Raw genomic sequence first — 56462 nt, 5'->3', positions numbered from 1 at the left:
ATGATCCCGCCAGCGGTCTTGGATTCGGATTCGACCCGGCGAACGACCACGCGGTCATGAAGCGGGCGGAACTTCGATTTTGCCATTTTTTCTTCCTCGATGAGAACGGTGAGAACACCATCCGGCGGCGCCGGACACGTACAAAGCCCGGCTGTCCGGACCTGCAGTTAGCACTCAGCAAAGGCGAGTGCTAACGTGGCGGTGAGATAAACCGTGGCGTGGCGCTAGTCAAGACGACAGGGTGGGCGATCGCGACATTAAGGGCGATGCAACCCTGAAGAGTCCAGCGAATCGATGATGTTCGGAGCTCGACCCACAGGATGAATCCACCCTGCGGATGGTTAACTTTTGTGCCATCGCGACCGCAAGCGCGGTTCGTCGCGCCCTAGAGAGCAAAGCGGGCGCTGCGCATCTAGTCGCCCCGAGACGTGCCGAGCTTTTGCGTTGGAGGGCCATGCGGGATTTATGACGAGGGCTTGCCCGTTCATCGGAATCTATTTCTATCCAAAGGATGGATGCGTCTTATCGAAACAAACGATTTTATCAATCTTTCGGAATCTCGCATTGAGAGCACCTCACACGCGCCGATCGCCCGAACCCTTGTCGTGTGACGTCGCGACGTGACGGCAAAGGCCTGGCGCCGCGCCCACGTCAAAAGGCATTATTATGGAAAAAAAACAGAATGGCTGATCAACTCGCAACGGAAATCATTGCCACGATCAAGAACCGCCTCGAATCGGAAAGCGGCGAGAGCGTGTCCATTATCGGCGAAATAACGACTGCCACGGAACTGACCTCGCTCGGAGTCGATTCACTGGGTTTGGCGGATCTCCTCTGGGATGTGGAGCAGGCCTACGACATCAAGATCGACATGAACTCGGCCGACGCCTGGTCGAATCTCAACAATGTCGGCGACATGGTGGAAGCCGTTCGCGGTTTGCTCGCGAAGGAGGTCTGATTGGATAGGCGAGTCGTCATTACTGGGATGGGCGGGCTTTGCGGCCTGGGCAACAACGCCGCCTCTATCTGGAAAGAGATGCGTGAAGGCCGCTCCGCCATCCGCCCGATGGTAACTTCCGAGCTTCAGGAGATGAAGGGTACTGTCGGTACCGAGATAAAGGAGCTGCCGGAGCACGACATCGGCCGCAACCAGCTCGTCTCCATGGATCGCCTCAGCTTGCTCGCTGTGCTTGCAGCGCGCGAAGCGATGCAACACGCCGGACTTTCCTGCGAGGAGGGAAATCCGCATCGCTTCGGCGCGACAGTAGGCGTCTGCGGTTGGGGCTGGGGAACGGTCGAAGAAACCTACCGCGCCCTCTATTTGGACGGCGCGAAGCGTACTGGCCTCTACGCTGCACCAAAGGGATTGCCGAGCGCCGCTGCCAGTCAGGTCAGCATGAGCCTCGGCCTGCGCGGCCCGGTCTTTGCCATCGCGTCTGCATGCGCATCAGCCAACCATGCGATCGCTTCGGCGGCGGATCAGATCAGGCTCGGTCGAGCCGACGTGATGCTTGCTGGGGGCGCCGAAGCGCCACTCGTATGCGTTCAGCTGAAGGCATGGGAGGCAATGCGCGCCCTCGCTCCGGACACTTGCCGGCCCTTCTCCGCCGACAGAAAGGGAGTGGTGATAGGTGAGGGTGCGGGCATGGCCGTGCTGGAAAGCTATGAGCATGCCGCGGCGCGCGGTGCCACAATGCTTGCCGAGATTGCAGGCATCGGCCTTTCCGGCGATGCCTTTCACATCGTCGCGCCGTCCATCGAGGGGCCGGAGGCCGCGATGCGCGCTTGCCTTGCCGACGCCGGGCTGAATGCCGAGGACGTCGATTACCTCAACGCCCACGGCACCGGCACCAAGGCCAACGACCGAACCGAGACGGCGGCCATCAAGCGCGTCTTTGGAGACTATGCCTATTCGATGTCTGTCTCGTCCACCAAGTCCATGCACGCGCATTGCCTCGGCGCGGCGAGCGCACTTGAAATGATCGCCTGCGTGATGGCGATCCAGGAGGGCATCGTGCCGCCGACCGCCAATTATCGCGAGCCAGACCCCGATTGCGATCTCGACGTCACGCCCAATATGGCGCGCGAACGCAAGGTGCGCGTGGCACTGAGCAACGCCTTCGCCATGGGCGGCATGAACGCAGTTCTGGCGTTCAAGCAGGTGTAAAAGCCATGAGAGATGCAAATAACTCTCTCTCATATCCAATCCTTGCCGGATCACGGTTGTGAAGGACGTCCCTTGGACCGCCCAGCGCAAAGTGGCGGGGGAAGCTCGACGAACCGGACCTCGTTATTGCAAAATTCTCAACTGTTGAAGCGGCGGACCTACCGCTACCCGGAAGGTCAAGCGAGGTCCTTCGGTTCGGCTCGGGTCTGTCCCAAGCTTTACCCTAATGTCAGGCACGCAGTGCCGCCAGTGGCCGCTTCCATGCGAAGCCGGTCCTTAGAAAGGGAAATCGATAAATGTTCGATCTGACCGGCCGCAAGGCGCTCGTCACCGGAGCAAGCGGTGGAATAGGCGAGGCCGTAGCGCGGGCGCTGCACTCGCAGGGCGCAACCGTCGGCCTGCACGGCACGCGTGTCGAAAAGCTCGAGGCGTTGGCTGCCGAACTTGGCGGGCGCACAAAACTGTTTCCGGCGAACCTCTCGAACCGCGACGAGGTCAAGGCGTTGGGTGCAAAGGCGGAAGCCGATCTCGAAGGCGTCGACATACTGGTCAACAATGCCGGCGTCACCAAGGACGGGCTTTTTATCCGCATGTCGGACGACGACTGGGACTCGGTCCTCGAGATCAACCTGACCGCCATGTTCCGGCTCACACGCGAACTGACCCATTCGATGATGCGCCGCCGCAACGGCCGCATCATCAACATCACCTCCGTGTCCGGCGTAACCGGCAATCCCGGCCAGGCGAACTATTGCGCCTCAAAGGCTGGCATGATCGGCGTGTCGAAATCTCTGGCGCAGGAGATCGCAACACGCGGCGTGACGGTGAACTGCGTGGCGCCGGGCTTTATCGAATCGGCCATGACCGACAAGCTGAATGACAAGCAGAAAGAGGGGATCATGGCCGCCATTCCGGCCAGGCGCATGGGCACCGGCATGGAAGTCGCTTCGGCCGTGGTCTACCTGGCCTCGAACGAGGCCGCCTACATCACCGGCCAGACCCTTCATGTGAACGGCGGTATGGCAATGATTTAGCGTGAAGTTCAGTGCGCCCCGATCACGTATCAACAGTGGAGGACGGTTCCCACCCGGATAGCAGTCGGGTGGTCTGGCCGAGCGGTCGGACAACTGGCCGGGTCGGCGGAGATTTAGGACAAGCTCTTTGAAACGCATGTCCTTCCTTGCGCTGGACTGCATTCATCGAACAGACGACTTTGCCATTGCCCACAGAACGTCGCATAGCAAAGATGTCCAAGATATAATCCAAAGGTAATTATCGATGTTTCTAGCGGTTCCGACCAGTATTCTTCCAGTGTACGCCTTCCGGTGTAATCGGAACGCAGCGGAGACGCATGTTCGTTGTGGCTAGTTCGTCGGTGACCTGCGCAAGCTACATCGAGCCCGCTCGATGCGACAAGCGTCCCTCGGCTAGGCACTTCACAACAAAACACCAACAAAGATGAGGTCTTTCCATGTGCTCTGACGTGCGGTGGAGGTTGTGCTGGGAAAGTGACTTGCAACAGGCCGACCATGTCGAACTCTCCGAGTTTTTCCGAACGACCTACGGACCGACTGGGGCCTTCAACTCAGAGCCATTCGAAGGCGGCCGTAGCTGGGCCGGCGCGAGGCCGGAACTCCGTGCAATCAGCTACGACGCGCACGGCGTAGCGGCTCATATCGGCATACTACGCCGCTTCATCAAGGTTGACGAGGTCGAGCTCCTGGTGGCTGACCTGGGGTTGTACGGGGTACGCGCGGACCTTGAGGGACAAGGGATCGGTCATTCAATGCGCGTTTTATATCCAATATTGAGGCAGCTTGGAGTTCCATTCGCTTTCGGTACCGTTCGGCACGCGATGCGGAACCATATGGAGAGGTTCTGCAGAGACGGCCTGGCGGCGCTTCTGTCGGGCGTTCGCGTGAGGTCCACTCTCGCAGATGTGTATCTCGACCTGCCGCCCACGCGAGTGGAGGACGTGCTCGTCGTGGTTGTGCCGATTGGACGCTCGATCAGCGAGTGGCCATCCGGCACCATGATCGTTCGGAACGGTCCGGAGCTATGAACATCTTGAAGTGACGCGTGATGGCGCTGGGGCATCTAGGCAACGGGCCTTTGTAGAGCTGCTCGGACTGAATATGCTTTCCGCGTTCGCGTTGCTATGGATAATTAAGGCCGACGCACATCCAAAAACCTGCGCGTCTAAATCGATCCGAGCGCGAGGTTCCGCGCAGGGACGATCCGGCACTTCCAGTCTGGCCTTGAGGCGACGAAATGAGGGGCAGCGATGGTGGTGGCGAACCTAATGACGTGCGCGTCAAGCTTGCGGTGAGGGAGGATCTCTCATATCATCAAGGACGTCATGACAGCTCTTCCGTTCAAGACACAGTCTCCCGCCGAGAGTTTCGCCGATGGCCAACGAGCTAGGCTCGGCCTTGCTGCCAAGCCACCGATCGACGAACGCTGATATATGACCGATCGAGCGTTCGAGCGCTGGTGAGCGCTTGGCGCGGGCAGGAAACACTTGCCGAAGGCCAATTCAATGCGCCGAGCGGGGCTAGCTTGGAGGCGTCCATATGGTAGGCGGCAAGGTCGTCGGCGTCGTTGCTGTCTCGCAACCGCATATCCGTTTTGCGTGTTTAACCCATGTCTCAGGTTACTGCTGCTACTTGCGCAGTTCGGCTGCCAAATTTTGCAAGGTTGGTTGGCACCGCTGCCTATACGAAGTCGGTGGCCTGCTTGTTCGACACGGCCGCAAAGATCATGGCAAGCCAGATCGTCAAACCCAGCAGGGCCGATGGAGAACAGCTGAGGGAAGTGTTTCCGGCTCACGAACTCACAGATTGGGAGTTAGGCGATCTCATCGCTCGAAGCGCGATCGACGCCGGATCTGCTGTCGACGGCGCCACGACACGTTAAGAGTCTTTTTGCGGCACACTGTGGTGCCAGGCAATTTGCGTTTCGCCCTGGCCAATGTCGTTGCGCTCCTGTTTGCAACAGTCCTTTCAAAGAAATTCATGGAACCTTCGCGACCGCAAATCGCTGTCAATGGTACGCTCACCACGATTTTCAGGTTCAGTGGCGGCAGGCATCTTGTGAGTGAAGCAGGACCGCCTGTGTGAGGGCCGCTGGAAAGCCATGCGGGAACGCTGACCGCGCCCTCCGGCGCGCGCTCCGACATCATGCTGACGGCCGTGTAATCGACACGGGCGGTTACCGGAAAGGCGACAAAAAATGCATGACGACATCGTTATCGTTGGAGGAGCCATCGTCGGCTCTGCGATCGCCTATTACCTGCGTGAGGAAGGGTTTTCCGGCTCAATCGCGCTGATCGAGCGCGATCCGCAATTCGCGCATGCGGCGACGACACTGTCCCTGGCCTCGATCCGCCAGCAATTCTCGATCCCGGAAAACATCCGTCTGTCGCAGTTCACGTTGAAACTGTTCCGGCGGTTGAAGGAAGAGTTCGGGGATGACGCCGATATCGGCTTTCGCGAGGGCGGCTACCTCATCCTTGCCGGCGAGGACGGCTTGCCGATCCTAAAGAGCAATCACCAGGCGCAGATCGCGGAGGGCGCCGACATTGTGCTGGAGGATGCCGACCAGCTTTCGCGCCGGTTCCCGTGGCTGTCGGCCGAGGGCATTTCAGCCGGCGCCTATGGCCGCACCGGCGAAGGCTGGTTCGACGCGCATGCGATGCTGATGCTGTTCCGCAAGGCGTTGCGGGCGAAGAAAATCGATTTCATCACCGCCGATGTCACGGGTATCGAGCGGCAGGGCGACCGTGTCAGCGGCGTCGGCCTCGACAATGGCGAGGTGCTGGAGGCTGGCATCGTCGTCAATGCCGCCGGCCCGAATGCCGGCAAGGTTGCGGCTCTTGCAGGGCTGGCGCTGCCGGTAGAGCCGCGCAAGCGCAACGTCTTCGTCTTCGAGGCGCGCGAGAAATATACCGACATGCCTCTGCTGGTCGATCCCTCCGGCATCTATGTGCGCCCGGAAGGTTCGGTCTACCTCGCCGGTGGCGCCGAGCCGGAAGAGCGCGACGGCCCGGCCGCCCCGGGGGATTTCGAGGTCGACTGGCCGCTGTTCGAAGAGGTGATCTGGCCGGTGCTGGCGACCCGCATTCCCGCCTTCGAGGCAATCAAGCCGACCCGCGCCTGGGCCGGCCACTACGACTACAACACGCTCGACCAGAACGCGGTGATTGGTCCGCATCCCGAAGTCGGCAATTTCATCTTAGCCAACGGATTCTCCGGCCACGGCCTGCAACAGGCGCCGGGGGTGGGCAAGGCACTGGCGGAACTCATCGTCCATGGCGGCTATCGCACGGTGGACTGTTCGGCGTTTGGGTATGAGAGGGTGGCGGAGGGGCGGGCGTTTCGGGAATTGAATGTGATCTAACAACAACGGCGGCGCGACTGTCTCCTTTGGTGTCGGCGAGACAGCGCCACGAAGGATAGCGACAGGCGGTGCCGCGGTACAACGGCCTTCATGTTTAGCTTGCCCTGGTCCTACGGACCTTCGCTATATCAATGGGGAAGAGGGCGATCGGAACGGCCTTGAACCTCTTCTTCGCTGGCCTGTCGACGTCGGCGTCTGGCAATTGCCCGATGCTTGCGCTGGAGACATCGGCGCAGTGAAGAGCGCGTCAGATGAGGTATCGTCGGCTGCAAGCGTGTTGCGGCGGACGGCCACAAGAACGGTTCTCTTCCTCGGCAGACAAGACCGTCGATCTCGGCTCCCTGGGGCTGGTGGGCAGATCGGCTGTCGAACCCCGCCTCTCCACTTCTCGGCCCATCGGCGCATCCTTTTAGTCGGACGACAATGATGAGCCATCAAACCTCGGATCAAACACCAGACAAGCCGATTATGCTGCGGCCAGCCACTTGGCAATGCTCGCCGCCGGCCTGCCGCCGGGCGCCAGGCCAACTGGTGAACGGTCCGGCGAGATCTCTTCGCGACAACCCCCGTCCATAACCGCTCGGCAAATATCCGCTTTCAGCAGAGCCGTGCAGTACAGACGAAGTGTCTTGCGACAGTCGAAACTCAATCCACTTGCCCGCACACGAAGGAGATCATCGGGATCGTCGTTGTTAGCAGTCCGCCGAGCACAACGAGAGGGTTCAGGTCAACGCCCGTGGAGCTCATGTCACGCCCCATCCATGGCGTGGATGCCTTTCATCGAAACAGACGATTTTACCGATGTTACGGCACGTTGCATAGAATGAATTCAAGGATGTAACCCTTAGGGAAAGTGGTTGATGTTTGCGTTGGCTCCGAAGAGCATTTTCTGGTCTGCGCCGAAGACCAGTCCCGGCGCGCGTCCATCGCGGCCACGCACTTCCGCGATGGACGCAAGCTACATCGCATTGGCGCAGCACGACAAGCTTCCCTCAATTGCGCAGGCGCTTGCCTCAAAGGGAGCAGCAACGCTGAGGTTTGTGGTGTGTTGGAAAGAGGCAATTTAGATGCTTGTGGATGGCTCGAGGATGGATCGGTTCGTTGTTTCTCGACGGCGCGAGGGTCTCGGTGATTGCCTGTGGTCTCTGGCGTCGGCTTGGGACTACGCGCGTCGGACGGGACGAGCTTTAGCAATAGATTGGCGCGGCTCTTGTTACCTTGACAACCCGTCTGTGAATGCCTTTCCGGCTTTCTTCAAGCCAATTGAGGAGATCGGTGGTGTACGGGTCATCTGCGATGACCAGATCAACCACGTCTCATTCCCCGGTCCCTTCTTCCCGTCGTGGTGGAACAAGCCATCCATAGACTGCGTGTACCGTCCGGATGAACAGATTTTTCAAGAACGTGATGAGCTTAACGATCTTTTCCAGGCCCAAGATGATTGTGAAGCCAACACGGTGGTGTGTGATGCTTGCTTGATGTGGCGTTGCGATGAGCAAGCCGAGCGAACGATATTTCGGAGCATTAGACCAAGGGCCGAGATTGAGGATCGGATTGAAGCGCTCTACCAGGAACATTTTGACGGGCACAGCATAATTGGAGTCCATGTCCGCCATGGCAACGGCGAAGATATTATGGATCACGCACCCTACTGGGCTGATCCAAAGGTTGCCTTAGAGCAGGTGTGCACTGCCATTCGTATGGCCAAAGCGCAACCGCATCCAAGGCCTGTAAAAGTGTTCTTGTGTACAGACAGCGCGCAGGTTGTTGATCGCTTGTCGGGCATGTTTCCCGAACTCTTCACCGTCCCAAAACACTTCCAAGCGGATCAGGCCGGCCCCTTACATAGTGCGGCACTGGGCGGTTCCGACGGGGGCTTTTCCGCTCTCGTTGAGATGTATCTCCTCGGTAGATGCGACACTGTAATTCGATTTCCTCCGACCAGCGCCTTCTCCCGCTATGCCCGCCTCTTTGTGCCGCGAATCATCGAATTCGATTTGAATGACCCGCCTCGTTTGATCTTGATTGATAATTCTTTCGAACGTTCCCCAGCTCCATGAAAGGGTTGGCCGCCCGCTAGAACTCTCCCCAGCGCAGAGCCCCCGTTCGCCTGCCCAATGCGCCCCTTTTCGTCACGCAATGCCGCCGCAGGCGAGCATTTTTTTGGGCGCGTCAAAATCAAAGGATAACAAGCTTGTCAAAGAGAAAAGTCGCTTTAATCACCGGGGTCACGGGGCAAGACGGTTCCTACCTCGCGGAATTCCTATTAGAAAAAGGCTATTCTGTGCATGGGATAAAGAGACGATCGTCTCTTTTTAATACAGGCCGTATCGACCATCTCTATCATGATCCTCATGAAAGTGACGTTGGTCTTACACTTCACCACGGGGACTTGACAGATTCGTCCAGCCTTACGCGCGTCATCCAACTGGTTCAACCGGATGAAATTTACAATTTGGCAGCTCAGAGCCACGTTGCAGTCTCCTTTGAAGAACCAGAATACACCGCGAACTCCGATGCCATGGGTGCGCTGCGTATCCTCGAGGCAATTCGGATCCTGGGGCTCGTCGAGCATACGCGATACTACCAAGCCTCGACGTCTGAGCTCTACGGGCTGGTGCGGGAAACACCACAGACCGAGACGACACCGTTTCATCCCCGTTCACCCTATGCTGTTGCCAAATTGTATGCTCACTGGATTACCATAAATTATCGAGAAGCTTACAATTTGTATGCATGCAACGGCATTCTATTCAATCATGAATCACCCGCGCGTGGAGAAACGTTCGTAACGCGGAAAATAACGCGCGCCATGGCTCGAATTAAGCTTGGATTGCAGCGGACTTTAGTATTGGGAAACCTTAATGCGCGTCGCGATTGGGGGCACGCCCGAGACTATGTTCAGATGCAGTGGCTGATGCTGCAGCAGGAGCAAGCTGAAGATTTTGTGATCGCTAGCGGTGAGCAACATTCGGTGCGCGAGTTTGTCACCGTCGCGGCCGCTGAACTCGGCATTGATGTTCGTTGGGTTGGAGAAGGGGTCGACGAAGAGGGGTACGATGCAAAGACGGGAGCTTTGATTGTAAAAGTAGATAGCCGTTATTTTCGTCCTGCAGAAGTCGAGACGCTCCTCGGCGATGCCCGCAAGGCCAAAGAAAAACTTGGGTGGGAGCCCAAGATCTCCTTCATTGAATTGGTTAGGGAGATGGTTCGGGAAGATCTGCGCATGGCAGAGCGTGACGCAGTGATGATGAAGCAAAGTCATTACTCTCACAGTCCGCGAGAGTTATGCTGACCACGGCGGCGCCATGCTGGCTTGTTGCCAAGTACTATGGTGGCCTTCTTAAGGAGCGCTCAGAGCGCTATCAATGGAAAAACAAAAGATGAAGAAAGTCTACGTGGCAGGTCATCGCGGCCTTGTTGGATCCGCCACCATGAGAGCCCTCGAGGCGCTAGGATCCTATGAGATAATAACACGTACTCGCGAAGAAGTAGATCTATTTGACCGTAGCGAGACACGAAAGTTCTTCATGTCGCGGCGGCCTGATTACGTGGTAATGTGCGCGGCAACGGTGGGTGGTATACTCGCGAACGATCGCTCCCCTGTCGATTTTCTTCATGACAATCTCGCGATCCAGGTCAGTGTTTTTGATGCCGCTTACGCCTCCGGCGTCGATCGGATGATTTTTCTTGGCTCCTCCTGTATTTACCCACGCGACTGTCCGCAGCCGATACGGGAGGAATACCTTCTCACCGGTCCGCTTGAAGCGACGAATCGTCCCTTCGCTTTGGCAAAAATCGCAGGAGTCGAATCATGTTGGTCTTTCAACCGGCAATACAAGGCGCGCTATCTCGCCTTGATGCCGACCAGCTTATATGGTCCCGGCGATAACTATCACCCGGAAAAATGCCACGTTCTGCCTGCTCTGATACGCCGTTTTCATCACGCTAAAATAAACGGCGAGTCCTCGGTGGGGGTCTGGGGTTCCGGAAACCCTCGGCGAGAGTTTATGTATTCGTCGGATATGGGCGATGCCATTGCGTTCCTGCTTGGCCTGCCAGATTCGGAATTTGACGCCTTGACAGCCCCCGATACTGCGCCCCTGATTAATGTTGGCGTTGGCGAGGATGTCACAATTCGCGAGGTGGCGGAACTCGTCAAGGCGGCGGTCTGCTGGGAAGGAAATCTGGTATTCGATACGACGAAGCCAGACGGTACTCCGCGCAAGTTACTGGACGTAACGCGCTTGCATAAGCTTGGCTGGAAAGCCAAAACCTCTCTTGGTACCGGGTTGCAAGCGACATATCAGGATTTTCTTCGCCTTCATGGGACTTGAGGTGGATGCGCAAGCTTGCTCAGGTTGGCCAAACAGAAGGGAGGGACGCATACATGCCCAGGCGGCCGCACTATTGGCTCGTGCTAACGTTGCAGGCCGGACCTCTCCGCAGCCGGTGATGCAGGGGATCACCCAAGAAGGTTGGTCAAGCCAACTGGAAGGGCCGTATACGGGCCGCACCTGGAACCGCTGTGCGTGAGCGCGGTTAACTCAAGCCGCTAATTAGAACGGCTCAACCTCACGGGAGCCGCTGCCTAGAATTTGGCCTCGCCAAGGACGCCAACTAGACCTCATCATGCCTGGGGCAGGCAAGGCGGTGCAAACGGAAATGGCGGACGTCGATGGCCAACTCGCGCATCCGCAGGCGGTCGCGTCGCCATCGCGCCTTTTCGCGGTCTGGCAACCTTCCTAGCGGATTCAATCGGCGTGTTTATGCCGACTCACTCGCCTCCAACGTATAGCGACGCCCCATGCTGCAGCGGGACTCGTTGATGGCGAAGCGGGTTACCCTAAACCAGTCGCTCGTCTGCAGTGCGCCAAGCTGTCTCGGAGCGCGATCGTCCTGAAGCACTCAGACGGCAGTGACAGGTTACCGCGTCCATCAATGAAGGGTGCCTGCTGGCCCACTTCCGATAGCCGATTTCCGCTTCCTGCTGGACGAATTGACGAGGATGACTCTGGAGACACTGCGCCTAAGTGTCAAGCTGACGCAAAATAGGTGGACATATAGGAGCGCCGGTTGCAAAATACCTGGATCCGGTTGATGGTAACAAGTGCTTAGAATGTCCGGCTTCTTCATGCGGCTCGATCTTCAGCGCCGCGAGCCGCAACGGTTTCCGTCCGCTTCCCCTTCAACGGCCCCAGACGTCGGCCGAAGCCTTTCCCGTCCACACATCAGGTTCGGAAGCGACGGGTGACCGTTTCCCACCTCTTCCATTTGTGCCGAAAGCCGAGGTGCGCCCTCCTTTCGCTCTCCAGTTCCGTCAGGCCGCTTTCACCCCCGTACGGGTTGCCAAGTGGACCTCGAGAGCATCGGCCAGACGATCAGTGTTGGCGAGCGCGACCGCCCGCAACTCGTCGAGCCAGAGGCTTCGCGGACCTTTTTCAGCGCTGTCCAAAGCTGCGCGATCGCCATGGATCATCAGCGTGCATTAACGGTCGCTGCGTTTGCTGACGCCTACAGACGGGTCCGTCCTCTACTTGATCGCTGTTCGGCACGAGGCGCACGCTGGCGGCCGCTCTTGAACCAGGTTGTGTCACCGACAGTTGCCTCGGTGCGTCGCCTGTATCGAGCAAATCGAGCACGACCAGAAGCTTCAGATCAGGGCCTTTAAAACGCCTGGTTTAAACATCCATGGCGTGGATGCTCGCGATCTAAACAATCAATTTTACCAATCTGGGGGGGTGGTCCATAGAGCCCGACATGACAGGCATCCCCATTGCTCTACCGCGTGGGGTGCACAAAGGAACCCAAAAAAAGGAAGTCTTCGCATGCGCTCTGACGTGCAGTGGAGGTTGTGCTGGGAAAATGAGTTGCGGGTGTCCGATCACCTCGAACTCTCTGAGTTCTTCAGGAATACCTATGAGCCTACCGGAGCCTTCAATGGGAAGCAATTCGCAGGCGGTCGCAGCTGGGCCGGTGCAAGGCCGGAGGTCCGCGCAATCGGCACTGATGTGCACGGGATAGCGGCTCACTTGGGCCTGTTGCGCCGATACATCAAAGTTGACGAGGCTGATCTGCTTGTCGCTGAACTCGGTCTATACGGTGTGCGTCGGGATCTTGAGGGGCTGGGAATCGCCCATTCGATCAGCGCGATGTATCCGGTGCTGCAGCAGCTTGGCGTTCCATTCGCTTTCGGCACGGTTCGGCAGGCGCTCCGGAACCATGTTGGGAGGTTCTGCCGCAAAGGCTTGGGGAACATTTTGTCGGGCGTTCGCGTGCGTTCAACCCTCCCGGACGTGTACCCCGATCTGCCTCCCACCCGCGTAGACGACGACATACTCGTTATGGTGCTCCCAATTGGACGCCCAATGAGCGAGTGGCCGGTCGGCACTTTGATCGATCGGAACGGTCCTGAGCTATGAACAACACCCGCAATTGTTCAGTCAGCGCGACCCGGCCCCTTTGGCATTGATCGATCTGAATTCAGCACTGGTCGCGGATTTATTGGCCGCTCGCTTCCTTAAATTCATCGAAAAATCTGAGATATCATGAACCTCTTTGCCCCAACCAGTATTGTTGCAGTCTGCTCTTATGCGCTGCTGTCGACTGTTTATAAGACCGCGCAGGTTTTTTATACCCTGCCCGCAAACGTACCGCCGACTTCGGGCGAACCGACCGGCTGTGAGCCTTGGCCGAGCGTCGATGTCATTATCCCATGCTACAACGAGGCACCTCGCACCCTCTCGGACTGCCTGGCTTCCATTGCAGGTCAGGACTACGCCGGACAACTGCAGGTCTATGTTGTTGATGACGGTTCCGGAAACCGCGATGCGCTCGCAGGTGTACACGAGGAATACGCTCGCGATCCGAGGTTCAACTTCATTGCACTCCCAACGAATGTCGGAAAGCGCAAGGCACAGATCGCGGCGGTTCGCCGCTCGTGCGGAGATTTGGTGCTCAATGTCGATTCGGACACGATACTCGCGCCGGACGTCGTCACAAGGCTTGCGCTGAAGATGCAAGATCAAGCGATCGGCGCCGCAATGGGCCAATTGGCGGCTAGCAATCGCGATGAAACTTGGCTGACGCGGTTGATTGACATGGAATACTGGCTCGCCTGCAACGAAGAGCGGGCAGCGCAGGCTCGGTTCGGTGCCGTCATGTGTTGCTGCGGTCCGTGTGCCATGTATCGGCGAACCGCTCTTGTTTCGCTGCTGGATCAATATGAGACGCAGCGCTTTCGAGGGAAGCCGAGCGACTTCGGTGAGGACCGCCACCTTACGATCCTGATGTTGAAAGCGGGCTTTCGAACAGAGTATGTGCCGGAGGCCGTCGCGGCAACAGTCGTTCCCAACAGCATGGGTCCCTATCTGCGCCAACAGCTTCGCTGGGCCCGGAGCACATTCCGTGACACGTTGCTGGCGCTCCAACTGCTGCGCGGTCTTAATATTTATCTCACATTGGACGTGATTGGGCAGAACCTTGGCCCACTATTGCTCTCTTTGTCGCTCCTGGCGGGGATCGCGCAATTCATGACCACAGGTACTGTGCCATGGACGGCCTGCCTGACGATTGCGGTCATGACTATAGTTCGCTGCAGCGTGGCAGCGTTTCGTTCGCGCCAACTTCGATTTCTCGGTTTCTCGCTTCACACACTCATCAACATCTTTCTCTTGCTGCCATTGAAAGCATACGCGCTGTGTACATTGAGCAATAGCGATTGGTTGTCGCGAAGCTCTGCGGTCACTGTGCCAGACACCGGCGGCGCCATTCCAAAGCCCAACTTGGTGAGATCTGACGCAGCTTACAGCGAACAGCAATAGTTACGTGACCGCAGGTGGAAGAGTTTTGAGCCAGGACCAGAAACAGCCAGTGTTGAACCTGAAGTTGGACCCAGAGAATCTTCGGCGGATCGAGATGTCCGCGATCGAAGGGGAATCTCAAGGGCAAACAAGCGCGAAGAGCTCCGTGCCTGCCTCTCTGTCGACCGCTGCAGTCGATTTCAATGGCGTAACCAAGTCGTATGGGAGCAAGGTCGTTGTCGACGACTTGTCGTTCACCGTTGCGTCGGGAGAGTGTTTCGGCCTCCTGGGACCAAACGGGGCGGGCAAGAGCACGATTGCGCGTATGCTTCTCGGCATGACATGCCCTGACGCGGGCACGATCACGGTTCTCGGCGTCCCGGTGCCGGCGCGCGCTCGGCTGGCACGTAGGGGCATCGGCGTGGTCCCGCAATTCGACAATCTTGACCAGGAATTCACCGTACGCGAGAACCTGCTGGTGTTCGGCCGCTACTTCGGCATGAGCACCCGCCAGAGCGAAGCGGTCATCCCGTCGCTTCTCGAGTTTGCTCGCCTCGAGCGCAAGGCGGATGCGCGCGTCTCGGAATTGTCCGGCGGCATGAAGCGATGCCTGACGATGGCGCGGGCGTTGATCAACGACCCCCAGCTCATCGTGATGGACGAGCCGACCACCGGCCTCGACCCGCATGCGCGCCACCTGATCTGGGAGCGGCTGCGCGCCCTGTTGGCGCGCGGAAAGACGATTATCCTGACGACGCATTTCATGGAAGAGGCTGAGCGATTATGCGATCGGCTGTGCGTGCTCGAAAGGGGTCGCTACATCGCCGAAGGCCGCCCGCAGGCGCTGATCGACGAGCATATCGGATGCCAGGTCATGGAGATTTACGGCGGCGACCCGCACGAGTTGCATTCGCTGGTCAAGCCATATTCTCAGCGCATCGAGGTGAGCGGCGAAACGCTCTACTGCTATGCGCCAGACCCTGATCAGGTGCGCACACAACTCCAGGGGCGGCCAAGTCTGCGCCTTCTTCTTCGTCCAGCCAATCTCGAGGATGTTTTCTTGCGGCTGACCGGTCGTGAGATGGAGGAGTAAACGATGATTGAAGGTCTTGCGGCGGTGCTACCCGCCAATGCGTGGAACTGGCTTGCGGTGTGGCGCCGCAACTATCTGGCATGGAAGAAAGTCGCGTTCGTGGCGATTCTCGGTAACCTCGCCGATCCAATGATATACCTTTTCGGCCTCGGTACCGGCCTCGGCATAATGGTCGGCCGCGTCGACGGTGCGCCGTACATCGCCTTTTTGGCGGCCGGCATGGTCGGGGTCGGTGCGATGACCGCCTCTACCCTCGAAACACTGTACGCGGCTTTCGCTCGCATGCATTCTCAACGCACATGGGAAGCCATGCTGTATACGCACGTTACCCTCGGCGACATCGTTCTGGGTGAACTGGCGTGGGCAGCCACCAAGGCCTTCCTGGCCGGTATGGCAATTACCATTGTCACCTCAGCGTTGGGCTATACAGCCTGGCCGTCCGTCCTCTATGCACTGCCATTCATTGCTCTGACAGGGTTCGTATTTGCCAGCATCGCGATGGTCGTCACCGCACTTTCGCCCAGCTACGATTACTTCGTATTTTACCAGACGCTTATCCTTACACCCATGCTGTTCCTGTCGGGCGCGGTCTTCCCATTAAATCAGCTGCCTGACACCTTTCAGCAGATAGCGCGATGCATGCCGCTGGCACATGCGATCGAGCTTATTCGTCCGGTAATGCTTGATCGCCCGATCAGCGGCATGGCCCTGCACATCGGTGTGCTCGGCCTGTACGCTCTGTTGCCATTCTTCCTCTCGATGGCGCTGTTGCGCCGCCGACTGATGCGCTGACGCGAAAGAGAAGGAGATAAACCATGTACTACGGACGCAAATAGAAGCGACATCGCCAGCATGTGCCGCGAAGGGTTTTGGCTGGCGTCGGTTCAATCTCACAACGCTATGGAACGCCCGGCGTCTCGAGCACAGGATCTTATGTTGATCCCGGCGGACTCAAGAGAATTTCTTTGAGGCCGTCATGTTTGGCCGGCGTTCTGGCGCGAACGACAACTCGGCCTGTCTTTCTGATCGAACGGCACCGAGACCGGCCAATTTAGTATTCCTGTATGACAAATGGAGAGTGAGATGCTGTGTCTAGGATTGAACGGCGGATTGGACAAAGTCTATGAAAACAGGTTTCAGATTTCAAACACATTCATGCACGACGGCGCCGCGGTACTCGTGCGGGACGGACAGGTCATTGCGGCCGTAGAAGAGGAGCGCCTCAATAGGATCAAACACTCCAACAAGCTCCCAATTAGTGCGGCTCAATACTGTCTTTCCGCAGCTGGGGTTCAGCTCAGCGAAATCGATCGTGTGGCGTTCTACGCTAGCGAAGACTATAGCAACGCCATGCTCGAAAACATGCTTTCTTCCCAGCCGGACGCCTCCATTCCGTTGGATGCTAAACTGTTGATGCAGAGCCTATTGGCGCAGGAGTTCGGTACCGAGATCGACCCTTCGCGTATCTCATTCGTAAGTCATCATCAGGCGCACGCCGTGAGTGCTTTCGCAATGTCCGGCTTCGAGCAAAGTCTGATTTTCGCGGTTGATGGCTCTGGTGATTTCCTGTCGGGCCTTGTGGCGGTAGGATCTGGTACTGAAATTACGCAACTCGCGACTTTCCCGGAGAACAATTCTCTAGGGCAATTTTATCTCGAGACGATCCGGTATCTCGGCTACGGCTTGTTCGATGAATACAAGGTAATGGGGCTTGCCCCCTACGGCGATCCCGTTCCCTATCGCGAGCTTTTCGAGCAGTTCTATGAACTCTCTGCAAACGGCGAGTATCGCGTCCACCTGGACCGCATCGGTCCGACTTTGCTCCGCAACATTCAGGTCCGGCAAAAGGGAATGCCATTCACTCAGCAGCATAAGGATGTGAGTGCGTCGTTACAGGAAGCGCTCGAACGCATCGTGTTTCACATTCTTCGCCATTATCGTGAGGCCACCGGGATGACTCGGTTGTGCCTGGCCGGCGGAGTTGCGCACAATTGCTCCATGAACGGCAAGCTGCTCTATTCAGGACTTTTCGAAGACATCTTCGTGCAGCCCGCATCGCATGACGCTGGGTGCGCTTTAGGCGCAGCACTAATCGTGTCTAACGAGCTGGGCCGCCCCGCGCCGCGTGCGCGATTGCAGGAGGTTTATTGGGGGCCCGAACTCGCGAGCGATCACGCTGTCGAAGAGGAACTGAAGGCATGGGCGGGGCACCTGGAGTTTGAACGCACTGAGGAGGTGGCGGATAGGGCAGCTGAGTGGATGGTCGGTGGCGCCGTGATCGGCTGGGTGCAAGGTCGTTCGGAGTTCGGGCCGCGAGCGCTCGGAAATCGCAGCATTCTTGCCGACCCCAGGCCCGCTTCAAACAAGGACCGGATCAACGCTATGGTCAAGAAGCGGGAAGGATATCGCCCGTTCGCCCCATCAGTGTTGGAGGAGCATGCGCGCGAATTTTTCGACCTCCCCGGTAGTGCGTGCGAATTTCCCTTCATGAATTTCGTTGTTCGTGTTCGCGATTCCAAGCGTGATTTGCTCGGCGCCATCACGCATGTCGATGGTACGGCTCGGCTGCAAACAGTATCGCGCAAGGCCAGTCCGGCCTACTGGGAGGTCATCAATGCCTTCAAGCAGCGGACAGGCATCCCAATTTTGCTCAATACGTCCTTTAACAACAATGCCGAGCCGATCGTAGATTCAGTTGCAGACTCGATTGCTACGTTCCTGACCACGGAGCTGGATGGCCTTGTGGTCGGGCCGTACCTCGTCAAAAAACGGCCCGCAACACTGCAGGATTGGACGGCGCTCGCGGTTTCATTGCCGCCTTATGTATCCCTGCATAAAGTCCACGAATACACGGCACAGGATCGCCACGAGACCGTCTGCGAAATCCGAACGGATCACCGTGAGTGTGCGCGTATTTCACGTGAGTTGTTCGATCTCTTGACGCGGATCGAAGGCGAAGCCGTGCTTGCGGATCTCCTCGACACAATTACGCGGGATCAAGCCCAGCGCGAGGCTCTCACCGGAGAGCTGCGACGATTGTGGGAGCAGCGCCATGTTAGGATGCATCCCTCGCAAGCTGCTCGCGTCCACCAAAACTGATGCCAAATCCTGGACGACCGATGACAGGGCCGGAACACCGGTCTGCACCTTCATATGACTGTTTCCGATCCAGTAGGCCGAGGCGAGGGTTCTATGAAACATCTTGATGACAGAAAGGAGGTGCGGAGTGAATGCGCTGATGGAACCGGCCGTCGGAGCGTCCATCTGACGTTTGACGACGGTCCCGATCCAATTTTCACGCCACAGATACTCGATGTGCTGGCGCAAAATCGGGTGTCAGCAACTTTCTTCGTGATTGGTGCCTACGCCGCGGAGCACCCGGACCTAGTCCAGCGAATGATCGCAGAAGGGCATGAGGTAGGCAACCACACGATGTCTCATCCGGATTTGTCCAAATGCGGCTTGGGCGAAGTCCAACGTGAGGTGTTTCAGGCGAGCCGTGCCATCATGGCAGCATGCCCCCAGGCCTCTGTCCGCCACATTCGCGCGCCATACGGCGCCTGGAGCGAGGAAGTATTCATTGCCTCAGAGATCGCCGGGCTGGCGGCTCTTCACTGGTCGATAGATCCAAAAGACTGGACGCGCCCCGGCGCCGACGCGATCGTCGATTCAGTGCTCGCCGCGGTCCGGCCCGGCGCAATCGTGCTCTTGCACGACGGTTGCCCTCCCGACGAGTCCAGATGGAGCACTCAAGCCAGTCTGCGTCACCAGACCGTAACGGCGCTGTCCAATCTGATTCCGGCATTAGATGCCTGCGGATATGAATTTCGCTCGCTTCCAGAACATCACTGAAATGCGAGATCCTGACCTGCTTTCCCAGACAGTACCTAGTGTCGCTTATGAAGATTATAGGGTTTTATGCCACCGGACGAACTGATCGGCTCCGACCCGTTGAAAGCCTAGACGTCTGTCCTCACCTGCTATAGTGCGGGGCCGCGCAAGCTCTCTCGCCTGCCAGGGCCCGAACCTCTTCGACGATCGTTTCAAAACGGTTCACTTTGTCTTAGATCATTTCATTGGGCTTGCAGAGGCTTACATAGCGCGACCCCTCCGGGATGCGGAGTGCTTGCACAAAGGTTTGGCTAACTAATCTCCATTGCCGTTATGCGGGATACACCCCACCTCGGCTGCTAATGACCCAGGGGGTCTCCGACTCGCACACCCCCAAAGATCCGGCGCGCGATGTTCATCTTGCGCAACTGGACCACGTCGATACCTTCTGACTGGCTGTTTCCAGCAGGCCAGATTCGCCGGTATGTGATTGGTGACGCAAGGAGTTTCGTGATGTACATCCCTCCCGCTTTCCGCGACGACGACAAGGAGTGCGTGCGCGCGACGATCCGCGCGGCGCTGCTGGCGAACTTCGTTACAGTCACGGCGGAAGGGCCGCTCGCAACGCCACTACCGCTCTTGCTTGATGAGAGCGAGGGCGAGCACGGCGTGATCTACGGGCACCTCGCGAAGGCTAATCCCCAGTGCCATGTTCCCCCGATGGGCGACGGCTTGGCCATCTTCATGGGGCCGGACGCTTATGTGACGCCGGCATGGTATGCGACCAAACGGGAAACTGGGAAGGTCGTCCCGACCTGGAACTACGTCGCCGTCCACGCCTATGGTCCAGTCGAGTTCTTCGAGCATGCGGGAAGACTGCTGGACGTCGTGAAACGTCTGACTGACCACCACGAGGGCAAGCGCGCCTCGCCTTGGGCGGTGTCGGATGCACCGCCGGATTTTGTACAGGCGCAACTCCGCGGCATTGTTGGCTTGCGCATGCCGATCACGAGGCTGGAGAGCAAGCGCAAACTGAGTCAGAACCGGAACGCGGCCGACCGCGCTGGCGTGGCTGCGGGCCTCGCGGTAAGCGAGCGGGCATCTGACCGCGAGATCGCCGCTCTCATCCCAAAACAATCATGAACTTTGTCGCAATGACTCATCATGCCAGAACTGACCCCATCGCCCCTGTACCCCGCCGCGACCTCCGTGCTCGCCTTCACGCCCGGTCCGGGCATCTTCTATGTTGCCGCGCGCACGCTCGCAAACTCGCCGATATGAGGCGGCTTGCGGAGGCCAGGAGCCATCGTCGGACGGAACCAGCATGAGCGTTGGATCTACCCGGATCGCGCCCTAATAGGTAGTCGGTTCCGACCACGGCAGCCAGACCGGGCGCTGCTTGATGGCGGTTATGGGGACCCCGACCCCCCCTCATTCGTAGCCTTTGTCGACGCAGCCCACCAGTAGGACGACCTCGCAGACGCACGTTCGCGACTATCTCGATCGACACGCCGGTTGACACGAGCGCCGGTGTGAGACGTGGTGTCAATCAGGGCTTGCGACCCTTTTTGGCGTCTCGCGGAGAAGTCATTAGAGACGCCTCCTGCAACAATATCTCTCGCATCCAGACGCTTGCCACATCACTGTTATGAAGGGCGGGCCATTGCAGCGCCTCGGTAAATGCGGGAAGCGGCAGCGGAAGTTCAATGATCTTTAGTGGAAAGGTTTTCTTGAAATGCTCAACCAGCCGGGAGGGCATGGTCGCTATACGGGCTGTGCCTGAGACCATCGGCGGGATCATGCTAAAGGCCTGCACGATAACCTCGACACGTCTCTTGAGACCATGCTCAAGCAAAAAACGCTCCTCGATCGAGCCTTTCAGCGTCGGCCCGAACTTGGCCGCAACGTGCCTCATCGACATGTATCTCTCGAATGTAAGCTGCTGCGGCAGTTGCTTGTTCGTGGGGCAGCCTACGCACACGAACTTGTCGTCGAACAGCGCCGCTCTTGGATGCGCGCTCGACATGAACCATTCTGGACAAATCAGAAAATCGACGTCACCGCGCCGGAGAAGTTCATCGGGGTCGTCATCGAGCGGCAGCAATTCGAAGCTGACGGCGGGTGCTTCGCGTGCAACACGCTCCACGACCTTTTCAAAAAACACGAGTGTGGCGAAATCGGAAAGGGTGATCCTGAAACGGCGATCGGACTGAGCTGGATTGAACGGATCCCAAGAAATAATCGAACTCTGGATCTTCAAGAGTGCGCCGCGAACAGCGGGCGCGAGCGTTTCCGCACGTGGGGTTAGAACACGTTCGCGGCCGTTCATCGTAAACAGTTCATCCTTAAAATAATCGCGCAGCCGGCCGACGGCCGCGCTCATGGCCGGCTGACTTAGGTTGATGCTGCTTGCCGCCGCCGTGAGGTTGCGCTGGGTCAGCAGTGCGTCGAGCACAACGAGAAGATTCAGATCAAGGCCTTTGAAGCGCATCGCTTTCACTTATCCATAGCGTGGATGCTCGCGATCTAAACAATCGATTTTACCAAACTTCCAGGGCGCTGCATAGACGACCGCACCTGAGATGCACCCGATCAGGCCACTGCTTCTGTAGCGTGTGCTGGGAAATAACTTGCAAGTCGCCGATTATATCGAACTCTCCTCCATCTCCGAGAAGCCTATTTGGCCGATAAGGGCTTCAGGTGGTCGTAGCTGGGCCGGTGCAAGTCCGGAGGTTCGCGAAATCGGCCGTATCTGCACAGCGCAGTGGCTCACCTGGACCCCGCCGTTTCATCATGGTTGGGGAGGTTGATTTCTTGGTAGGCGAACTCGGATTGTACAGTGTGCATCCGGATCTTGAGAGACTCGAATGAGCCATTCTATCCGCATCATGCGTCCGGTGCTGCAGCAGCTTGGCATTCCATTTAGTACGGTTCGGCACGCTCTGCGGAACCGTAGCGAGAGGTTCTGCAGAGCCGGCCTGGCGACAATGGGGCCGGGCGGTCGCGTCGTCACACTTGATCGCGACCGCCACTGCGCTCCAGCTTTTGCGATCAGTTCCTGCAATTTGTCCGCTCGGTTGCAGCCAGTCGGCCTTCGATACCACGCTGCGATTCGCGCAAATTTCGATCCTTTTCACCGAAACTGGCGCGCTCGCCGTGCCCAGGATCGGCTGGTAGCAACCGCGACAGATGGGCTTGAGTCTGATGCTTAATCAAATAACAGTCGGAGCGAAGGGACGCGGCTCGCGCCCAGCGGAAATAAAGGACCGAGACCTAAGTCTCGATTTCGCCAAAGGTATACTAATTACTTTGGTAGTAATTGGGCACTTATTACAATATATAATTTATAGAGGTACTGACGACTTCTGGATATCTCCGTATTATAACGTAATATACATATTTCACATGCCGCTCTTTATGGCGATAAGTGGATATGTTTCTTCTGGGGCAATTTTTCGAAAACCGTTCACTCAAGGGGTCCGTGATCGAGCAGTACAGTTACTGCTGCCAATGTTTGTTTGGTGTGCATTTATTTTCGCACTAAAGTCCGCTACAATTTATCCAACGAAGAGTCAAACTGACGTATTGCTGGATCTATCGAAGGAAGTCATCGGAACATACTGGTTCATATGGGCGGCGTTTATTTCATTCGTTCTAGTTCGTGTTTTTGCAACTTCCAAACGGCTACCGATGTGGATCATAAGCGCGTCCGCAATCGGGGTCGCATTCGCGCCCATCACATTGTCAATAACCCCGTTGGTAAGATACACCTACCCATTTTATTGTTTGGGGGTCTTGTTTGCCCAGCCAATTGGATGGCACAAAAGTATCATCTGGACCCACAAATCGACCTTTGTATTCTTACTTTCGATAATAGCTTTCATATCCTTACTTCTGTGGGATAAGCAGACATACGCCTTCAACAATCATGTTTTGATCAATGATGAAGAGTCAGCCAGACAAGTGCTGCTGATGTTCGCTGGCTCTGCAGCGGCTTCTGCGGTGGCAATGCAGTTTATGGTCCAATGCTGGAGAGCTGGCTCTTCAACTAGAATAGCTCAGTTTGTCGCGATGGAGCTCGGTCAGAGCACGCTGCTCTTTTATCTTGTTCAGGGTGCCGCGTTTCGCCTCATGGATTTCATCCAGTTTGGAGAAACCTGGAATCTCACGACCAGAATTGCGTTCGCAAGTGTGGTTGGAGTGACGATTGTCGCCGCAGCGATGGCAATTCGCAAGATTGCGCGCGACCTTGGATATGTGTCGCAGATCCTTGTCGGAGCGCCGCCACACCCACGTCTGCTCAAATCTCAATCTGCAATAAATTAGCCATCCACAATGGTCGCGATGACAAGCAACCACGTTACGGACAGATGAGGCATGCGTTTCAAAGGCCTTGATCTGAACCTTCTCGTTGTGCTCGACGCGCTGCTGACCGAGCGCAACCTCACGGCGGCGGCAAGCAGTATCAACCTAAGTCAGCCGGCCATGAGCGCGGCCGTCGGCCGGCTGCGCGATTATTTCAACGATGAACTGTTTACGATGAGAGGCCGCGAACGCGTTCTAACCCCACGTGCGGAAACACTCGCGCCCGCCGTTCGCGGCGCTCTCTTTCACATCCAGTGCTCGATTATTTCTTGGGATCCGTTTAAACCGGCTCAATCCGATCGCCGCTTCCGGATCATAGTTTCGGATTTCGTCACACTGGTGTTTTTTGAAAAGGTCGTGGAGCGTGTTGCACGCGAAGCACCCGCCGTCAGCTTCGAATTGCTGCCGCTCGACGACGATCTCGATGAGCTTCTCCGGCGCGGTGACGTCGATTTTCTGATTCTTCCGGAATTGTTCATGTCGAGCGCCCATCCTAGAGCGTCGCTGTTCGACGAGACATTCGTGTGCGTAGGCTGCCCCACGAACAAGCAGCTGCCACAGCAGCTTACATTCGAGAGGTACGTGTCGATGAAGCACATTGCGTTCAGGGTCGGCCGTGCGCAGATGCCATCCATCGAGGAACAGTTTTTGCTTGAAAATGGTCTCAAGAGACATGTCGAGATTATCGTGCCGGCCTTTAGCATGATCCCGCCAATGGTCTCAGGCACAGCCCGTATAGCGACGATGCCCTTCCGGCTGGTTCAGCATTTCAAGAAGACTTTCCCTCTGCGGATCGTGGAACTTCCGCGGCCACTACCCACGTTCACCGAGGCCGTCCAATGGCCCACCCTTCACAACAGTGATCCGGCAAGCGTCTGGATGCGGCAGATAATGATGCAGGAGGCATCCCGCATGTGAAGCCGCAGGCGCTCCGGGTCAACGGCATGCAATTCGGTGATCTTGCATGACAGTGTGGTGCTGGTTTCCCGGCGATGCTGAAGATGCAATCGCGCCAGCCGCCCGGTGCGGCGTGCTGCACTGGCGTGCGTCAGGCGGTCTAAATTACCAAGCAGCCCAATGTCATCCTGCTTTGGTAGGGCTGATCAACCGCTATGAGCGACGAACCGATGAGGCTCGCGGAAGGCTTGACGGCAATGCCGGGCGAGCGGGCACGGTTCGAAAACGATATTACGAGTCTGCCGGATGTGGGATGGGTGGGCCGTTCGGCTTTGCCAAGCCAAAGGTAAGAGCCGCATTGGTTCTGCTTCGGGCACCGAGCGCACAGAGCCCAGTATTTGCAGGGGCAAGATGATCACTCCGCCAAATACGCCAATTGACTAACCCCATCGCTCGATCGATTGCCAGCAAGCTACGGGCAGGATCTCTCAATACTTTCTTTACTGCGGCTAGTGCGACATTCCGGCTCGAGCAACGGAGGTCGGAAATTATGGCCCGCAAAGTCGAGTTCCAGGACGACGATGTGCTGGTCACGTCGTACAACCCGCTAAGAGGCACCTTGCTGCTGATCACGGATGACGATGATGAGGTCGAACTGCAACTCGACAAGGAACCGCCGAGGCATTGCTGAGTGCGCTGGGAGCCTTTCTGTTGGAAGGCGTGGTCGGTCCCCTATAGCCGCCCTGCCAAACCCACAGCCGTGCGTTCCTGCCGGCCGCGGTCGTACGCCGCCCTTACCTGGACTCGCCTCGGAATTGCCGGCGGGGCGCTCCCCGATGTCCAGGTTTCAACGACCCGTGCGGTCCGCTTCTCCTCAATCAAACGCGGGCAGTCGCCGGCGTCGGGAGGTGCCAAACACTCTTCGACGTTTGCCTCGTCGAGGGAAGCGAACGCATCAGTCTTTGTTCCCCGACCGGGTCCAGGATATCGGCAAGGCGCTCTTCAAAAGTGTGCCGCCTGCCACCACGCCGATGCCGCCGCGCGGAGCAAGTCTACTCAACGCATATCACAGCGCGAATTGGTGCTGGCCGATCTCAGCCGACTGCGGTCCAGTTCGTTTGAGGGTCGCCGTGGCGAAGTTATCGATACGCCAGAAGATAGCTACCTGGGGATCAGAAAGTGGGGCCGAGGCCATCCATCCGGAGTGCCCGGCCATTGACGGTCTGTGCTGGGTTTCGCCCCGTGACCGTGCTGACAATTGTACTCTTCGGCATCGGGTTGCTGCAACCGATCCCGCACGTGGACGATGCAAGACGCATGCCCGAGGATGTGGAACCTCTACTCCGACTTCCTGACACTGACGGAGGGTGTCGGGGTCAACGTGGTCAGCTACATGCCCGGCGCCGTGGCGGAGTGGTTCGGCCGAGCAAAGGGCCGTGCAGGCCCTTTTATCCTCCAGCACATCACTAAGTTGCCAGCTTAACCGCACAGTCTCTGCGCTCTGTCGGCCATCGATCAGATTCGTTCTTCAGATCTAGGCAGCTTCAAGGGGCCACACACCCGCAGTATCAGGCTCCCTCAGCGATGCTGCCAGCGATTGCAGCGCTAGAGCGCGGCAACTCAGGTGTGTCGCAGCCTGGCGCTCAGCCCTCGAATTGACTTGCACCTGTCTTGGTCAACAGCAACCCTTCGCACCAAACGTGGTCTACGCATCCCCACTCACAGGCGGCAGCCGCATCCGGAAAAAAACCACGTCCATTAAGATTTGCACTCGTGTTGCAGAGCAGAGAAATGCCCGTGAGCTTCTCATATTCTATCAGAAGTTCAGCAATTGGGTGTTCAGATGTTCTTGAAACTGTCTGTAGTCGCGCAGTTCCGTCGAGATGGACGACCGCCGGGATCTTTTCTTTCCACTCCGAACGGGTTCGGTGATCGAACAGCATGTAAGGATCCGGCGTGCCGGGGTCAAACATGTCAGGTGCACGATCCTCCAAGCATATTGGCGCTACCGGCCGAAAGTGCTCTCGAACTTTGATTTTGTTGAGATGGTCCTTCATTTCCGGCGAAGTTGCGGCCGCCAGGATGCTTCTGCCTCCCAAAGCACGTGGACCAAGCTCTGCGTGGCCTGCAAGGAACACAACAGGCTTGTTGTCGGCCAGCACGCTGGCAAGTTCTTTCAGGCTGCAAGCAGCAGATTGCCAACCAGGTGGAACCTTGCCATGGCTCACATTTGGCCCGCTGTAGACTGACCAGTCGAGGTGCACGAAACCTTTGTCGGCGGCCAGCGCGCAGCAAGCGGCACCGATCGCCGATCCGCTGTCGTTTGGAAACGGAGGCACCCAAACTGCGTCGAACAAACCGCTCGCCCGCAGGGCGCTGTTCCATTTGATGTTCAGCCCGCATCCGCCGGCTATGCACAGGTTTCGGGTTTTGGGAACCGAGCACCCACGCAGCGCGCTGGTCATCCCCCGGACGAGAAGACGCTCAACGAAGGCATGGAACGAAGCAAGTATGTCCTCGGGCGTTTCGGGGATTAACCGCGACGCGCTTGCATCGAAGAAGTTGTGCACAGCCGTGAGTAGCGCGTCTTCGCTGTGGCTATTTTCCCTGTAACCAAGGGCAAGGTCCGTATCCCCGGCGAAATGGTCGTCGTAAAGCTCCTGAAACACCTTCACGATGTGTTCATGGACCACTCCGAGCGCGATATATGCCATCAACTTGCCGGCGATACCGAGATCCCAGCCAGTCCGCAGTTCTCGCTTGTAAGGACCAAAATGTTGGCCCGCAGCGGCATAGGCATGGCCTATCATCGGAAACAGACACCCAACAAATCGGGCTCCACTTGGCTCGACGTAGTAAAGCCGCGGAAAGATGCAGCCGTCCCAAACCAGACAAAATGCTGGTTCCTCTCGTTTGGCAAATGAGCTGGTGCAGTATGCGGAAGCAACGTGCCCAAGAACATGCGGGTAGCTTTCATAAGAAAATGCCTCATTGTCGAGCATGAGACCGGAACCGTGATAGGCTGTCAGGGGATTTTCGGCGTCCCGCTCCACGTATGGTGCGCCGTTGAGAGTGATAGGGGAGCCGTTACTCAGAACTTGGAATTCCGACTGAATTTCACCGTCCCATCCGTCAATAACGAACCGGTCGATATCGCGCGGAGCAAGCCCGTTTTCCGCCAAAACGGCGGCGACCGTCTCAAGCCGCTCGATATGCTGGTATCGTGCGTTATTGTCGAGCTTCTCCTGCTCGATGGACAAGACTAATCTCCCGTCTTCCACGACAGCGATTCCCCCGTCGTGCGTCAGCTTGATACCGCAAATGCGCATAGTAGATCCTACTCAAAGTGAGAGTGACCGCAGGAAACGGCTGAGAAACATAGCCGTGGGTTTTGATGTCGCGCTATGCGCGGTGATGGGGGGGCGGTAAACTAGATTGTTTGGATGTGAGGCATCCGCGCGGTGAATGATCAGATCTGCCGCGTGGTCGAGACAAGATGGCTGACACGCAATTGCGAGGCAGCGCTGTGCGGCACAGTGAGAAGGGATGTCCACCGCAAGGTGCCACGCTCCCTCGGCACCGAGCGTGCGCGTGCTGAGCACGAAGATGGACGCCTAGAAGAGAGCCTTCCTCGATCAAGCTACTTTTTAATCTCTGGTCGAAAAGATTTTTCTCGGCGAAGGCCGCGCCCAAAGGGCCTATTCGGCTTCTTTAATATCCCGCATGCAGATCGGCAGCGGAACAGAGCGGCTAAGCGCGTGTCGGGCTAGCGCGGGGTCGGTAGAAAGGGCATTGTCTCGGCTCGCAGATGCAGTGGCACCGGGTTGGCTCGGTAAAGACGAGCTGGGCTCTTTTGACGGATGATCGCCTTGGGGGGCGGAGACATGACCGGCTTGCAGAGATTTGAGAGGGCGGTCGTTGTTCAGGTTGGCCGCCCCAGTTCCGAGCGTATCGTATTCGATGTCAACCAGGCGGCGGCTATCCTGATGCGTGACCTTCATCGTCGGACCGAGAAACGGAAGGTAGCGATGGACGCTTGTCTGCAGGTATTGCGTGGCAAGGCCCATCCACCAGCTGCTCGAAAGGCTTTTGTGGCAGCCGCGCTTGAAGCAAAGATCCTGCGCAGCGATTGAATGCTGTTAGCGCATCAAGGCTTTGATGCTTCGAGTGGAGGTCGCAGAAATTTGGGGGGGCTCGGAACGCAGCCTTCCTCCCTCGCCGATATGGAGGTTCTGCCAATCGCACGCGCTGACGAGGACGTGATTCGCGTCGAGACCTGTCGATCCGTAGGTGATCAGCACGCAGCGCATCGTTCCCAATCAGATGATGGAGCAGATCTCGGCTACTACAGGCCCATCGAAGGATGGGTGCGTACATTTTCCCCCGGCAATATGAAGTCGCGCGGCTTACGATCCGACACCTGATCCTAGACGGTCCAGGACGCCGGCGAGCTGGCACTTCGCGGCAGCGGAAAGTGGCTTGATTGGCCGTGGTGGCTCGGCGGAACAAATTCCGAGGAGCTCGGCGATTGCGTATACGACGCGAAGGCTCGAGAACGTCTTAAAAAGCTCCCACAGCGGGGCCAGGGTGGCGTCGATCCGGTGTGCTTCCGCGTGGTCGCCGTGCTGAGCGGCTCTGACCATCCTCAGGCACGGGTCGGGCAAGATGCCACCGAGGACGCTGTACCATGTATCGGCTCCGGCGATCAGGGCTTCGGTGGCGTTCCAGTCGCCGCTGTAGCCGATCGAGAATCCTTTCGGCACAATTTTTTTCTGGTGCGCAAGTTGGCCTTTGATGGCATCACCCCGGTCGGCCGAGTTCTTTATAGCGAGGATCTCAGGCAGGTGTCCCAGACGCTCGATGAGCGCTGGCGTGAAGCGAAAATGCGTGTTTGCGGGATTGTCGTAGATCACGATCGGCAGACCGCTGTCGCGCGCCACCGTCGAAAAATGCTCGAAAACTTCGTCCTCCGTGAGCGGGGTGTAGGAAACAGCCGCGAGCAACCCCGCGGCTGCGCCGAGGGCCTTCGCATCACTTGCACATTTTACCGCTTCATCGGTGCGCAAAGCGCCCACGCCGATCACGAGCGGGACTCGTCCACCTGTCTCGTCCAGCGCCTCGCAAAGCGCCCGGCGGCGATCTTCGCGCGACAAATACATATAGGTGCCGGTGCTGCCGAGCAGGCCGATGGAATCCACCTTTGCTGCGCAAAGCCGCGCTATCAGCTTTCGAAGCGCCAGGATATCGACGCCGCCATCGCTGTCGCTTGGCGTTATTGGGAAGGCCGAAAGGCCGCTCAGGAAAGCCATGCTGAAGCTCCCGTTATTACATTGGGTGAAGCGTTTGGCATCAGACCCCCGTCCAGCGCCTGCTCTAGATCCGCGATCAAATCGGCGGCGTCTTCGAGCCCTACCGACAGACGCATGAGATCGTCGCCGACTCCGTCAGGCAAATGCGCGTCCTTGCGAATTGACTCGCGCGAGCGGGTCAGGCTTGCTGGATGATAGATGAGACTGTCAGCGTCGCCGAGGCTGACCGCTCGGATGATCAGCTTGAGCCGGTCCATCATACGGCGCGCGCCCTCGAACCCCGTTTGGAGGCCGAGAGCCAACATGCCCGAGCCGTTCGACATCTGTCTGCGCGCGATCTCATGGTCGGGATGAGAGCCGAGAAATGGATAGCTAACCCAAGCCACAGCCGGATGCGCCTCGAGCGCCTGGGCGACCGCAAGCCCAGAGGCACTGTGACGCTCCATACGCAACGTGAGTGTCTTCAACCCGCGCAAGATCAGGAACGCCGACATCGGCGAGAGCGCTGCCCCGGTGAGATAGCGCAGGCCAGTTTCGCGCAGCAGGTGCAGTGTATTCACGTCGCCCAGTATCACACCGCCCAGCGCATCGCCATGGCCATTTATGTACTTGGTGAGCGAATGGATCACGAGGTCGGCTCCGAGTTCCAGCGGACGCTGGAGGGCGGGCGAGGCGAAGGTGCTGTCGACGGCGACCTTCACGCCGCGAGAATGGGCGTGTTCGGCAATGGCAGCGATGTCGAGGATACGGCCCAGCGGGTTGATTGGCGTCTCGAAGAACACGAGCCGGGTCCTGTCGGTGATGGCGCCATTGAGATTGCTCGGATTAGACAGGTCGACGGCAACGACCTTGATGCCAAACTGCGGCAGCCCCTGTTCGACCATGGCGAGCGTATTCGAATAGAGGGTCTTGTGGACAATGAGTTCGTCACCCTGCGAAAGCAGCGAAAGGATCAGCGTGCCGAAGGCTGCGATCCCCGAGGCGAGTACCAGCCCAGCTTCGGCTCCTTCGAGATTGGCGAGCCGCTTTTCGAGGATCTCGGTGGTCGGGTTGTATTCGCGTGCGTAAAGCCTTCCCCCAAGCGCTGCGGCGGCTTCGTTTGCTGCCACGCTTTCAAATCCATAGGTCGATGTGAGAAACACCGGCGTCTGAACGGAATTGGAAAAGCCGGCCGGATCGTAGCCATGATGGATGGCCCGGGTGGCGAATGCGAGACCGACGTCGTTCCGGGACGGCGTTGATGTTGTCTCGGCTTCAAGCTGATCTTCGGCGCTGTTCATCGGCTTAAGCCCTCTTGATTTCGGCGACAATGCCTTCACACTAACCCAGGTGAAACGTCCAGTTGGCGATGAAAGAAATGGTCCAGCCTTCTCCTTCCGCGTCGACAGCTCGCTCGCAAGGTCTGGGCGCGCGCCAGATCTGCGAAGCTCTTCGAGAGCAGATCCTGGGTGGAATCTATGAAACGGGCAGCCAGCTGCCGTCGTCCCGCGGCCTAGCAAATGAACTCGGTGTGTCGCGGACCACGGTCACCGTGGCATATGACCAGCTGGTCGCCGAAGGTTTCATCGAGGTCGTTCAAGGCGCAAGACCGCGCGTTGCATCTTCGCTAGTCCGGAGTAAAGAGACCAGCGCGGTGCCCAAACGGACTGGCCCCATCCATCTTTCTCGTTACGGCGAGCGACTGCGCGCCAGTCCCCCGCGGCGCGATTACCTCCCCAACCGCTTCAAGGTCGATTTCCGTTATGGCGACCTCGCCCCATCTGATTTCCCGGCGCTCACGTGGAAGCGTGCGATGAACGCGGCAATGTCACCAAGCCCCAAAAGGCTAGCTTATCACGATCCACGCGGCTCGCTTCGCTTGCGCCAGGCGCTGCAGGGATATTTGTGGCGTGCCCGAACGCTTAGCTGCCAGGTCGAGCAGATCCTCGTCGTAAGTGGATCACAGCAGTGCCTCGACATGTGCGCGCGCCTGCTGCTCGATCCTTCCGACAGCTTCGTGATCGAGGATCCCTGCTATAGAATGGCGCGCCAAGTCTTTGCCAGCACAGGAGCCACGCCCGTTGCTGTCCACGTCGATAGCGAGGGCATGAAGACCGAGCTGCTGCAGGAGATACCAGCGCGGCTAGCCTATGTCACCCCGTCGCACCAATTCCCGCTCGGCGGCGTCTTGTCGATTTCGCGGCGGTATCAGCTCCTCGAATGGGCTCGGCGCAATGACGCCTATATTATCGAGGACGATTACGATGGCGAGTACCGGTACGACATTCGACCGGTGCCCCCGCTGCATAAGCTGGAAGACCGCAGTTCCGTAATCTATGTTGGCACGATCTCCAAGACACTGTCGCCGATGCTGCGCATCGGCTACCTGGTGGTTCCGGCCGAGTTGCAAGACGTCTTTGCGATGGCCAAGCAGCTTCTCGACAGGCATTCTCCGGTTGCGGAACAGGAGGCCCTGGCCTCACTCATTGAGAGCGGTGGTTATGAAAGGCACGTGCGCCGCGTCCGCCGTCTTAACGGGGAGAGGCGAGAGGCACTGCTTGCTGTCCTTCGACGTGCGTTCGCAGACAGCATTGCCATCGAGGGGGCCGATGCAGGGCTGCATGTCGTCGTCTGGTTCAAGGATCTTTCTCGGTCGCTGGAGGAGGTCATGGTTGACGAGGCGCGGCGGGTCGGGGTTGGCATCCATCCGATTTCATCGCTGTACATCCGAGATGAAGGCCGCGCTGATCGGATTGGATTGGTGATGGGCTATTCCGCCCTGACCATTCGGCAGATCGAGAATGGTGTTCGCCTCCTTGCTGGCGCTGTCCAACGGGTCAGAAGCTTTGCCGAAGATTCGGCAAGACGCTCTATGCGCGCCCTGACAGCGAGCGGGCCTGGCTCGTGACCTCAGAGTCGCGCCGGCATTGATCGCAGACTGGATCAGCAAGACTTGCCCGGACTGGCTCTGTCGGCCAGTCCGGGTCCAGGGCAGGAGTATGCCCTGGGACCGGGGAAGGGATTCTTGAGGAGCTCTCAAAAGGCGGTCGAAGCAAAGGCGCCCTCGCGACTGGCTTAAAGGGAGAAAGCGTTGTTGGATTTTTCGCGGATCGACGAAGAAATAGCAGAGATCGCACCTGACTTTCGCGCAATCAGCATTCTTGTTGACGCACAGGACAGTGCGCGAGGCGTCATGGCTCGGGACGTGTTGGGAGAGGCTTGCGACTTCGCCCGAGCGGGGGGACCCGCCTGGGGAGAAGCGCACTTGGCCAATTGGGCGGAGGCATACGTTCGGTTCGGCGCGAAACCAAACCGGACGCCGTGCTCGGCGCATGCATTGAAAAAACGGGTGGAGAAGGATGGTCGAATCCCGTCAATAAATCCTATCGTTGACCTCTACAATGCCGTGAGCCTGCGTTTCGCAATACCGATTGGCGGCGAAAATTTTGATGCATATGTCGGCAAACCGCGGCTGACGGTTGCCGTAGGAACGGAGTCTTTCCACACTGTTTTGAATGGCGAAACGGTCGTCGAAAACCCTTCCAAGGGGGAGGTCATCTGGCGCGACGATCTGGGAGCTACATGTCGCCGCTGGAATTGGCGGCAGGGCACGCGCACCCGGTTGGAGAGGGTGGGCGGCCGCATGTGGTTTATTTTGGAAAGCTTGGCGGCGATGCCGGAAGAGGCGCTCGAGCAGGCGGCTAACATGCTGGTGAGCGGTCTCAGAGAGCTGGCACCAGGGTGTAAGGTCTACAAGCAGGAAATCACACCGCTAAAGCCTGTCGCCGCCAGTGTCGACAGACGGGTCGGTTGAGGAACGTGCCCGCCCCCGGTATGATCGGTTCGCTCCCAACCAGTGTGCGTTCCTTTGCGGCTGGGTCTCCTGGCGCGAAGGTCAATGGGAGGTAACGCCTCTGGCCATTTCGTGCTCAGCAGGCCAGCGGAAGGTGCACCGCATTCATAATTTGACCCAGCGCCATGGTCCAAAGATTGCGCACTGCTTTGATCAATTTCGACGTCAGGCGCCAGTCCTGGCACTCCAGCCAGTACAACATCTCGTGGCGAAAGCCGGATGGAATTCAGATCGAAGCGGTCGCGAGACATCTGCCATCCTTGGGCAGACTCGTGGCTCCGCCGAGGAGGGGATGCGGATGACGATTCATTCCGCTTGCCTTATCGGAGGGCGACCGCGGCAGTTGTACCCGATCCGCCCTCGGCCGCGTGTGCCTGCCGTGCGGCAGTGCTCGGTCGCCGACATGACCCTGAGCTGCCGAGGCTGAACTGGCCTGCATGCGCGACCTTATAGGCAGGCCGGGCAGCACGGATCATGTCGGCGATCTCAATCGAGTGGCCGCACGGGCGAGCTTTCCGCTTCCTTGAAAGGCTAAGTTCTCGCGCGGACTGGCCTGCAGCGTATCTACAGGTCGGGCTTGCGTAGAGGGCCGTGTGTGTCGAGCTTGCTTCCCCCAGAGGGCCTGGGTAATTTCCGACGTCGCGCCGGCCTCAAAGCGTGGCGAAGCTGTGACGCAGCGGTGCCGGCCCGACCCTTGACGGTGTTGGCGCTGCTGCAGTCTCGGCGACGATTCGATGGATCTGCAGCGTCGGGTAATCGCGTGCTGCCCCGGGAACAGCCAGCCGCCGCACCGGCGCCTGAACTTCCATCCGTAGCGCAGTCGGCCAAGCCGGCCGGCCGACAGCATGGCATCACGGCACCGTGCGCGGTGCCACGCTCGACAGGAAGCACCATGCGCTCGTTGTGGCCGTGGCCATAATGCGCCGGGCGCTCGTACTTCCTTAAACGAGCCGCCGAGGTGCGCCATCTCCGGCGTAGATTTCTTCAACAGCACCATCAGGGCCGCCAGAGGCTACCCCTGGTTCTATCTTTATCCGGCAACTCGATCGGTAGCACTACGCTGGCGACGGCGGAGCCACGGACGGTTGAGCCAGACATGTCGGGGCGCAGAAGCCGTGGAGGGCCTCTCTGTTGGATCGCCAAACTATTAGCCCAATGATCCGGCCCGCCAGGCCACTTCACCAACTGGACGGCTACAAATGCAACTAACTGGCTGTTTCCAGAGGGCCAGATTGCAAGTATCTAATCTGTAACGCACACACGGAGTTCCGCCGATGTAGCCTCTCCGGCCTTCCGAGATGATGATGATATCGATTTCCTGCGAGCGAGCATCCGCGCAGCGCCGCTGTCGAACTTAGTCTCTGCCACGGCCCAATGCTCTTCGCCTCGTCACCGCCCTCTTGCTTGATGAGAGGGCGAGCACGGCGTGATCTACGGGCACCTCGCGAAGGCTGATCCGCAGGTGCCGTGTTCCGCCGCTGGGCGACGGCTTGGCCATCTCATGGGGCCGGACACTTATGCGACGCCGGCATAGTATGCGGCCAAGCAGGAAGCCGGGAAGGTCGTCCGACTTGGAATTACATCGCCGTCCACGCCTATGATCCGGTCGAGTTCTTCGAGCATGCGGGAAGACTGCTGGACGTCGTGAATGGCCTGACTGACCACCACGAGGGCGAGCGCGCCTCGCTGGGCGGTGTCGGCACGCCCGCCGGATTAGTACAGGCGCAACTCTCGCGGGATCGTTGGCTTGCGCATGCCGATCACAAGGCTGGAGAGCAAGTGCAAACTGACTCGGAACCGGAACGCTGCCGATCGCGCTGGCGTGGCTGCGGGCCTTGCGGCGAGCGAACGGGCATCTGACCGCGAGATCGTCGCTTCCAGAATAATCATGAACTTTGTCGGAATGAACCAATGATGCCAGAACTGACCCCATTCGCCCTGTACCTCGCCGAGGCCTCCGTGCTCGCCATCACGCCCGGTCCGCGGAGACTCTATGTTATAGCCCGCAGTCTCGCCGGCGGTCACGCCGATTGCGTTCAACACGCTGGCCGACATGTTGCCCTTGTTACCAGCGGCATTCAAGGCCGCACGGCAGCGCGTCCTGGATGGATCCAGAGCCTGAGGGAGGGGGCGGAGAGGCGCGCTATGATCGCGCTGGGCACCTCGCCACGAAGAATCAGCCTGCCATATCAGTTTGGCTCCGGATCGGTCCAGCATCCTTTCCGGGCGCCTACTCTGCGGAAGCAACTGGATAGCCTCGAGCGATCTTCCGTCATTTCGCAGCAGATCAATGTTCTCAAGAGGCGCGGCAGGATCCGTTGCGTGAAAGTCGGCTCACAATGAATCACGATCGTGTGGATATAGAGCGGGTCAGTTCGATTGGCTCGCCTCCCTATGCCGATCATTTCGGCCAAACGGCAGAGGCCAGTCAGCCGAGAATGGCGGCCGCCTTGATGAAAGAAAGCCACCCCGTGCGCCAGGCGCCACTTCGGTTTGCACTCGACTACATGGCGGCGCCGGGACTTGACGTCAGGACGTTCTTCGCGCTCGCCCGCGATCTCGGTCTGACCGACGTGCAAATCCGGAATAGTCCCTGCAGCAAGGCTGTTGTGCGCGGCAAGCCGCCGGCGGATGTCCGGTCTGCCGCTGCCGAAGCGGGCGTCACGATTATCTCAGTCAACGCCCTACAGCGGTTCAACGAATGGACTCCCGCCCGCAAGGCCGAGGCCAGCAAGCTCGCCGATTATGCGGCCGCTTGTGGCGCTCAGGCGCTCATGCTGGTGCCGGTGAACGACGGTTCGTGGTCCGCCAATGGAGGGCGCAATGGCAATCTGCGCGCCGCCTTGAAGGCGCTCAAGCCGATACTTCAGTCGCGGGGTCTGATTGGACTCATCGAACCGCTGGGCTTCCAGACCTCCTCGCTTCGGTCGAAGAACGAAGCGGCCAACGCTATTGCCTGGGTTGATGGCCAGTCCGTCTTTCGGCTCGTGCACGATACATTCCACCACACGCTCGCCGGCGAGACGTCTTTCTTCTGCGATCTGACAGGTCTCGTGCACCTTTCAGGCATAAACGATCCAACCTTCTGGGTTCACCCAGATCGCATCCCGGGAGGTTCCGACAATTGCAGCCAGATCCGGGCGCTACTTGATGGCGGCTATGCGGGTCCCTTTTCTCTCGAGCTCGTCGAGGAAGTCCACTCGTTGAATGACTCTGTAGGCGCATTTGCCGCCAGCATCGATCTCATCCGAAATGGGCTACTGGCGCGAATGCCGGTCTAAGGCGCGTAGGCACTTGAGCGGACATGTCATTCGAGATCGCTCCTGTGTCTCGCTCATGCAGATGCTTGCCGGACCGCCTTGGGCGGCAGGCAGTCGATGGGTCCGCAGAGGGCGGCGGACTATCGCAGTGTTCGGACGAAGGAGCAACTGGTGGCGGACTTAGGGCGAGTGCGCGAAGCCAACCGCAGGTGCCGCGGTCGCGCAGCTGCGGTTTCACCTAGCCTGGCGACACCCAGTTCCTCCGACCACATGTGCCGGTGCCAGACCCGTAGCTATGAGCTCTCGGATGTCGGACAAGATTGCAGGGTTATTGCAAGCCCAGCTTCCTCTTCAGTTCCGCGTTCTCCTTGCGCAGGCGTTCCGCGAGCAGGCTCTTCAGTCGGCTGTTTTCTTCCTCAAGAGCGACGAGGTCCTTCAGATCGTCACCAACCGATACAGGCAGCACAGCTTTCTTCCATTGATAGTAGGTCTGTTCCGAGATACCGGCCTGCTTTACGGCGCTCTTGTGAGTGGCGCCGCCACTGATAGACTTCTGGATCAGGGCGAGCAGCTGGGCGCGCTCCTTTCCAGAGTAGATCTTACGTCCGGTCCGAACGGCCGCTGCTTCCTCCGCCTGAGACGCCGCATCGGGCACATTCTTCCGAACAGGCGGCCTGGACTCCGCCTCCGCTTTCGGCGACCGTTGGGCATTCTTCTTCTGAGGCCTCTCTACTTTGGCTGCCGGTTGCATAGCGGTTGCTATTGGTTCTGCGTCCAGGGAATTTGCCATGAGATACTCCGCTCGCGGTTTGTGAATGTGTTCAGCATCAAGCGCTACAACACTTGAGTCAACAGGGCGACCATTTGGCAACTCCATCTCCTCGAGTTCCCTTGTTGTCTCGGCCATTGCTGCGGTAAGATCGACATTGCTCCAGATCGAACCACTCCGCTTTTGAGAGCTGCGCTTCTGTTTGATCTCCACCGTGAAAGTTCGGGGCTGCCGCCTCATAGGTCGTTCCTTGTTGAACACGAATTATGCAGTAAGTCGCGGCAGACGACGAATGAAGGTCTGGCCGCCTCTTCTGTAGCCGAGCTATATGCATCCGACCGCCCGAGCAAGCCCTGCTGGCGACGCACACTCCGGGAACGGACCGATTCCTATGAGCACCTGAGAGCAAACAGGCAATGCCATCTCGGACCGAGGCAGAATGCAAAGCTACCTCCCGTGTTTTCGATGGTAGAGCGACGGCTGGCATCCGAACTGAAAGGAGCTGCTCAAGAGTTGCGATCCAATCTGCGCTGGCAGTGCCGGACGGCATACCTCCGAAGGCCGGCTCTACCGACGCTAGCCCACTGATCAAAAAACAGAGAACCGACATCGGTTGCCGCCGATAACGGACAACTGCCCATACTTAGCGCGCGGGGGAGAGTGGAGGGCATGAGCCCTGTCGAACTCGCACCCAGCGTCGTCCGGCAGCGGCGTGGATGATAGGCTTTTTCGACAAGAACGGAGCCTGACCGAAGCTACTCGTCGCTGCCGCGACCGTGCCACGAGGACCGGCGGCCGCCTGGTCGGAACGCCAGGCTGACCGAGTTTGAATTTCGCGGGCTCACGCAGCCGTGTCGTGCGCAATCGGGAAAGCCAATATAGGCACGCCTTGGGCAAGACGTTTTCCAGGCCCGCGCAGCGCATAAATTCCCCAAGCCTTTACCGGGCCGCTATGCTCTTGGCAGCGAGTTTGCCAAGCTCACGATATGTCCGGAAAAATTGTTCCCCTTTCACGCCGAGCTTCAGGCCGCTTCACTTGTGTTCGCCTCCTCCTGAAGGCCGGCCAACCCGCTTTTCGCGTTCGATCGATGACGCGTAAGGCCGACCAAGGCCTTGATGTCGACGGTCAGGTTTGAGAATGCCGAAGGACGCACGCCTGGTTGCCTCCCCGGCTGCCAGGCGAGGCGATCACGGAGATCGTTGAGCCATCACCAAGCATCGCAGCTAAGGCGCCAAAACTGCCCTCGACCGGCTTCGCAACGCGCCGCTCCTGGTCGGGACACTGGATAAAGCGAAAGAGCCATTTTGGTGGGCCCGTTATACTTCATCCAGCAAACGATCGGCGCCTTGACGGACGCGAGCAGCTGGATGCATCCGAATTTAACGCCCACAACTGACCGAGCGTCTTTGTAAGAGCTGCACGCTTAGCTTCATCCTGACGTGATTGACTGGAGGAGATTCCCCAGCACGGCTTTGCTGTCGATCTGCATGAGCAGAGCCTACACTTCATTTGAAATGTGCATACCGTCCCGAGTGGAATGCGCGGCAATTATGAATGTCGGCCATGGCGATAGATCGCATCATTTCAGATGTTTTCCGGCAGATAGATGTCAAACGGCAGAAATGTCTGCCCCGGCGTCTCCGCAGTGCCGGTCTTGATGGCGCGATCCATCAGCAACATCAGCTCTTGGCAAAGTCGGCGCAGCGGCGTCGCCACCGCCATCGTAATGATATCGTCCGCGAGGGCCGACCGCGACTCCGGCGTAATTTCATTCACGATCGCGACGAGGTCCTGGCCTTTGTCTTCTTCCCGGAGCGCGGAGATAGCCCCCTCCATGCCGCCGCCAGCCATGTAGAAGCCGACGAGCTCAGGTTCCCGGTGCATAAGATCTAGCAGCGCCTCATAAGTGATCTGTCGCTTTTCAAGATTGACGAGCGTATCCACCAACTCGAATGCTGGCTCGTTCTCACGGAAATAGGAGCGAAACCCGCTTTCCCGCAGCTCATGACCCTGGAAACGGTGGCTGCCGACGAAAACGGCCACCTTGCCGGTCCGTTTAGCGACCTTGGAGAACATCCAGGCTGCCGTGCGACCGACGCTGCGGTTGTTGAGACCTATGTACCCCTCGCGCACGCCCGCGGCGAAGTCAGAAAGCAGCGAAAAGACCGGGATGCCTTTCGCCTTGAGCTCCTCGACTGCTGCGGTGATCTTCGGATGATCTGGCCCCACCATGGCGATCGCGTGGCATCGGCTACCAAGATCCTTAAGCAGTGCCGTGAGATCCCCAGGCAAATGTGAAGGCGCAAATTCGATGAGCGGAATGCCGTGGAAACAGTGGGCCGAACTGACAGACGCCTCGACCTCGCGCGCGAACTCCTGGTAGAAATACTGGCCCGGTTTTCTCAAGATGAAGCCTAGCCGGTAGCGCGGCAGGTCCTGCCGCATGCGCTGTTTGATAAGTCCCGCATTATGATAGCCGATCGCGTGGGCCGCGTGGTGAACGCGCCGCATGGTCTCCTCCCGCACCGGAAGGCGAGCGTTCAGGACCCGGTCGACCGTTGCCACGCTCACCCCGGCTTCGCGGGCGAGGTCGGCAATTGTAGGGCGCTTTGCCGTCGCTCCAATTTTGATCGGGTGGCTCTCCGTCATCAGCTGCATCCCGGCGGCGGATTGAGGCCTGAACATTTCGGCATCCCCTCCGATCGACGGTCCATACAGTGAACAGCGCTCCGGACGCACCTGGGCGCGTCTCGGTCTACGGTCAGTTTTCTTAGGGCCTTCATGTTTCTAGTCCTCACCGCATTGGTGCTTCTGATCTGTGGCCTCGCGAAGCGCTGTGTAGACCCAGCGAGCCGATTGTTTGGTGCTGGTGAGCCCGGCGAGTTGGCTGGTCGCGCTGCAGCAATCTTGCCGGGGCGAGGGGCGCTTAATCTCTCGGGCAACCCCTGAAGGCGGATTTCATGCGCGATTCGTCCAGTTCACCTTCCCAGCGGGCGACAACCAGCGAGGCCACCGCGTTGCCGACCACGTTCGTCAGCGCCCGGCATTCGGACATGAAGCGGTCCACGCCCAGGATCAGAGCCATCCCAGCAACGGGAACGCTTGGTATTACGGAGAGCGTAGCGGCCAAGGTGATGAAGCCGGCGCCTGTTATACCTGCGGCTCCCTTCGAGGAAAGCATCGCGACGAGCAATAGGAGGATCTGGTCATTAACCGACAAGTGCGTGTTCGTCGCCTGGGCCAGGAAGAGGGCGGCGAGAGTCATGTAGATATTGGTGCCGTCCAGATTGAAGGAATATCCAGTGGGGATGACGAGACCCACGATGGAACGCTTGGCGCCGGCCTTCTCCATCTTCTCCATCAGCGAGGGCAGCGCGGCCTCCGAGGAGGACGTTGCCAGGACCAGCAGTAGCTCTTCCTTGATGTAGCGCACGAGAGAGAAAATCGAGAAGCCGTTATATCGGCAGACGGCGCCAAGAACCCCGAAGACGAAGAGGAAGGCGGTGAAATAGAACGTCGCGACCAGCATGGCGAGGTTGGCCACCGAACCGATGCCAAATTTGCCGATTGTGAAGGCCATGGCGCCGAAAGCACCGACGGGCGCAGCCCGCATCAGGATGCCGACCAGCTTGAACACCGGCGCGAGAAGCGCCTGAAGCAACGAAAGCACAGGCTTGCCCTTCTCGCCGACCATCGCGAGAGCGATGCCGAACAGAACCGAGAAGAACAGGACCTGCAGGATGTCGCCGTCCGCGAAGGCACTAACGATCGTTGATGGAATGATGTTCATTACGAAGCCGGTCACCGACTGGTCATGCACCTTGGCGGCATAGTCCTTTACGGCTTGGGAATCGAGCGAGGCCGGATCGATGTTCAGTCCGGCACCTGGCTGAACGACGTTTCCGACAATGAGACCGACAATCAATGCGAGACTCGAAAAGGTGAGGAAATAGATCATTGCCTTGCCGGCGACCCGGCCGACCTTCTTGAGGTCATTCATGCCGGCAATGCCGGTTGTTACGGTTAGAAAGATCACCGGCGCGATGATCATCTTGACGAGCTTGATGAAGGCATCGCCGAGCGGCTTCAGGCTCTCGCCGACGTCCGGGTAGACATACCCGACTGCGATACCCAGCGCGATGGCGGTAAGCACCTGAATGTAGAGCTGCGCGTAGAAGGCCTTGCGGGGCGCTGGACCCGCGCTTCGGATTGGTGAAACCAACAGCTTTTCTCTCCCTGACCGGATCGGGCTGGGCCTCCTCCCTTCCCGCACTTCTCGCATCGCGGCGCTCCGGTCACGCGCTGCTGGCATGTCGCCGCAAGTCTTGTGCCAAGTGGAGGCTCGCACCCCAATACGCGTATTCCTCCGCTCGGTGAGGCAGCCTCAGTACGGGCGGGTTGTGCGGGTTTCCGCATCCTTGACGGCATCTCGGGCGAAATCCCGCACGTACGCCCAGCTTTGCACCCATGGCTGGAGCTTGGCAGCAACCAGGCGGTAACCCGGAAGCCGCCGTGCCCGTTCGCTTCTTGGTCGCACTTGCGACCCGTCCAGGCGCGGAAGTGGAGGACTCCCTACACTAGCGGATTCTTACTGCTCTCCCGCTGCAACCGTGACCTCTCGACGGGTCATCGATAAGACCGAATAGGTCGCCGGACCTCGCGCATCGGTGCGAGTCAGAAGAGGCTTCTTAGCGCCAACACTTTTGCCGCTCGACGACACTCCAAGCCGTACGTCTGCCCAACGCGCCCCAATGCCGACAGCATCCCGCAAGCTTCGATCTCGGCAGGCTTAGCGGCCGGGCATCGCTGAAAAAGCCGGGGTAGCTTTGCCTATCGACGTCGATTTGTCGGCAAAATCTCAGTTGATGGAATTCTGTCATGTCCGCCTGCTTTCCTTGCAGAAATGCGAGAAAAGCTCGGTTGACTAGCCATCCTCATTCCCGCTCTGTAGGCCAACGTGTGGTTGCGCCCCGGAGCCTGAACCGCGCCTCAGTTCAGTAAGGATAGCCAAGCCATGCATCAAGCCTTGCCTCCGGCCTCTTTCGTGCTTTCCCCTCGTCAGAGCGTGACGGACGCCCAAAACAGTGACCCACTCTTGATCCTATGCAAGGCAGTATGTCAGCTGCGAAAGTCTGGCGCATTGCCGCCGACACATCACGACTACCCGCATCAACGTCAAGCGTTCCGGCAAGCGGCACCCACGCGCGAGCAAGTTCGCCAATCATGCGGCGGCTCGTGGGGCGAAGACATGCTTGTTGATGCCGGCCATCGATGGCTCGGACCCTGATGCCATCCGGTGCGTCTACGCCGGGGGACATCGCAGATCCAGGTGGCGCGGCGTTGCTGTCGCGGCCCAAGATCGAGGATGACATGCCAGATCGGAACAATGGTCGCCAAGCTGAAGACGATGCTGAGGAGACTTCGTCAAGCTTCACATCACTCCACGACTCCAAAAGCGCTGACTGCGAACCCGCCATTCTGCCGTCGCGCGCGAGCGCGCTTGCGGGCATCCACGAAATTTCGAAGGCACTCACCGCCTCCTCGGCGCTCGAGGTCAGGTTGGCCAAGGTCGTAGATCTGCTGCGATCGTTTCTTCAAATGCGGCACGGCATCATCTCACTTGTCGACTCTGATGGCGAACTGGAAATCATCGCTGGCGCCGACCAGACCGAGAGTTGCAGTGAGCGCTGCCGGACGTACCTGCCGCGGAATGCAATCGACCAGGTTTTGGCGACGGATAAGCCGCTGGCCACCGAGAACATCGCGGTTCATTCGGCTTTCACCGCGGCCGACAGGGACGTGCTCGGGGCTTCCGACGACATACCAGTGTCCTTCATCGGCGTTCCCATTCGCGTCGATGCAAATGTGGTGGGCACGCTGACCGTCGACCACGCACTGCGCCATGGTTCAAGAGTTTGGCTCGATTACGGCCTATGTCTGCTCCCGTTAATCGCCAACCTGGTAGGGCAGACGGTGAAGTCGCATCGCTCTTTCGAGAGCGACCGCGAGCAACCGGTGGCAAGGCAGGACCCCCTGCCAAAACAGAAGCGCCTGGCCCCGCAGCGTAACACTCACGTGGAGGGGATGATTGGCGACAGTTTGGCGTTGCGCGGGCTGCTTGAGAAGGTCGCGCTCGTAGCCAAGGCCAAGATTGCGGTTCTGTTGCGAGGCGAATCCGGTACCGGGAAGGAGCTGGTCGCCAAGGCTATCCACGAATTGTCCCCGCGCGCCAAGCGGCCCTTCATCAAGCTCAATTGCGCGGCGCTGCCCGAGACTGTGCTGGAATCCGAATTGTTCGGCCATGAGAAGGGTGCGTTCACGAGCGCGTTCAACTCTCGCAAGGGGCGCTTTGAGCTCGCCGACAAGGGGACATTGTTCCTGGACGAGATCGGCGAGATTTCGGCCTCGTTCCAGGCAAAGCTGTTGCGCGTGTTGCAGGAGCAGGAGTTTGAGCGCGTCGGGGGCAACCAGACCATTAAAGTCGACGTCCGCATCATCGCCGCCACAAACAAGAACCTGGAAGAGGCAGTTGCCAGAAACGAGTTCCGTGCCGACCTCTACTACCGCATCAGTGTTGTTCCCTTGCTGGTGCCGGCGCTACGCGAAAGGCGCAGCGATATTCCGCTCCTTGCCGCTGAGTTTCTCAAGAATTTTAACGATGAGAACGGCCTTATGTTGACGTTCGATCCGAGCGCAATCGACGTGCTGATAAACTGTGACTTTCCCGGCAACATTCGCGAACTGGAAAATTGTGTGTATCGGACCGCCGTTCTGGCGGCGGGGCCATCAATCGGGAAAGAGGACTTTGCGTGCTGCCAGGGCAAATGCTTCGCCGAGGCGCTGCATAATTGCAAACTTGGCAAAGTCGCGCTGCAACCTTCGCCGGTCGGGCCGCTGGCACTGGGTCGGGCCGTACCGCCGGCTGCTGGGATTAGTTCTGCCGCCGTCGCAGCCCCAGACACCCTGGGGCAGTCGCCGCTGAACGCAGCTGGGATCGTCCACTCCGCGAGAATGGCCGATGCCGAACGTGTCATCCAGGCAATGGAAAGATGTGGCTGGGTTCAGGCAAAGGCGGCACGCCTGCTGGGACTGACGCCGCGCCAGATTGGCTACGTGTTGAGGAAATACGGCATCGAGATCAAGCGTCTTTGAACAAATCACCGAGCCGAGCATCTGGGACAATAAAGCATTCGTGCCTTGGCGCCTTGAGACGAGTGATGCGGTGCTCGTCCAATTCCGATCCGATCCCATAGGCCGCGCTGCCCCCACGGTAGTCCCCACGAGCGGTCCGACGGCGGCGCTTTCGGTGGTCCAGCCTATGTCACGATCCCAACGCGTGCCCGACACACGGAAACAGAAACTGAGAAAAATTGATGTCTGATGCAAAACTTCAAGCTGTGCTTTCTTCCCTTTCGCAAGTCGCGAGACAGTTGGATGTTCTGCTGTCCGACAAACCGGCGTCTGATCCTTGTTGCGTCAAGCTAAACACGAACGAGAACCCGTTTCCGTTGCCGGAACCCATAATGCAAAGTGCGATGGCCGCTCTCGGACAGCAATATCTATATCCAGAAGACGACAACGCCAGCTTGAGGCAAGCAGCGTCGGAAGCCTACGGCGTCTCGAAGGATCAGGTGATCGCCGGAAACGGATCGTCTGAACTGCTCGGGCTTATCTACAGAGCTTTCCTGGTTCCAGGAGACAGAATGGCGATGTTGTCGCCGGGGTTTTCGTTCAACCGCAAACTTGCCCGTTTGCAAGGTGCCCAATTCATCGAAATCGGATGGGGCGCGGATCATTCCTTGCCCGTCGACGACTTGCTCTTGGGACCGGCAAAAGATGCCAAGTTCATTCTCCTGGCTAACCCAAACAATCCCACCGGAACGTTCGTTCCTGTGGCCGATGTCGAACGCCTGGTATCACAATCAGACCGCCTGATTGTGTTGGATGAGGCGTATGTCGATTTTGCACCGGACAATGGTCTGCATCTCCTCAATCGTTATCCAAACCTCCTGATCTTGAGAACATTTTCGAAAAGCTATGCCACCGCCGGCATTCGCGTCGGTTTCGGACTTGGCCACCCTGAAGTCATTGGCAGGCTGCGGGAGCTCCAGAACGTCTTCAACATGAACGTGATCGGCCAGGCTGTTGGCATCAGCGTGCTTGGGCACCGCGGCGCCTACGCCGAGAACCATAAGCACATCAAGCATGAAAGACAGCGAGTGACAGTGGCACTGTCGAAACTTGGATTTTCCGTAATACCTTCTCACGCAAATTTCCTGCTAGCGCGTGTGCCAGCCGGGCAGGAAGGCTCATGGTGGCAAGGAGCCTTGGAAAGGCAAAAGATACTCGTTGCCTTCTTTGAGGATGCAGGGCTGGAAAATTACATCCGCGTCAGCATCGGTACAAAAGCCGAGATGGATGAATTTCTCGAGGTCGCCACAGAGATAGCTGCAACGGCGAAGGAAACGACCCCGTTGTGCCGGCCGTCGGCGGCGGCCGCTTCTGCCTTAAGTCGGTAGTTCCCCGGCGATTTCAGCGCACCATTAATTTGAATTTGCCCATTGCGAGCCACGAACTGTTGCAAAGAGTTGGAGAAAATCCGTGAAGAATGCCTTCCCCGGCGGCCTGACCTTCGGCATATTCGACCATCTGGACGAGGACGGCTGCGAGATTGCCCGGCAATACGCCGATCGTCTGAGTTTGGCAGAGGCGTGCGACCAGCTTGGGTTCTACGCATATCATCTGGCAGAGCACCACTGCACACCGCACGGGATGGGGCCATCGCCGAATCTGTTCTTATCCAGCGTCGTTCAACGCACCCGGCACCTTCGCGTCGGCCCGATGGTAATGCTCCTTGCCCTTTATCATCCACTGCGTGCGTTCGAGGAGATCTGCATGCTCGACCAATTGAGTGGTGGCCGGGTCGAACTGGGCATAGGGCGCGGCTCTCTCCCAGTCGAACTGGGTTACTTCGGGATTGCTGCGGAGGCGGCGCCAGGTCACTATGCGGAAGCCAGTGAAATCCTTATCAAGGCGATGAAGGGCGACACGCTGTCCTATCGCGGCCGCCATTTTGAATTGAATGACGTCCCTTTGACGCTGAGATCGCATCAGCGCCCCCATCCACCGACATGGATCGCCACCAATAGACCCGAGTCGGCCAGCTGGGCCGCTGCTAGTGGCGCCAACATCGCGTGCCTGGGACCTGCCTCTTCGGTTCGCAGAATTACGGATGCATTCCGAGCCTGCCTGAAGCACAGTGCCGACGCGGACGAGCGAAGGCCATTTCTTGGGATGCTCCGCATGGTCGTGATCGCGCGATCGGAAACGGATGCCTATGCGCTCGCGGCACCCGCTTACGATCGATGGCTCAAGAGCTTCAGGTTCCTCTACGATCTCAATGCGCTTCAGACGCCCCCAAATCTGCCGCTGAGCTTGGATGCAGCAATCGAGAGCGAGTTGTGCGTGGTGGGGACGGCATCTTCCGCGCGACAAGCTCTTCTTGATCAGCTCGAAGAGGCCGGTGCTAATTATCTACTTTGCCAACTTGCATTTGGAAATCTGTCCTTAGACGCTTCGCTATATACCGCAAGGACGATCCAATCTGAAATCATGGCTCGAGTTACCTGACGTGCAATGCGCGTTTCGCGTTCGGAGTTGCATTTATCTGGTGCTCCGGTCCCGCTAGTGATGCCGACATTGTGCAACGACCGCGGCCGATGCTGCAGCGCGCCGGCCGATTTCCATTTAACCCCCTAAATTGTTCAGCCGGCCAAAATTCCACAGCCGTTTGTCGTTCTCTAACAGAGCGTTTCGCATGCAACGCCATCGCCATCACGATCCAACCTGCGGCCCCATGGGCAATTGCTGAGATACCATTGGGCTTCCTCGCAGGAGCCGATTTGCGAGCAAGTCCGCCGCGGCTGGCATGCGTAGCTTTGCGCTACCTGCCGGCGGCTGATGATGCCGAGACGACTGACGGCTGGCTGCTGACTGTCCGCATGCTCGGCACGCCAATCCCATGGCTCCTGAAACGTTCCGATCCATAGGCCGACGTTTGCCTTCTCGGCTTCGCTCTGCTGCACTGCATACGCGCCGTGGCTGTAACGAAACCAGTCGAGTGCCTGGCCGTGCTCGACCATCCAGGCGGCGACGCCGGCGCCGTCGGCGCGCCGGCAGTCGCCGACAAAACGGCCGTAGCGGTCCCAGGTGACGAAGCTGCAATGCACTGGCCTCGAGGCCGCTAGGAACTTATCCAGTGCTTCGGCGGCTTGGCGGCCGCAGGCATATTCGAAGCCCTTGGCGTCGTCGCAATACTGCCGGCTTTCTGGCGCGTCGATTCCGTTAAAGCGGATTCGCTGTCCGTGAATTTCGATCGTGTCGCCATCGATCACTGACGCAACACCGGCGATCGGCGCCGGGCTCGGGCCATTCCAGTTCGCCAGATTAAACTCAGGCATGCGGTCGCCATGCTGCATGACGAACTGCGTGGCGTAGGCCGCCATCGCCGCCACGGTTACGACAATCAGCCGCTTTGGAATGCCCCCCAATTTGCGTACTCGCCGCTGCTTGGCGCCAGTCCGTTTGCGCCATTGGGCAGATCGATTGTCGTAGCGAGAGCTGTCCAACGTCCGCCGCCCCTACTCGCACCCGACGCCGTCGTGATCGCGGTCCAGCTTGTTGGGATCACCGTTGGTGATCTTCACCGGGCCAACCACGACAGCGTTGTTTCCCTTGCCGCCTGCGCAATCCAAATCACCGCCGCCCGCCCGTGACGATTGAGTCGGTGCTGCCGACACCCCTCGATACCTATTGACGACTGCGGCAGCGCGCACGCCGTCGCCCTCGATATGCGTGTTCTGACTGTTCGGATTGAACGGGTCGACTGTTTGGAGGAGCAGATTTGCATGGCCCGCGTCGCCGGCCGTGAGTGTCACCGTATCGTAATGGTTCAAATAGTCCGCTGCGCAGCCCGAGAAGAGCACTGCGCATAACACGCACGAAAATTCGCGCACGCCCATGAATGAATTTCCCCAACCCAGGCAAGATCATGCGCTATTTGGCTTTTGTTGTCGAATCCAGAGAGGTTCGCCCTTCCGTGCAGGCACCATTGCCGTCATTGCCGCGTCGTCTACAGTTGATAGATCAGAAAAGCCGGCTTCGGGGAGGATTACATGCGTGGCGCGCTCGTCTTTGGTTCCGTTCTTTCGTTGATCCTGTCATCGGCGCCTGCACTGGCCTGGTGGGACGGCGGGCACATGCAGGTCGCCGCCGTGGCCTACTCTAAACTGACGCCGCGGGCGAAGGCCAAGGTCGATGCACTGATCAAGCTGAACCCCGACTATCCGGGTTGGATCGCCGGCGTGCCCGATGACAAGAAAGCGCAATACGCCTTTGTTCATGCGGCCGTTTGGGCGGATGACATCAAAGACTCTGCCCACGGCTACACCAAGGACGACGACACGCCGACGGCGCAGAACATCGGCTACGCAGACAAAAACATGCACCGCTACTGGCATTTCAAGGACATCAGATTTTCGACCGACGGGACGCAATTCTCGGATGCCGATCCGATCAATGCCGTTTCGCAGATGAAGCTGTTCATCGCGGCGCTGCCGGCGACGTCGGCCGCGACCGATGACATTCGCTCCTACGACATGGTTTGGCTGCTGCATCTCATCGGCGACATTCACCAGCCGTTGCACGCGACGGAGCGAATTTCTGCGATCAACACAGATGGCGACCGTGGCGGCAATGAAGTCAACGTGACGCCGGCGACCGGCGAAACGATCGACCTTCACGCCTATTGGGATAGAATGTTCGGAGGTTACGTCTCCGTGCCCGGTGCGATCTTCGATGCTAATGACAAGGCCGGCATCTCGAAGCTCCAGGCCGACAGCGCAAAAGCCAAGCTGCTGGACCCGGACGCTTGGACCCAAGAGAGCTTCGTGCTCGGCAAGAACTTTGCGTATGCGGAGCCTGTGATGAGCGAAAACACCGTGGCCGTGCTAACCCGCACATATGAGACCGATGCGCGAAACGTTGCCAGAAGCCAGGCAGCGCTGGCGGCAGCAAGGCTCGCCAACGTTCTCAACGACGCATTCAAATAACGGACAAGAGACGGGCGAACTAAGAACAGGCGAGGGTGACGGTTTCGACGGTCACCCGCAGAACGGCAGGGCCATCGAATCGTGAAACTGCATAGGCCCCGACCTTATTTCAGCAGCAGACTACCCTGTCACCAAGCACACCTCTACCGAGGTAAGCGGGAGAAAAATTTCACGATCACTTTGCCAGCTTGCTCATCTGGCCTTCTTTGGCACATGATGCCGAGCCGGTGCCAATTCAACTGCGGGTGGCTTTAACGCCCGACGTCACGCCCTTGAAGGGAGACGATGAAGTCACGTTGTCGAGCATGGCGCACATCTTGTTCGGACCGTCAAAATTGAAGCCTAGACATCTCTGATCGGCAGCGCAGGCCAATACGCAGTCGGCATAGCCGCTCCGAACATTCGCGTAGGCGCCCCCGACCACTACTGTGTCCTTGGCGAAAACGAGGCTCGAGTACTGGAGATTCGCCTTGATTGCTCCCTTCGCCGCCATCACTGCGTCAGGACTCCTAACCAGAATCGACCCATTATCTTTCATGAAACAGGCGGCGTGTTTCTTATCGTAAGTGAGTGCTAAGCAGCGGCGATCTGCTTCGCATTGGGCTTGGCACTGTTCAAGCGAGATATTCCAGGCCGGCATACCCGGCAAATCGTTTCCCATAGCGTCCCATCCGTCCTGCTGCACAGACAGTTCTTCGGCCGCGGTAGCTGCTTCTTTCCGCTCATGGTCCATGTCGAAATCGCTTGGCGCGAAACTGGCCTTGTCGAGCCAAAGGCAACGGCTGGCGAGTTCTCGCGCTGAATTGTCGTCAAGGCCCACCGATGACAGTGTCTCGCTCGACGACACCGGTGCCAACGGCACCGACGTAGGTGAGGGTCTGTTGACAAGGCTTACCTGAACCTCGACGCCGGTGTTTGCCAGCCTCCGCGTGTAGCACCAGGCGGTGTTCCAAGTTGGAGCTTTCTCACTGTCAAAATGATGACCGGACTCGAGTTGCCAAGTGCTGCCGGCGTAGGTCACTTGGCGATAGGCGAACTTTACGAAATCGAACGTATCTGGATTGGCTGGGTCTGCGGGCGGCGGCGTCGGCTGCTCGATTGGGGGCGACTTCGGCTTGTCGGTCTTTCCCTCCTGGGCGATCGTCTCGCCACCCGGAATTCTGTCTTCTGATTTCTTCGTCTCTCTTGGCTCGTTTTCGTTCGGGTTTGACGGAATGTTTTGGGTGATCGGCGGTTCCGGTTGGGTCACCGTTGGGTCACGATCAAAGACCAGCCATACACCCACGCCGATCCCAATTGCGGCCATTGCGACGGCAGCGCCGCTAGCCATTCGCCGAAATGCATTGGCGCGAGCGATCTTGTCGTGCGCAGCTGCTTCTGCTTGCAGGGTTGGAATGGCCGACCGTTTGATCTGCAGATCGATAGCCTGCTCGAGCAGCTTGGTGTTATGTCGTACGAGCACGTCTGCTACCCCGCTTAGCCCCAGTCGCCGGCTCGTTAAAATCTGATCGCAGTTCACCTTCGAGGGCTTTCTCCATCTCCCTTTGGTCGTATTGCCCTTTTGCAGAAACCTTCACCAAATCGATTACTTCCGGGGGCAGTTCCCGGTCCAATGCCCGGCGCAACGCCTCCGGGTCGTCAGTAAGGATAGGCACATAGAGTATCTCTTTGACGACCTTCTCGACTTCAACAGGAACCTCGACGCGCTTTTCTACTTCTCTGTCGACAGGCACCTGCACCCGTACCTTCCGGACACGGCGCCACCGCCAGCGCAACAGCATCCGGCGCAACAATCGCGAGAGTTTGCTGTCACGCTGAACTTCGGGCTGCGCGCCGATGCGTTGCAGGGCCAGCGCGACCATCGCCGTGATTGGCCCCGCTAACGCGGCGATGAATGCAAGCGAGGCGAACCAGATCGTCGATACCGTGCCGGCCTGTGCGTCCGAAACGTCTTCCGGCTTCAGCCCATACCAGCGAGCTGCCAACCTACGGATCTGATCGTTGCGAGCAACTGGGAGGCGCTCTGTTTCCAGGCGGCTGAGTTCCGTAGCGATCGCCTCTTGCCGCTGCTGGTTCTTGGCGAGTGTCTCCGACTTTCGAGTTGCGCCTTCCTGAGCGGCCGCTAGCGCAGTACGTGCCTCGTCAAGCTTACGATCCCAATCGGCCGCGGTGCCGTCATAGAGCTTCTCCAGATCGTTTCGCCTACCCTCAAGGCGTTGTTTGTCTTGGAGGGTCATCGGAGGACTATCTTTTCGCAGCCTCTCATATTCCGCGCGGGCCGTGGCGACTGCGGGCTCCAATTCGGCCAACTTCGGCGCGAATTCGGCCTCCTTTTTGAGCCGCGGATTGGCTAACTTGTTCAGCCCTTCTTCGTTGCGCTGCACTGACGCAAGATCGCCTTTTTCGCGCGCGCTCTTTATGCGATCAACGTAGCTATCCCGCTGTCGCTCGAACTGCTCCACGGCGTCCTTGATCTCTCGATCGCGCCGTTCCACCAGCGCGCTTAGCGCTGCTTGTTTCTCCTCGAGAAGCTCTTTGGCTCGCGCAGCCGCAGGTGAGAGGGTGGTTGCTGCCTGCAGCTCTTCGTCAACCTCAGTTATCCGGGCACGCAACTTATCGCGCTCGGTGTCAGCCAATCCACTGAGCTGCTCCAGATCGCTCCGGGCCTTTGCCTCGTCGTCACTGTTTCGCAAACTTTCGGCTGCCGCCTTGAGATTCTCGAGCTCTTGCTGGAGTGTTTTGGTTTGGTTGGCGAAGTTGGCGTACTGCACCTCGCGCATTGTGCTGGCACGCTCCAATCCGAGTAGAACTGTCTCAAAAGTGATACCGGCCAAAACGAGCAGAAAAGCCAGGACAACAGGCTTCCAAATCCACGAGGCGCCGAACAGAAGCGTGGCGATTGGGATTTTCGTCAGCTCAGCAATCGCGATCATAAAGAAGGGGGCACTCGCAAGCACAAGGTCCATTGAGTCCGCCGCCTCATTGGCAACGAAGCCGCGGTAGCTCAGAGCAACGCCGGTGGTTAGGCCGATGATCGCCGCGACGATTTCAAGTGCCCACGCACCGCGATACGTCCACTGGCCATAGCTCGCCAGCTTTTGGCTCATTGCCGTGTGCATATGTGATCCCCACCCTTTTCCAAGCCCATCTTGACATGCGGCGCCGGCGTTTGCAGCAGAATTTAACGCTTGATACAGCGTTACTTGGAACAGGGTGAATAATCGGATGGACGCTGATGTTGAATAGGTATCGAACTGTGATTGGGTCCTACGCCAAGAAGGTGCGGACAGAGCAATCCGCAGATTTGACACTAAGGAGGAGGCCACCAAAGGTGGTGTGCTGGAATCTGCGGTTGGGAAAGGTGGCGGCTCCGTCCGGATCAAGAAACCTTGGCACAGTTCAAGAGGAGCGAACGTTCCCAGGAAGTGCTGACCCCACGGAGTCACCCGGCTAATATGCGTCGGGTGCTACCGTTTGCCATAATAGCTATCTTCACGCGAGTTGGATATCGGCAAATGACCATTTGCACGACGCTCTGCTAGATCGTGAGATGGAGGCGCTTCGGGATAGTTACCTGTTCTCACCGCCTTCGCGGCAATGCTCGTCGCGTGTTTCAAGGTCCTCGCGTCAAACCTGAACACGCCGCGCGGGTGTGCGAGGTGATGGATCGGCGCAGCAGTGTTTGGAACGTCCGCAATCGCGTCGCAGCCGTAATCGCTGCATTGGGGGAGGAGTTGGTGGGGCTCGATGCGAATAGGGACACCATGGCGATCTAGGATCCCACGCCTGACGACCGCAGGACCGGTTGATAGACACCTGCGGCGCCGGCGCATGGTCGCCGGCAACCTCTTTTGACATCGGCGGCGTCACTGCGCTTAGTTTTGCCCAAGAAAGTTGCCGACGGCACCTCCACTTGGCGAGCTAGAATTACCGAACGGCGATTATTTGCTGCCTATATGTTATTCCTGTGGAAACTCTTATCGCGGCATTTCTTCTCAGAAGCCGCCATGCTCCGCTTGAAAAAACGGGAACGCGGGGGGTGCCATGAGGGTTTTTGTTCGGGGATCGTTAGGGTTCTGCTTCGCCTTTTCGGGTTGTGCCAGCGTTCCGAATTTGCCAACCGATGTCGGTCTGCTTCGGATCTCTGACATTGTCGACAACATCCGGTGTGACCTAAAAGACGGCCGCGACGGCAGGCCCAAAGCCAATCCCCCGGTCAAGCCGGCCACATTCCTGACCGATAAAGGCAAATGGGCCGCGGCGGTCGAACTGTCGCTGAACGTGGTGGCGACAGGCGGCGGCGACGGCAGCGCCGGAAATGAAGTGCCGTATATCCCCCAGACAGGCACGTTTGCGCTGGCGACGAACGCGACCGGCACCGCTGACCGGATGGTCGGCTACAAGTTTACCATCGGCCTCAGTCAGAAAGACGATATCGCGTGCGACACGGACACCGTGAACGGCAGGCGCGCCCATGGGTCACGGCTTGTCGGGAACCTGAAGATCGCGGACTGGCTTGCCCAAGTCCAGGATTCCTACGCGGATACCAAAACCCCGCCCGATTCCGTGTCCTATACCATGGGATTTACGCTCGACCAGGGCGCCTCAGCGAGCGTCAAGATTGTGACCATACCTTTCAACACCGGGCAAGCCAGCCTTGGCATGGGCTGGAAGACCACCTGGAAAGATGTCAACAAGATCAGCATTGTGTTCGCGCCAAAGGCAGAGGAAACGCCGAAAGCCGCGCCGGCGCCCCAACGCGCGAACCCGCTGCCGAAAGGCCAACCGATAAAAAAAGTTCCGCCGCCGCCGCCGGTCGATCCGGGCGCAAAGGACAAACTGCTCAACGACCTGAACCTGCTCATCCTTCAGCAAAGCCTGAACAAGTAACAGGGACGCCTCGCGCGGCAGCTTCGGCCTTGCTGGGAACGGTGTGGGGGCGGCGCGGCCGATATGCCCGCCGGGCCTGCACCGCCGACATCTGCGGCGCGCAGCGGCTCACCCGTGCGTTGCGGATGGGTCCACCTTGCTTGGCGCGCCATAAAAATTGGGGACCGAAGAGAAAATTATGACAACAAAAGCCGAGCATCTGTTGGTTCACCATATCCGCGAGACACTTAGGGAAGCATGGGCCGCGTCGAGGGAGATGATCCATCAGATCGAGAACCAGGCCTACAAATCAATGAAAGAACTGGAACAGACGGATGCTGCCTACGATTTGGCCGGGGTTATGTTCGTCTACTATGTCGAGAAAGCGTTCCGGGAGATCGGAATGCTGGCCGAGCGTCTGCAGTTGCCCCAGACCAAGGCGGACCTGGTCGAACGCCGCAAGGGCCTTAAAATGATGACCGGCTCGGGCCTCATCGAGATGCTCGAAGATTTCTACTCGCCGGTTCTCGGTGAGCTGAACGCCACGTTCGAGGCCATGGCGGTCATGGTAGACGGGAGCGCCACGACCGGCATGTCGATGCTGGAATCGATTCTCAAAAACACGGCAGGGATCATTGACGATCAGGGCTTGGATCCTACGAAGGAAGGGGAAATAGACGACGCAATCGCGAAGATCGTGAGATACGTATTCCCGGACTTTGTGAACAAGCCGCAGATTGATAAGGCCGTCATCAATTACAAGCCTGATTTCGGGGTGAAATCCCTCGGTGCCCTGGTGGAATACAAGTTTGCCGTCGACGCGAAGGGCGTGAAGGTCGCTTTGGAGGGAATCTCTGCCGACATGATCCATTACGCGGGCGATCCCAATTGGGGAAAATTTTACGCCGTAATCTACACGACGCGACCAATTCTCCATGCGGAGCGGATCGAGGCTCACTTCACGTTCTCAACCAAAGATGCGGATCGGTGGTCGATTATCTTCGTCAACGGCCCGGGTGGGCCGAGGACCAAGCTCAAGGACAAGGAAAAGGCCAAGGTGCTTCAGACTGCGAAGAAGCGCGATGTAACGAAGTTACCGAGTGCGGCTTTGCGCAAGGCTCCCGCCACCCGACAAAGGGTAGCGACTAGTCATCGCCCGAGGCGTCAGCCTCAGCTTTCAGCAAGCTAAAGTGGGGAGCATGAGCAGCAATCGCAAAGCCAAAAAGCCATCTTTCGACAACGATCAGAAAAAGGAACTGAAACAACACGCGATCGGCCTCATGCGCGGGCTCCTGCAGGGGGCAATTCGGGTTGGCGATCCGAAGCCATTTGACTTTGGCGAACTGGGCGGAACTTTTTTTGAAGGGTTCACGGCTCGCTTTACTCCCTGTTTGTTGAGGCCAACTTCAAGTGCGTCATTCTTGACGTGGCAAGGTGAGAATTGGGAAAGGAACGGCAAATGGCCCTGTCGTGCAGATCTATACAGCCAATCTTCAACGTGATCCCGAGCAGCGATAGTCAGGGATGCAGTTCGGGCGTCCTGTTCGAGTTGTGCTGGATCGGTGATGGACCACCATTCTCCACGATTGCAGAGTGTCACTCGAGATGTTTCCCGTCGTCCTGGAGCCACATGCGGAGGACGAGCGCGCGGGATAGACGGTCAGATACGGCTCGCAAGGAGCATCAGGTACGAGAGGCGGCTTGTCCGGTCGGATCGGCTCCCTCTTCGGGAATATCGTCGAATGACGAGTAGTTCAGA

Annotated in this window: 44 protein-coding genes and 4 pseudogenes (1 of these 48 only partly in view); 33 read left to right on the top strand and 15 right to left on the bottom strand. The window is 58.4% G+C overall.

Annotation, left to right across the window (positions count from 1 at the left end; genetic code table 11):
• A pseudogene (locus AC0L2D_RS27720) lies at positions 1 to 86 on the bottom strand (co-chaperone GroES); the annotation flags it as partial.
• 596 nt (positions 87 to 682) lie between these two features.
• Here AC0L2D_RS27720 and AC0L2D_RS27715 point away from each other — a divergent pair.
• The 6 genes from AC0L2D_RS27715 (at position 683) to AC0L2D_RS27690 (ending at position 6565) form a co-directional block, all read left to right on the top strand.
• Positions 683 to 958: an acyl carrier protein gene (locus tag AC0L2D_RS27715; protein ID WP_027162824.1), complete on the top strand. Its 276-nt coding sequence runs from the start codon at positions 683 to 685 to the stop codon at positions 956 to 958.
• Positions 959 to 2167 carry a beta-ketoacyl-[acyl-carrier-protein] synthase family protein gene (locus tag AC0L2D_RS27710; RefSeq protein ID WP_473543367.1) on the top strand — a complete coding sequence of 403 codons (1209 nt, stop codon included), beginning with the start codon at positions 959 to 961 and terminating at the stop codon, positions 2165 to 2167. It abuts the gene before it with no gap.
• A 296-nt stretch (positions 2168 to 2463) separates the two neighbouring features.
• Positions 2464 to 3201 carry a 3-oxoacyl-[acyl-carrier-protein] reductase gene (gene fabG, locus AC0L2D_RS27705; protein ID WP_027162822.1) on the top strand — a complete coding sequence of 246 codons (738 nt, stop codon included), beginning with the start codon at positions 2464 to 2466 and terminating at the stop codon, positions 3199 to 3201.
• A gap of 437 nt (positions 3202 to 3638) precedes the next feature.
• Positions 3639 to 4229, top strand: coding sequence for a NodA family N-acyltransferase (locus AC0L2D_RS27700; protein ID WP_027162821.1), 591 nt, complete (start codon positions 3639 to 3641; stop codon positions 4227 to 4229).
• Between the two features lie 674 nt (positions 4230 to 4903).
• Complete coding sequence (locus AC0L2D_RS27695; protein WP_473543364.1) at positions 4904 to 5083, top strand: hypothetical protein; 180 nt, start codon at positions 4904 to 4906, stop codon at positions 5081 to 5083.
• 315 nt (positions 5084 to 5398) lie between these two features.
• Positions 5399 to 6565 carry an NAD(P)/FAD-dependent oxidoreductase gene (locus AC0L2D_RS27690; protein WP_027162820.1) on the top strand — a complete coding sequence of 389 codons (1167 nt, stop codon included), beginning with the start codon at positions 5399 to 5401 and terminating at the stop codon, positions 6563 to 6565.
• A gap of 112 nt (positions 6566 to 6677) precedes the next feature.
• Here the strand turns inward: AC0L2D_RS27690 and AC0L2D_RS27685 are convergent.
• Positions 6678 to 6947, bottom strand: a pseudogene (locus tag AC0L2D_RS27685) (IS481 family transposase); the annotation flags it as partial.
• A 685-nt stretch (positions 6948 to 7632) separates the two neighbouring features.
• Between AC0L2D_RS27685 and AC0L2D_RS27680 the strand changes: the two are divergent.
• The 10 genes from AC0L2D_RS27680 (at position 7633) to AC0L2D_RS27635 (ending at position 20434) form a co-directional block, all read left to right on the top strand.
• Positions 7633 to 8625 (top strand): nodulation protein NodZ, encoded by a 993-nt coding sequence (locus tag AC0L2D_RS27680; RefSeq protein WP_473543362.1) that lies wholly within the window; start codon positions 7633 to 7635, stop codon positions 8623 to 8625.
• A gap of 134 nt (positions 8626 to 8759) precedes the next feature.
• Positions 8760 to 9860 carry a GDP-mannose 4,6-dehydratase gene (gene gmd / locus AC0L2D_RS27675; RefSeq protein WP_473543360.1) on the top strand — a complete coding sequence of 367 codons (1101 nt, stop codon included), beginning with the start codon at positions 8760 to 8762 and terminating at the stop codon, positions 9858 to 9860.
• 73 nt (positions 9861 to 9933) lie between these two features.
• Positions 9934 to 10902 carry a GDP-L-fucose synthase family protein gene (locus AC0L2D_RS27670; protein WP_027162816.1) on the top strand — a complete coding sequence of 323 codons (969 nt, stop codon included), beginning with the start codon at positions 9934 to 9936 and terminating at the stop codon, positions 10900 to 10902.
• 1491 nt (positions 10903 to 12393) lie between these two features.
• Complete coding sequence (locus AC0L2D_RS27665; protein WP_027162815.1) at positions 12394 to 12987, top strand: NodA family N-acyltransferase; 594 nt, start codon at positions 12394 to 12396, stop codon at positions 12985 to 12987.
• 126 nt (positions 12988 to 13113) lie between these two features.
• Positions 13114 to 14388 (top strand): chitooligosaccharide synthase NodC, encoded by a 1275-nt coding sequence (gene nodC / locus AC0L2D_RS27660; protein WP_027162814.1) that lies wholly within the window; start codon positions 13114 to 13116, stop codon positions 14386 to 14388.
• A gap of 64 nt (positions 14389 to 14452) precedes the next feature.
• Positions 14453 to 15460 (top strand): nodulation factor ABC transporter ATP-binding protein NodI, encoded by a 1008-nt coding sequence (gene nodI, locus AC0L2D_RS27655; RefSeq protein ID WP_473543383.1) that lies wholly within the window; start codon positions 14453 to 14455, stop codon positions 15458 to 15460.
• Positions 15461 to 15463: 3 nt separating this feature from the next.
• Positions 15464 to 16252 carry an ABC transporter permease gene (locus AC0L2D_RS27650; protein ID WP_473543358.1) on the top strand — a complete coding sequence of 263 codons (789 nt, stop codon included), beginning with the start codon at positions 15464 to 15466 and terminating at the stop codon, positions 16250 to 16252.
• A gap of 291 nt (positions 16253 to 16543) precedes the next feature.
• A complete protein-coding gene (locus AC0L2D_RS27645; protein ID WP_027162811.1) occupies positions 16544 to 18559 on the top strand; it encodes a carbamoyltransferase family protein in 2016 nt (671 codons plus the stop codon).
• A gap of 93 nt (positions 18560 to 18652) precedes the next feature.
• Entirely contained in the window at positions 18653 to 19312 is a 660-nt protein-coding gene (gene nodB / locus AC0L2D_RS27640; protein ID WP_027162810.1) for a chitooligosaccharide deacetylase NodB, read from the top strand.
• A gap of 492 nt (positions 19313 to 19804) precedes the next feature.
• On the top strand, positions 19805 to 20434 hold the full coding sequence (locus tag AC0L2D_RS27635) for an FMN-binding negative transcriptional regulator (RefSeq protein WP_027162809.1): 630 nt from the start codon (positions 19805 to 19807) through the stop codon (positions 20432 to 20434).
• 406 nt (positions 20435 to 20840) lie between these two features.
• Here the strand turns inward: AC0L2D_RS27635 and AC0L2D_RS27630 are convergent, their stop codons facing one another.
• Positions 20841 to 21782, bottom strand: a complete 942-nt coding sequence (locus AC0L2D_RS27630) for a LysR family transcriptional regulator (protein ID WP_027162808.1) — start codon at positions 21780 to 21782, stop codon at positions 20841 to 20843.
• 302 nt (positions 21783 to 22084) lie between these two features.
• Between AC0L2D_RS27630 and AC0L2D_RS27625 the strand changes: the two are divergent.
• The 4 genes and pseudogenes from AC0L2D_RS27625 to AC0L2D_RS27610 all read left to right on the top strand — a co-directional run bounded on the left by AC0L2D_RS27625 (position 22085) and on the right by AC0L2D_RS27610 (position 25244).
• Positions 22085 to 22503 (top strand): annotated as a pseudogene (locus tag AC0L2D_RS27625) (GNAT family protein).
• Entirely contained in the window at positions 22496 to 23617 is a 1122-nt protein-coding gene (nolL, locus tag AC0L2D_RS27620) for a nodulation factor fucose acetyltransferase NolL (RefSeq protein WP_473543381.1), read from the top strand. Before AC0L2D_RS27625 ends, nolL begins: the two are co-directional and overlap by 8 nt.
• A 51-nt stretch (positions 23618 to 23668) precedes the next feature.
• On the top strand, positions 23669 to 24574 hold the full coding sequence (locus tag AC0L2D_RS27615) for a LysR family transcriptional regulator (RefSeq protein ID WP_473543355.1): 906 nt from the start codon (positions 23669 to 23671) through the stop codon (positions 24572 to 24574).
• Positions 24575 to 25103: 529 nt separating this feature from the next.
• Positions 25104 to 25244, top strand: coding sequence for a hypothetical protein (locus tag AC0L2D_RS27610; protein WP_473543353.1), 141 nt, complete (start codon positions 25104 to 25106; stop codon positions 25242 to 25244).
• A gap of 952 nt (positions 25245 to 26196) precedes the next feature.
• Here the strand turns inward: AC0L2D_RS27610 and nodU are convergent.
• Positions 26197 to 27882, bottom strand: a complete 1686-nt coding sequence (gene nodU, locus AC0L2D_RS27605; RefSeq protein ID WP_027162804.1) for a nodulation protein NodU — start codon at positions 27880 to 27882, stop codon at positions 26197 to 26199.
• A 555-nt stretch (positions 27883 to 28437) separates the two neighbouring features.
• On the opposite strand from nodU, the gene AC0L2D_RS27600 reads away from it, so the two are divergent.
• Positions 28438 to 28686, top strand: coding sequence for a DUF982 domain-containing protein (locus AC0L2D_RS27600; RefSeq protein ID WP_027162803.1), 249 nt, complete (start codon positions 28438 to 28440; stop codon positions 28684 to 28686).
• Between the two features lie 273 nt (positions 28687 to 28959).
• Here the strand turns inward: AC0L2D_RS27600 and AC0L2D_RS27595 are convergent, their stop codons facing one another.
• Positions 28960 to 29862 (bottom strand): dihydrodipicolinate synthase family protein, encoded by a 903-nt coding sequence (locus AC0L2D_RS27595; protein WP_473543351.1) that lies wholly within the window; start codon positions 29860 to 29862, stop codon positions 28960 to 28962.
• On the bottom strand, positions 29850 to 31142 hold the full coding sequence (locus AC0L2D_RS27590; protein WP_084652688.1) for a trans-sulfuration enzyme family protein: 1293 nt from the start codon (positions 31140 to 31142) through the stop codon (positions 29850 to 29852). Before AC0L2D_RS27590 ends, AC0L2D_RS27595 begins: the two co-directional genes overlap by 13 nt.
• A 68-nt stretch (positions 31143 to 31210) precedes the next feature.
• Between AC0L2D_RS27590 and pdxR the strand changes: the two genes are divergently transcribed.
• The 3 genes and pseudogenes from pdxR to AC0L2D_RS27575 form a co-directional block, all read left to right on the top strand.
• Positions 31211 to 32749, top strand: a complete 1539-nt coding sequence (pdxR, locus tag AC0L2D_RS27585; RefSeq protein ID WP_473543379.1) for a MocR-like pyridoxine biosynthesis transcription factor PdxR — start codon at positions 31211 to 31213, stop codon at positions 32747 to 32749.
• A 186-nt stretch (positions 32750 to 32935) separates the two neighbouring features.
• The gene (locus AC0L2D_RS27580; RefSeq protein ID WP_473543377.1) at positions 32936 to 33655 is read left to right on the top strand and encodes a B3/B4 domain-containing protein; all 720 of its coding nucleotides are present in this window, start codon (positions 32936 to 32938) and stop codon (positions 33653 to 33655) included.
• 1506 nt (positions 33656 to 35161) lie between these two features.
• Positions 35162 to 35320, top strand: a pseudogene (locus AC0L2D_RS27575) (hypothetical protein); the annotation flags it as partial.
• Positions 35321 to 35407: 87 nt separating this feature from the next.
• Here AC0L2D_RS27575 and AC0L2D_RS27570 read toward each other — a convergent pair.
• Positions 35408 to 35749 (bottom strand): hypothetical protein, encoded by a 342-nt coding sequence (locus tag AC0L2D_RS27570; protein WP_063171285.1) that lies wholly within the window; start codon positions 35747 to 35749, stop codon positions 35408 to 35410.
• Positions 35750 to 36132: 383 nt separating this feature from the next.
• Here AC0L2D_RS27570 and AC0L2D_RS27565 point away from each other — a divergent pair, with 383 nt between their 5' ends.
• A complete protein-coding gene (locus tag AC0L2D_RS27565; RefSeq protein WP_050596312.1) occupies positions 36133 to 36975 on the top strand; it encodes a TIM barrel protein in 843 nt (280 codons plus the stop codon).
• 307 nt (positions 36976 to 37282) lie between these two features.
• Here AC0L2D_RS27565 and AC0L2D_RS27560 read toward each other — a convergent pair whose 3' ends face one another.
• The 3 genes from AC0L2D_RS27560 to AC0L2D_RS27550 form a co-directional block, all read right to left on the bottom strand.
• Positions 37283 to 37936: a transposase gene (locus tag AC0L2D_RS27560; protein ID WP_473543349.1), complete on the bottom strand. Its 654-nt coding sequence runs from the start codon at positions 37934 to 37936 to the stop codon at positions 37283 to 37285.
• Positions 37937 to 39308: 1372 nt separating this feature from the next.
• On the bottom strand, positions 39309 to 40373 hold the full coding sequence (locus AC0L2D_RS27555; protein ID WP_050596311.1) for a LacI family DNA-binding transcriptional regulator: 1065 nt from the start codon (positions 40371 to 40373) through the stop codon (positions 39309 to 39311).
• Positions 40374 to 40650: 277 nt separating this feature from the next.
• Positions 40651 to 42006, bottom strand: coding sequence for a dicarboxylate/amino acid:cation symporter (locus AC0L2D_RS27550; protein WP_082827306.1), 1356 nt, complete (start codon positions 42004 to 42006; stop codon positions 40651 to 40653).
• Between the two features lie 1088 nt (positions 42007 to 43094).
• On the opposite strand from AC0L2D_RS27550, the gene nifA reads away from it, so the two are divergent.
• From nifA to AC0L2D_RS27535, 3 genes are all read left to right on the top strand, one after another.
• Positions 43095 to 44876, top strand: coding sequence for a nif-specific transcriptional activator NifA (gene nifA, locus AC0L2D_RS27545; RefSeq protein ID WP_473543376.1), 1782 nt, complete (start codon positions 43095 to 43097; stop codon positions 44874 to 44876).
• A 221-nt stretch (positions 44877 to 45097) separates the two neighbouring features.
• The gene (gene hisC / locus AC0L2D_RS27540) at positions 45098 to 46243 is read left to right on the top strand and encodes a histidinol-phosphate transaminase (RefSeq protein WP_473543346.1); all 1146 of its coding nucleotides are present in this window, start codon (positions 45098 to 45100) and stop codon (positions 46241 to 46243) included.
• 82 nt (positions 46244 to 46325) lie between these two features.
• Positions 46326 to 47354 (top strand): LLM class flavin-dependent oxidoreductase, encoded by a 1029-nt coding sequence (locus tag AC0L2D_RS27535; RefSeq protein ID WP_473543344.1) that lies wholly within the window; start codon positions 46326 to 46328, stop codon positions 47352 to 47354.
• A gap of 170 nt (positions 47355 to 47524) precedes the next feature.
• Here the strand turns inward: AC0L2D_RS27535 and AC0L2D_RS27530 are convergent, their stop codons facing one another.
• Both AC0L2D_RS27530 and AC0L2D_RS27525 read right to left on the bottom strand, forming a co-directional pair.
• Positions 47525 to 48352 carry a thermonuclease family protein gene (locus AC0L2D_RS27530; RefSeq protein WP_473543342.1) on the bottom strand — a complete coding sequence of 276 codons (828 nt, stop codon included), beginning with the start codon at positions 48350 to 48352 and terminating at the stop codon, positions 47525 to 47527.
• A 12-nt stretch (positions 48353 to 48364) separates the two neighbouring features.
• The gene (locus AC0L2D_RS27525) at positions 48365 to 48745 is read right to left on the bottom strand and encodes an excalibur calcium-binding domain-containing protein (RefSeq protein ID WP_473543340.1); all 381 of its coding nucleotides are present in this window, start codon (positions 48743 to 48745) and stop codon (positions 48365 to 48367) included.
• Between the two features lie 153 nt (positions 48746 to 48898).
• Between AC0L2D_RS27525 and AC0L2D_RS27520 the strand changes: the two genes are divergently transcribed.
• Entirely contained in the window at positions 48899 to 49834 is a 936-nt protein-coding gene (locus AC0L2D_RS27520; RefSeq protein ID WP_473543338.1) for a S1/P1 nuclease, read from the top strand.
• Between the two features lie 235 nt (positions 49835 to 50069).
• Here the strand turns inward: AC0L2D_RS27520 and AC0L2D_RS27515 are convergent, their stop codons facing one another.
• Together AC0L2D_RS27515 and AC0L2D_RS27510 are read right to left on the bottom strand one after the other, a co-directional pair.
• Entirely contained in the window at positions 50070 to 51296 is a 1227-nt protein-coding gene (locus tag AC0L2D_RS27515; RefSeq protein WP_145923732.1) for a PAN domain-containing protein, read from the bottom strand.
• Positions 51280 to 52953: an ABC transporter permease gene (locus tag AC0L2D_RS27510; protein WP_027162790.1), complete on the bottom strand. Its 1674-nt coding sequence runs from the start codon at positions 52951 to 52953 to the stop codon at positions 51280 to 51282. The genes AC0L2D_RS27515 and AC0L2D_RS27510 overlap by 17 nt, the downstream gene beginning before the upstream one ends.
• 175 nt (positions 52954 to 53128) lie before the next feature.
• On the opposite strand from AC0L2D_RS27510, the gene AC0L2D_RS27505 reads away from it, so the two are divergent.
• From AC0L2D_RS27505 to AC0L2D_RS27490, 4 genes are all read left to right on the top strand, one after another.
• Positions 53129 to 53266: a hypothetical protein gene (locus tag AC0L2D_RS27505; RefSeq protein ID WP_198032122.1), complete on the top strand. Its 138-nt coding sequence runs from the start codon at positions 53129 to 53131 to the stop codon at positions 53264 to 53266.
• Between the two features lie 612 nt (positions 53267 to 53878).
• Positions 53879 to 54724 carry a hypothetical protein gene (locus AC0L2D_RS27500; protein ID WP_145721649.1) on the top strand — a complete coding sequence of 282 codons (846 nt, stop codon included), beginning with the start codon at positions 53879 to 53881 and terminating at the stop codon, positions 54722 to 54724.
• A 178-nt stretch (positions 54725 to 54902) separates the two neighbouring features.
• The gene (locus AC0L2D_RS27495) at positions 54903 to 55892 is read left to right on the top strand and encodes a hypothetical protein (RefSeq protein WP_027162789.1); all 990 of its coding nucleotides are present in this window, start codon (positions 54903 to 54905) and stop codon (positions 55890 to 55892) included.
• 10 nt (positions 55893 to 55902) lie between these two features.
• A complete protein-coding gene (locus AC0L2D_RS27490; RefSeq protein ID WP_395316743.1) occupies positions 55903 to 56205 on the top strand; it encodes a hypothetical protein in 303 nt (100 codons plus the stop codon).
• A gap of 181 nt (positions 56206 to 56386) precedes the next feature.
• On the opposite strand, the gene AC0L2D_RS27485 is transcribed toward AC0L2D_RS27490, so the two are convergent.
• A protein-coding gene (locus AC0L2D_RS27485) for an ABC transporter ATP-binding protein (RefSeq protein WP_027162788.1) crosses the window boundary here: on the bottom strand, positions 56387 to 56462 show its end. Its footprint extends 1829 nt past the window's final position; only the last 76 of its 1905 coding nucleotides appear in the window; its start codon lies off the right edge, out of view — the gene reads right to left on this strand; its stop codon occupies positions 56387 to 56389.

The organism is Mesorhizobium sp. WSM4833 (assembly GCF_055811095.1).
Note: the sequence above shows the minus strand (reverse complement) of the source record. Positions and strands in the feature narration are given on the sequence as shown.

Excerpts from the sequence above, each read along its gene's own strand:
- AC0L2D_RS27715 (WP_027162824.1), top strand. The coding sequence starts at position 683 with ATGGCTGATCAACTCGCAACGGAAATCATTGCCACGATCAAGAACCGC.
- fabG (WP_027162822.1), top strand. The coding sequence starts at position 2,464 with ATGTTCGATCTGACCGGCCGCAAGGCGCTCGTCACCGGAGCAAGCGGT.
- AC0L2D_RS27700 (WP_027162821.1), top strand. The coding sequence starts at position 3,639 with ATGTGCTCTGACGTGCGGTGGAGGTTGTGCTGGGAAAGTGACTTGCAA.
- AC0L2D_RS27690 (WP_027162820.1), top strand. The coding sequence starts at position 5,399 with ATGCATGACGACATCGTTATCGTTGGAGGAGCCATCGTCGGCTCTGCG.
- AC0L2D_RS27680 (WP_473543362.1), top strand. The coding sequence starts at position 7,633 with ATGCTTGTGGATGGCTCGAGGATGGATCGGTTCGTTGTTTCTCGACGG.
- AC0L2D_RS27670 (WP_027162816.1), top strand. The coding sequence starts at position 9,934 with ATGGAAAAACAAAAGATGAAGAAAGTCTACGTGGCAGGTCATCGCGGC.
- AC0L2D_RS27665 (WP_027162815.1), top strand. The coding sequence starts at position 12,394 with ATGCGCTCTGACGTGCAGTGGAGGTTGTGCTGGGAAAATGAGTTGCGG.
- nodC (WP_027162814.1), top strand. The coding sequence starts at position 13,114 with ATGAACCTCTTTGCCCCAACCAGTATTGTTGCAGTCTGCTCTTATGCG.
- AC0L2D_RS27650 (WP_473543358.1), top strand. The coding sequence starts at position 15,464 with ATGATTGAAGGTCTTGCGGCGGTGCTACCCGCCAATGCGTGGAACTGG.
- AC0L2D_RS27645 (WP_027162811.1), top strand. The coding sequence starts at position 16,544 with ATGCTGTGTCTAGGATTGAACGGCGGATTGGACAAAGTCTATGAAAAC.
- nodB (WP_027162810.1), top strand. The coding sequence starts at position 18,653 with ATGAAACATCTTGATGACAGAAAGGAGGTGCGGAGTGAATGCGCTGAT.
- AC0L2D_RS27635 (WP_027162809.1), top strand. The coding sequence starts at position 19,805 with ATGTACATCCCTCCCGCTTTCCGCGACGACGACAAGGAGTGCGTGCGC.
- AC0L2D_RS27630 (WP_027162808.1), bottom strand. The coding sequence starts at position 21,782 with ATGCGCTTCAAAGGCCTTGATCTGAATCTTCTCGTTGTGCTCGACGCA.
- nolL (WP_473543381.1), top strand. The coding sequence starts at position 22,496 with ATGCTTAATCAAATAACAGTCGGAGCGAAGGGACGCGGCTCGCGCCCA.
- AC0L2D_RS27615 (WP_473543355.1), top strand. The coding sequence starts at position 23,669 with ATGCGTTTCAAAGGCCTTGATCTGAACCTTCTCGTTGTGCTCGACGCG.
- AC0L2D_RS27610 (WP_473543353.1), top strand. The coding sequence starts at position 25,104 with ATGGCCCGCAAAGTCGAGTTCCAGGACGACGATGTGCTGGTCACGTCG.
- nodU (WP_027162804.1), bottom strand. The coding sequence starts at position 27,882 with ATGCGCATTTGCGGTATCAAGCTGACGCACGACGGGGGAATCGCTGTC.
- AC0L2D_RS27600 (WP_027162803.1), top strand. The coding sequence starts at position 28,438 with ATGACCGGCTTGCAGAGATTTGAGAGGGCGGTCGTTGTTCAGGTTGGC.
- AC0L2D_RS27595 (WP_473543351.1), bottom strand. The coding sequence starts at position 29,862 with ATGGCTTTCCTGAGCGGCCTTTCGGCCTTCCCAATAACGCCAAGCGAC.
- AC0L2D_RS27590 (WP_084652688.1), bottom strand. The coding sequence starts at position 31,142 with ATGAACAGCGCCGAAGATCAGCTTGAAGCCGAGACAACATCAACGCCG.
- pdxR (WP_473543379.1), top strand. The coding sequence starts at position 31,211 with ATGAAAGAAATGGTCCAGCCTTCTCCTTCCGCGTCGACAGCTCGCTCG.
- AC0L2D_RS27570 (WP_063171285.1), bottom strand. The coding sequence starts at position 35,749 with ATGTCGGCCAGCGTGTTGAACGCAATCGGCGTGACCGCCGGCGAGACT.
- AC0L2D_RS27565 (WP_050596312.1), top strand. The coding sequence starts at position 36,133 with ATGGCGGCCGCCTTGATGAAAGAAAGCCACCCCGTGCGCCAGGCGCCA.
- AC0L2D_RS27555 (WP_050596311.1), bottom strand. The coding sequence starts at position 40,373 with ATGACGGAGAGCCACCCGATCAAAATTGGAGCGACGGCAAAGCGCCCT.
- AC0L2D_RS27550 (WP_082827306.1), bottom strand. The coding sequence starts at position 42,006 with ATGCGAGAAGTGCGGGAAGGGAGGAGGCCCAGCCCGATCCGGTCAGGG.
- nifA (WP_473543376.1), top strand. The coding sequence starts at position 43,095 with ATGCCAGATCGGAACAATGGTCGCCAAGCTGAAGACGATGCTGAGGAG.
- hisC (WP_473543346.1), top strand. The coding sequence starts at position 45,098 with ATGTCTGATGCAAAACTTCAAGCTGTGCTTTCTTCCCTTTCGCAAGTC.
- AC0L2D_RS27525 (WP_473543340.1), bottom strand. The coding sequence starts at position 48,745 with ATGGGCGTGCGCGAATTTTCGTGCGTGTTATGCGCAGTGCTCTTCTCG.
- AC0L2D_RS27520 (WP_473543338.1), top strand. The coding sequence starts at position 48,899 with ATGCGTGGCGCGCTCGTCTTTGGTTCCGTTCTTTCGTTGATCCTGTCA.
- AC0L2D_RS27510 (WP_027162790.1), bottom strand. The coding sequence starts at position 52,953 with ATGCACACGGCAATGAGCCAAAAGCTGGCGAGCTATGGCCAGTGGACG.
- AC0L2D_RS27500 (WP_145721649.1), top strand. The coding sequence starts at position 53,879 with ATGAGGGTTTTTGTTCGGGGATCGTTAGGGTTCTGCTTCGCCTTTTCG.
- AC0L2D_RS27495 (WP_027162789.1), top strand. The coding sequence starts at position 54,903 with ATGACAACAAAAGCCGAGCATCTGTTGGTTCACCATATCCGCGAGACA.
- AC0L2D_RS27490 (WP_395316743.1), top strand. The coding sequence starts at position 55,903 with ATGAGCAGCAATCGCAAAGCCAAAAAGCCATCTTTCGACAACGATCAG.